This window comes from Veillonella seminalis (assembly GCF_003992065.1).
Classification (GTDB): domain Bacteria; phylum Bacillota; class Negativicutes; order Veillonellales; family Veillonellaceae; genus Veillonella_A; species Veillonella_A seminalis.
Genome location: NZ_RQUZ01000016.1, coordinates 1 through 42,635, shown reverse-complemented (window position 1 = coordinate 42,635; position 42,635 = coordinate 1). Strand labels below are relative to the sequence as shown.

Here is a 42,635-nt window from a genome sequence, read left to right as displayed (position 1 = left end):
AGCGACATTAATCATAACACAAATCGGTATTCACTATGGATTTTTTATATGTTCAATTTCAGTTTACAATTAACCAGTTTAATTGGAATTTCAGTGGCCATCATACATGGAATCGATGCGGAAAAGAAAAGCACTTCAGATACGCAAGTAATAGCAACCAACATGCGAACTTCAAAGCTTAATTTCGTTACTAAAACGGCCGGTAAGAACATTTCCGCAATACCCAAGGATAAGGCTTTTGCTACTAAGAACGGTTCTTCAAAGCCCGTGATCCAAGTAAACGGATACAAGGTGTAGGCCAAAATATTAAACACCGGTGTATTATTGGCAATAACAATCCCCAACACGCCAATCGACATGAGGGAAGGCGCAATTTTTAACGCCAATACGAGACCGTCGCGCAAATGATGATATGTACCGGTTACGATACCGTCTGCTTTTGAACTGGCTTCCATGGCTTCTTCGAAAGCAACTTTGAATTTATCATGGACAACGACACGTTCAACTTCACCTTGTACATCGTTATAATAGGTGTCCGGCTTTTTACTGATAGGATAAATACGAGCGGTTACAGCCGTAACAAGGAAAGTAACAACAACGGTGGCCCAGAAATACAAGTTCCAGACGTCCAACAAATTAAGTGTTTTGGCAACAATAATCATAAAAGTAGCCGATACGGTGGAGAAACCGGTGGCAATAACAACAGCTTCTTTAATGGTATAACGACCTTCTTTAAAAACGCGATTAGTGATTAAAAGAGCTACCGAATAACTACCTACGAACGAAGCTACGGCGTCAATGGCGGAGCGTCCCGGCGTTTTCCAAAGCGGTCTCATAACAGGACGCATGAACACACCGACGAATTCCATCAAACCGTAGTTAATGAGTAAAGCCAAGAATACGACCCCAATCGGTACAATCGTAATAACCGGCACTACGATTTTAGAATAAATAAATGGAATCGTGCCCTTATTCATCAAAAATTCCGGACCATATCCGGTCAATGCCATGATAATAAACGGAATCCCCAAGATATTTAACAGTGAAAACACCGTAGTCGTTGTATTCTTATTCCACGTCTTTTTAATAAACGGCAGCACAGCCCCCAGAATAACGAATAAGGCACCGTATACCGGTTGGAAATACGGAGTATGCAAAGGCACCGCGATTTTCAGTGGTACGTTAACGGTTGCCCATCATATTATCCAGCACGATACGATAGTCATCCAAAGAAATGTAAGTGAACTGTAATTTGCCCACAACGTCACCGGCAGCCCAGATATTAGGTACATTGGTGCGTAAGTGTTCATCCGTTTCAATCGCACCGCGACTAGTCATTTTAATGCCTGCTTTTTCAGCTTGGAGCTCATCCGTATTCGGACGACGACCGGTGGCAATAAGAACAGCATCGCCGGCCAATTCTTTAGAAGCACTGTCAGCAGTATAGCTTACCACTCCGTCCTTAACAGCCGTAATAGCCGCACCGGTGATTACTTCAACGCCTTTAGCGCTGAGTACTTCTCGAATTGCTTCTACGATATCTTCGTCTTCACGTGGTAAGAATTCAGGAGCATCTTGAATAATCGTGACTTTGCTGCCGAATTCTGCAAACATGGAGGCAAATTCCAAACCGATATAACCGCCGCCTACGATAGTAAGGCGTTCAGGCAATACGTCTAAATCCATGAGCGTCTGAGAAGTATATAATTTATTGCCCGCTTGAAGTTCGCCGGTCTGAGGATCACGAACGCCTTCAATATTCGGAATGACCGGAGTTGAACCGGTGTTAATTAAGAACTGTTCAGCGGTCAAAGTTAAGTCGCCATTGGCAGTTTTAACATTAATTGTTTTAGCATCAACAAACGAGGCTACGCCGTCGATTACTTCAGCACCGGCCTGAACTACATTATTATAATTGGCTTGATTCAACGCAGCAGTTAACTGACGTTTGCCTTCGATGGATTTTTTAAAGTAAGCAGCTTTTTCAGCAAAACCGGAGTCAGGCGCCAAAGCTGCATCGGTAACCAAACGTTTGGAAGGGATACAGCCTACATTAATACAAGTACCGCCATACATAAAAGCGTCTTTTTTCAATTAAAGCCACTTTTTTTACCGGATTTTGCTAATTTACCGGCCAATGTTTTGCCGGCCTTACCGAAGCCGATTACAATTACATCATACGTTTTCATCTTATGCCTCCTTAATAACTGAGTTTAACATTCAATTAATGGTATACATTATAAAATTCTTAAATATCTATCTTATACTATTTAATTATATCACACTGCACGCAAAAGACGGCAATATCATATCGGCTTTTTTTCAAAAAAATTGTAATTACTTTTGCTGTAATGACTCTCCCTATTATTCTTTCATAGCCGTTATTATCAATATTCTTGTCAATCTTTCAATGCATATAAAAGAACCCCGTCCAATCAAGTAAAGTAGCTTTCTTATCGATAAGCTCTCTCATGAATGGAAACAGGGGTTCTCATCTTATTTATCTAATTTTTTATGCCTCAGCCGAGCAATCGTTGTTAGCAACCTCTGCATCACGAGCGGTTTGTGCTTCCGCATCTTCGATAATCGACGCCAAACTGATACTCTTCAACTCTTTTTCAAGGGCATTTTGAATCTGATCTAAACGCCCGTCGAGGACGCTATGAATATGACTGCCTACCGGACAGTCTTGAGCCGGGTTTTCATGAAAACTGAAAAGACGACCATTATCCAAAGATTCAACGGCGTTGAAAATGTCTAACAGAGTAATCTCAGATGGGCACTTGGCAATTTTAATGCCCGATGTTCCCTGACGGGAATCGATTAGACCGTGGGCTTTCAACATGAGAACAATATTCCGAATAATTACGGGATTAACATTGATGCTGCTTGCTAAAAACTTACTGGTCACTTTATATTTCTTTTCTGCAATAGCGATACAAGTAAAAATATGGACCGCTATAGTAAAACGACTGGATACTTGCATGTACATGCCTCCTATAAATTGTAATGTGTACTATTACAATTTAAATTATATCACGAATACGCCGAATTTACTATAACAATGCAAAAAATAAAAATGTATAATTATTTACCTACTACGCTGATACGCTGCCGAATGTGGTTACCTTTTTCGATTTCATCAACCATTGCGAGTGCATAATCAGCATAACTTACAACACTTTCACCACGATTGTTAACAGTAAATTCTTCACCGGCTAAGATATATTCACCAGTACGAGCACCATCTGCTTGGAAATCAGCAGCAGGGCTTACAAAAGTCCATTTAACATCATTGCGTTTGCGAAGTTCTACCAATTCATCTGTCTGAGCTTTTGCTGACGGATAATATTCTTTTGGAAATTCCGGAGTATCCAACAATTGAAGGCTATGTTCTTTATTCATGAACAAGCTGCCCGCACCGCCGACTACCAACAAACGCGTATCCGTATTGGCTACCGCATCAGACAAATGCATCAAAGATTTAGTGTGTAGTGGCAATGTGTCCGGCGTAAAAGCACCAAAAGCATCAACTACCGCATCAAAGCCTTTTAAATCGTCTTTAGTAATATCAAAAATATCTTTCTGAACAAAATTCTGAGCTTCCGATTTGTTTTCGCTACGAGCAAAGCCTGTTACGTCAAAACCACGACGAACAGCTTACGCTACTACCAAACGACCTACTTTACCATTCGAACTTACAACTGCGATTTTCATAATGAACCTCTCTTTTCTGCCTCTATGGGCCCTAACAGTATTAAAACTACTAAAAAAACTCTTTTAATGTGTAAAATTCATTTTAATGTTTAACTTTTCTAATTAATGTTTAGTTGCTTGTTAAAGATTTTCATTTCTTGTAACCACTCAACTTACATGTTTATTATATTATCTTTAAGTTGTAACGTCAAGTGTTACATTTTAACTTTTACAAAAATTTTTCCCATCCTACATAATCCCTCTATCAACACTGTTCAAAACCCCCGTAATTACACAAACTCAACCTAATTGGCATAAAAAATGAGCTTGGCATCTACACCAAGCTCATTCTACAAATCCGTTAATCGGACTTTTCACTATTCAATTTAGCTTACGCTTCTTCATCAGGCGAAGCTGCTTTACGACGACGTTTCCAAATAAGTGCCGCAGCCACAACCAAAATAACACCGGCAATTTCAATTAACCGTTCATAACCTGTGATGTACGGCTGTAATAAAGGTTCCGCCGTAACCATTTCAGCGGCTACCCACGCGAGCAAGCTACCGCCCGCCCACAAGATAATCGGATATTTATTGATGATGCGTGCCAATAAACGGGAACCGTAAATTAAGAGCGGTACGGTAATCAACATACCTACAATAACGAGTTCCAAGTGACCTTTCGCCGCGCCGACAACGCCGATAACATTGTCGATACTCATCATAGCATCAGCTACGATAATAGTAATAATTGCACCGCGCAAGGAGTCCTTACTTTCGATATTCGCATCATCGTCATCGCCAACGAGCAGATGGAAGGCAATCCATAAGAGCACGAGACCGCCTACAAAGTGGAGCCCCGGAATGTATTCCAAAGCTTCAACTAAAATAGTGGCAAAAATAAGTCGCATTGCGATGGCCCCGAAGGTCCCCCACATAATAGCTTTTTCACGATACTTATCTTCCAATTTACTTACGGCCATGCCGATAACCACGGCATTATCGCCGGCCAGCAAAATATCGACCACGATAATTTTACCAATCATAATCCATGTAGCTAACTCTAAAAATTCCATATATTTTTTCCTTTAACTTTATTTTACGTAATATACCCGATTTTCTCTGCGGGGTGCTGCCTTAGGCATTTCGCCGTCAATATAACCGAGGACACAATGGCCGATGCCTTCGTAATCCCCTTCAATCCCTAATGACGCCAAAAGTTCTTTGCCTTCCGGTGATTCAAACTCTTCTTTGGCACGATGAATCCAGCAACTACCAAGTCCCAACGCATGAGCGGCGAGCATGAGATTTTGCATAACCAGCGAACCGTCACATACATAAGGTGGCCGTTCTTTTGACGCCAATACCACCAGCACTACCGGTGCATTATAAAACGGATCACTTTCGGTACCGAAAATCTTGGCATTCATCGCCGATAAGCGGTCCCGAACTTCTTTATTCGTTACGGCCACAATAATGGCCGATTGTTTCCCCATACTGCTAGGCGCATACAGACCTGCATCAATAATCTGATCTATTAATTCCGCAGGCACCGCATCCGACTTAAAACTACGAACACTCCGTCTAGTTTTTAACAGTTGTATCAAATGTTCTGCATCATGCATAATAATCCCTCGCTTTACATGATTATACTAGAATTAATTCCTATCGCTTACAACTTCCATATACAAACAGGAAGTAAATTCTATCTCATAGATATATTATAATAAGAATTTAGCCTGACAGCAAACAAAAATTGACAAAATTTGTCCACTCAAGTAAAGGTTTTTTCTTCTCACAGGAAATTACAGGACATTGTCTTCTCAATATCCGTTTTTAAAGTACAAATCGTATAGTAACGGAACAACTAATCAGCTACAAAGAAAACGAGGCAATACATTACATATCGCCTCGTTCAGTATTCATAGTTAAGCCTTGAGCTACGAGTATTCTATTTTAACCACCCTTGGGCCCAATCAATAATCTGCAATTATCCCTGATAATCTTTGATATTGTCTGCTACCATGGCGGCCTTGAATTCATGCACTTCATAAGTGGCTCCGCCAAATGGCTGATATACATCTTCAGACAAAATAGCATCCAACTCCGCTCGAGTTTCAATGCGTAATATTTCGGCTTTACCATCATCGATGGGATCATACATACAGCTTTTTTTCGTAAACATAAGCGCCCTCCTCAATTAAATAATCTCGTATACCGGCCGATAGCTCATTAGAAAAAGCTCGACTAGATGTGTAAAAAAAGGGGAACCAGCCAAAGCGGCGGATTCCCCCGACATTAATATTACGTTAATACACATATCGCAGTAATCCCTTTAGCAATACGCCAGTCAATATTTTTGAAGTGATTTCCTTCATTCGTTTCAAAAGTCACATCTATTTTTCGCGTCTTTAGATAATCAACAATAGCTTCCGTATTTTCCTGCACTGTTTTAAGAATTGCGTGCTTGGTTTTAGCTTCTTTATCGCCTAATGAGAAATATAATTTTTCCGGTGCACGTTTCATCTCATGCGTGGCCACATATTCTTTAAAATCCGGATACCAGAATGAACTAGACATGCAAGCGGCTCGATCAAACGCATCACATGCATAAAGCGCATATAAAGCAAATAACCCGGCCATGGAATAGCCTGCAATATATATTTTTGTTGCCGTTCCTTCAATCAAACTTTTTGCTTTAGGCAACGCTTCATTCAGTAGCCATTCCAAATACTGAGGAGCACCACCGGTAAAAGGCGGTTCGTATTTTGAAATAGACGGGATTTCCCAAGGCGACAACTCCGCATTCCACTCAAGTTTGCTGATAACAAGAAGGTTTATATCAAAATCACCCATTTTCTGCAGTTCAGCCACTACACCGGTACTGTCATCTTCAAACATATTCAGTACAACTAACGGTTGATTGGGCTGCTTTGCTTTATATAAAATTATGCTTTTACCTGATATTGTAAAACTCTCTTTCACGGTTTCACGCCTTCCCCAAAAACACCCTACTTTTTATTAATAGTAATACGAACCGTCAATATAGTAGGACCAACCTATTTGATTCATACCATATTCAAATACAGGATTACGAGGAATAGTTACAGTATCATGACCGCCTGACATAGTATTAGTACGATAACGCCACATACCGTTTCTAAATTTTCCAAAATGCCAAGTAACTACTTTTTGCAACTGACCATAGCAAACAAATTTAGTAGCTATAGAAAAACCGCGTCCGTTTGAATCGGAACTATAGGTAATAGTATCATTCATAGTATACACATCAACATTGTCATTATTATAATGCGCCACCCACACATCAGTGGCACTTGCCGAATTCGTACCAGCAAACATAAACATAATACCCATACACATAATAATTAGTCCTTGCCATAGCCGTTTCATACAACTCACCCTTCCAATCAAAAACGTGCTACTTGATAATATACTTTAAGTATAGCATAAGTTGATTGTCCGGTATACAGCAACATATATCTCATAAAGAGAGCCCTCGACTTCATTCGTAGTCGAGGGCATTCTTAATTTATAATATCATTTATTATATTTCTTTTAGCTATTCAACTTACCTAAAATAATGTTGCCGCATACGCCCCCATGGCGTCACCATCATGGCCCACGCCGGGAACTTCCTGTAGCTTCCAATTGAAAGGAACACCCATCTGCTTCGCGGTTTCTTGTGTTTTTTCATAAAAAGCATGACCACGTTCCAGACGGTTTAAACCTTGAGCATCAGCTTCCGGTGTTTTTCTAAGTACCTTAGATCGCTGTGTATCCTTATCTCCCAATAAAATAATTACCGGTTTTGCGAACGCATTTTTAAGTTGCTTATCGGATACAGGCACATTCTTAATGCCGTAAGGGAAAAGAATAGATCGATCAGGCATTGTATACCAACCTGCATTGGCGATTACAATTTTATCGGCAGTACTGTTTTGATCAAACAATACATAACGATGAATTAACTGAGCACCGGCGGAATGAGCAAACAGTATAACAGGACTCTTTTGAATCTGCATACGGGCACGGACGTCAGCCATTACATTATCAATAACAGGGAAAATCCATGTTGATTCAGGATTTAGCATTTCATCTCCTTCCTGATTCACCACATAACCAAGGTTATAGTAGGAAACTCCCGGAAATTTTTCTTCTGAAAATTCAGGACAAATTACTAAGAAACCTTTCTCTTCCGCAGCTTTTATCCAGCCATCACGGTACGCATCAGCATTACGCTGCAAGCCATGAAATACAATAATAACCGGTTTACCGTCCTGCCACGAAGAGGCTCGATAGGTAAAGATATGCATCGGCTCCGCGGTTGCTCCGCGAGTTTCTGTCATAAGATAACTACCGGCTCCCACCGAAATTGCGCTAGGTGAATCAGTTGACTTTGCCTGAATCAGCTGCAACGGCAACAAGAACGACAGCAACACAAAAAGAATAATTTTAAATATTTTAAACATCTTGAATTGCTCCTTTCCCCAAAACATCTATCAAATTTAGCTATCTTTAGCTCATTAGAAAATTACAGCCATTAAGAAAGATACCACTAAAGCAATACCCATCGGAATTGCTGTACGTTTTACAAGATCAACCGGAGATACATCAGCAACACCGGCTACAGCAACAACAGCAGCCGTAATTGGCGACGCACTACGTGCAATACTGGATGCCATCTGCATTGGTGTAATCATAGCCGCCGGCATCATCGAAAGGCCTTTGGCAATATCCGGAACCAAAGCACCAAAGGAATAGAACGGAGCATTACCGGAGCCCATAATAACTGCCGCAATAGCTACAATTAAAGTCATTATCAAGGTTACCCCGATAGCACCAAAGCCGGAACCCTGTGCTCCTTTTATAATCATGTCAATGGCACCGATTTTTGTCAACCCATAAGCGAAGGTTTCACCGGCTACAATCAACGTAACAACGGTTGCAAATAGATGCCCCATACCATCAAAGAAAACTTGGATATTTTTACACACTTCCATCGGCCTACGCGTACGAATCACTTCAAGAATCATAGCAATAAAAATACTGATAATCATGGCCGTCACGACAGACATCTTAATACTTGAAATACCAAGCTTACTGAAAACTAATACAAAAATAATTGGAATCATCGGTAACAGAGCGTAGATTTTCGGCGGTAAATTTTCAGTTTCGCTTTCATGTGCCGAAACCGCCTGAAGTTTCTGTGGCTCAAGCCCTTCTTTGCGGTCAAAATAACGTTGCACGAAATAATGTGAAACAGCGATAGCTACCATCGTTACTACGGCAATCGGAATCTGTTTGGCCACAAAATAATCGGCTACATCAAGGCCGGCAGTTTTAGCAGCAAATACGGCTGACCCTGAAGCAGGGCCTAAATCCAAGCAAGGTGTCGTAGCTACTACAGCAGCCGCCGACAAACGACTAACACCCAAATTAACAAGAACCGGATACATAGTTGCCATCAATAAAACACACAGTCCGGCCGCACTTGGAATAACAATATTGAGCAATTGACCGATAATATAGCTGATGCCCAACAAAACATATGGTGATTTCACCATACTCAGCGGTTTCGACGCAATATAAACAAGACTGCGACTGGCTCCGATATAATCCATATATTTGGCAAAACCGCCAACTGTCATAATCATAAGTCCGATACCCGCAGCACGATTGCTGAATACATCTTCAATAAACTTAAAAATATCAAACCAAGATAAGCCGGTAGATTTTTTCGCATCAAGCACCGGATATCCCATAAGAATGGCTACCGCCAAGAGGAATATACCTCCGGCAAACAGTACAGCTTGCGGCTTCATCCGTTTGATGATTAGCCACGCAACAACAATCGTTGTCAGTAGTGCAACTACTAAAGACAACATAAACCTCGCCTCCTAACACCTATACACTAAATAATCACTTCCCGTGCAAAATCTCTTCAAGCACAGCGTTCAATAATTTGGCTCTTGGTATTACCGAATCCCACTCCATATATTCACCGTCTGTATGAGCACCCCCGCCAATAGGTCCCATGCCATCAATGGTCGGTGCTCCCGCATCTGCGGAAAAACTGCCGTCTGAACCGCCACCGCTTGCCGTCCAGCCGAACGTTACACCGACACGTTTACCTTGTGTCTCTATGAGCTTCATCAATTGACCTGTTTTTTCAGAAGGTAACATAGGCGGTCTTGTAATGCCGCCTTCAATCTTAACCTGCGTATCCGGTACATGAGGATGTGCTTTCAATTCCTCCATTAACTCTTCAATGCGAGTAATTTCTGTTTTATCGTAATAACGCACATCTACAGCTGCCTTGGCCAATCCCGGAACGGCATTGATTACCGTACCGCCTTCTACTAAACCTACATTAACGGTGGTTTCTTTCGATAAATCAGTGGCCCCCTGCAAAGCAATAATCCAGTGAGCCAATTCTTCAATGGCATTACGGCCGTTTTCATAATCCACACCGGCATGGGCACTGCGTCCTTTCACGGTCAAATGATAACGTGCAATCCCTTTGCGCTGATATACCAAATTACCGTTAGCTCGCGCACACTCAAGAACCAACACACAATCAGATACCTTCGAGAGTTCCTGATTAACTGTCTTTGAATAACAGGACCCGATACCTTCATGGTCCGTATTTAAAAACACGCAAATATGCTTGTCTTTTAATTGACCTTGCTTATGCATGGCCCGCAATACATGAAGTGCCGACAATGCACCGCCTTTGCAATCAATAACACCGGGTCCCATCGCCCGATTACCTTCTAAACTAAATGGCCGCTTGGCTGCTGTTCCCAATGGAAATACCGTATCTAAATGTGCCAACAGTAACACATCATAATGTGATGCCGGTCCATTCGTGATTTTCAGACAATGTCCGATAGAAGGTGCCAAGTTTAAAGACTCAACCTGCCATCCTAATTGTTCATACTGTTTTTTGAAAAAATCGGCAACCTTATCTGAACCGACCGGTTCAGACGATGAGCTGTCAATATTGACCAAATAAGCCAGCTCTTGTTGATATAGATCAATATCAAATTTTAATTTCGAACTGCTACTCATGTCATATCTTCTCCTTCCGCAATTATGTATGCCTTTAGTGTATACGTAATATGCACAAAAGTACAATTCGCAGTTCTACTGTTATCATTAGCAAAACGAATTGCAATAATACAATGAGAATGATAAGATGGATAATATAATAGATAATTTATGCCTTATTTTACCTTATCTGCATAAAGAGGTAAGTACCTATGCTGTTAAAACAAATCCAGTACTTTTTGGCTGTAGCCGAATGCCGTCACTTTACACGTGCAGCTGAACGTCTTTTCGTCTCACAATCGGCATTGTCACAACAGATTACAAAATTAGAAAATGACCTGAATATAAAACTTATTAATCGAGATACTCACCCCATTGAATTAACTCCGGCCGGCGAAGATTTTCTACGCGATGCAGAGCGTATTATGGCGGATGTCAATCGACTCCACGAAAGTATGGAACGGTGGCAACAGCCACAAAAACATACTATCCATATCGGCATGATTACAGGACTCGGCGGCATGCCATTATCCGATTATTTGGCAGAGTTCAACACCACTTATCCGGAGGCTCGTTTCACCTTGGAGCATCATTTGAGTAAAGAATTATGCAAAATGCTACTGGATGAACAATTGGATTTTGCTATTTTCGCGGCACCGCAAAATATAGATAGCTACCCGTTTGAAATTATTGAAATTCAACAAGAATCGTTTCTGGCTCTTTTACCTAAAAATCATCCTCTAGCTGACGATAAGTACTTAGACCTTGCAATAGCCAAGGATGAACCCTTTATTTTCCCTACACCGGAAAATGTGTCCTATGATATTTTCTGCACCGCCTGTAAAATCGCAGGATTTACGCCTGACATTGTCAGTTATTGCAGTGGTGCTGCCAATCGCATTGATTTAGTAAAATCAGGCTTAGGCGTCACACTCATTTCAGAAAGTGCCTTGCAATACCATAAAGCCGAAGGGCTTCCTGTTTTGCCTCTAAAAGATCCTATTTATAAGCATACGGTAATGGCCCGACTAACAGATGCACCACCAAGTGTCTATAAGGATGCTTTTTGGAAACACTTAAAAGAGAAAATATAAAAAAACGCCATCGACTCCCAACTGTCGATGGCGTTCTTACTTTATATCTTAATTAGTGTGTTTCTTTTAAATATTGTAAATCACCAAACCAGTACGATGCTGTAGTACCACCGTTGATAAGGATGTCGCTACCGGAGATGAAACGGCCTTTATGGCTCAAAAGGAATTCGCCCAAATCACCGATTTCATCCGGTGTACCGGCACGACCGGCCGGGCTGAGGGATAGCATCTTGCGGTAACCTTCTTTACGCGGTCCGTTGAGTTCGTCATTGGCAAGTGGCGTAATAACAATCCCAGGGCTGATAGCGTTAACCGTTGCACCACGTTTGCCCCACTTAGTGGCTTCCGCCATAACGCGAAGACCATTACAACGTTTGGAATACTGATATGCTTTCAACGTATCATCAATTGCTTTCAAGAATGGTAATTCCAACAATTCTTCGGTTGGCGTCATAGCCAATTTATCTGTTTCGTCCTATGGTAAGGCACCCAAGCGATGACCGGACTGGGAAGAAATAATAATACCAGAACCGCCGTTGGCAATAACTTTGCCAAATTCTTCCAATAAAACGGCTGTACCGTAAAGGTCTACTTTTAAAATAGTTTCAACCGATGCTTGGGATGGGGAAACGCCGGCCGCATTAATGAGGTATTTAATTTCACCAAACTGCTTAGCATGATCGATAAGCGCTAAAATAGATTCACGGGACGAAATATCAACGGCAATCGTGCTTGTTTTAAAACCCGTATTTTCGAGGACTTCAGCTGCTTGTGCTGCATTTTCTTCTCTCAAATCTGCCAACACAACATGACCACAGTCATCCTCATACTCATGAACACGCTCATGATCACGCACACGACCACGCACATGGTTGTCTCGCCGACCATGTACATCCTCATGATCACAGTCACCCTCATGTACACGGTGATGTTAACGACTACATGAAAGCTGTTGCCGAATATCGCAAAAACATTTGCCTCCAAACAGGATGTTTTGGACAAAACTCCGGATCCGGCCGTACGAGAAATGATTCTTCGCATGGAACAAATTGGTTGCGATACTACCTTCGATCGTTTTGACAAACAAAAACCACAATGTACCTTCGGTATTCCTGACGACACAGATGATGTTAAAGCCTTGGCCGGCAAATTGGCTGATGTACTCTTAGCCGACTTATCCCGTCCAACCCCGGACGATTACGAAGCCATCAAAGCCTTGGCTCCGGCTGAACGTCAAAAAGTTTGGCAAGATTTGGACATCATCCCAATCAGTGCTTATAACGAAGTATTTGATGCTTACCATCGCACCGGTTGCGGTACTGATGGTGATTGGGAAAGCATTATGAAACAATTCTTACGTTGCGGTCTCGCTTTCTGTTATACCGGTGTAGTAGCTGCCGATATTGCCACTGATGTTCTCTTTGGCATCGGTCACCGTGCTACTTCTAAAGTAAATGTTGGAGCTTTGAAAAAAGGCTATGTTAATATCGCCGTTCACGGTCATTTGCCAACATTAGTCAGCGAAATCGTTCGTATCGGTCGTACTCAGGAATTCATCGACATGGCTAAAGCCCATGGTGCCGAAGGGATTCAATTCTACGGCGTATGCTGTTCTTGCTTGTCCGCTATGTACCGCTATGAAGGCGTTATTCCATTGTCCAATGCCGTTGGTGCCGAACTAGTTTTAGGTACCGGTGCGCTTGATTTATGGGTAGCCGATGTGCAGGACATATTCCCTGCCATCATGGATGTAGCCCGTTGCTTCAAAACAACCGTTGTTACTACTAATGATGCAGCTCGTTTACCTGGCGCCGAACATTATGCGTACGACCATCATCATTCCAACATTGAAGATACTGAAAAATTGGCTCGCAAAATCGTAACTCGTGCTATCGAAAGCTTCGCTAATCGTCGCGATGTATCTGTTTTCATTCCACCATACGAAGTAACAGCCGATGTAGGTTTCAATGCCGAAAACATTGCCGAAGAATTTAATGGCTTCGATGCTTTTGTAGACGCCCTAAAGAGCGGTCAAATCAAAGGTATGGTTAACATCGTTGGTTGTAACAACCCTCGCGTTATTTATGAACGCGCCGTTGTAGACATTGCCGATGAGTTAATTAAAAACAACATTTTATTATTCACTAACGGTTGTGCATCCTTCCCTCTCTTAAAATTAGGGTATTGCTGTAAAGACGGTGCTTCCAAAGCCGGTAAATCCTTACAGGAATTCTTATGCGGTAAATTACCACCGGTATGGCATGTTGGTGAATGTGTAGATAACACGCGTGTATCTACTGTTTTAGCCGGTATCGCTCAGGCCGCCGGCAAAGACATTAAGGATATGCCGTATGCCTTCACAAGTCCTGAATGGTCCAACGAAAAAGGTCTCGACGCCTCCCTTGCGTTCCGCATGTTCGGTATCGACTCCTACCACTGCGTAGAACCACCGGTACAAGGCTCCACTAACGTGGAAAACTTCTTAAAACATGACACGAAAGATATGCTCAGCTCCGTTATAACGGTTAATACAGATCCGAAAACCTTGGCAAAACAGATTATTGCCGGCATCGAAGAAAAACGTCGTAAGTTGGGCTGGGACTAGTAGCGTTCTAATCAGTATAAACTAAATTAGAGTTGCTAATTATACGCCAACCGGTATACAAAGAGTTTAGCTTAAACTTTTATAAAAACGGAAAAAGGTAATATACAACCAAAGCCTTCCTTTAACATTAGGTATGAAATCCTAAATTAAAGGAAGGCTTTTTTATCACTCCACATTTTCTCCATATTATCACCCAATTATATAATATTGACCGTCCAACCATCAGCCGACAATTAGAAAATATTTAACGAACCCCAGAACCTCGGAACGAGGCGAAATCAAGGGCATCAACGGTTCTAAAACGCTGCATATCGGTTCATGTGCCCTTCTGTTTTGTTACCTAGGGAACAGAACAAAAAATGGGGGGGTATGTTATGCTACCCAAAGAAAGTCATTTCTACGTTTTCTGCGTTTCCTGTGAACAATAAGCAGCTAATGTATCGAAATCTAAGATGTTGATACAACCGCGTTTTACCTTGATAATATTTTCCTGCCGCAGACGAGAAAGGCACTTTGTAACATGATTACGCCCTACCCCCAGTAGGTTAGCTATAGTTTCCTGCGTAATCACGACAGAATGATCACCGTCCCGGTTATTTTCGGCCATAAGAAACAGAAAATTACATAGTTTTAGGAAGGTATAATTATAGTGCTGATGGGCAACGTCATAAATGAGCATATTGATATAGGCTGATTGATGTTCTTGCTGAGCGGCTCATGCACCAAAGGATGCTAACGGATTTTTTTCGATGCCACTACCGAAAAACGCCGTCTTGGTGCCGTTCTCCGCATAGGCTATCACCGTAAACTGATTCGGATAACACTTGCGAACTTCTCCCTTAACGTCATTGGCATTCCCTATACGGTTCGTCTTGCCCGCATAGAGAAAGCGTCCAAAAAAGCCGCCACCGAAACGGATATTCATAGGAACCACCTGTTTGTGAAAGAAATTTCTATCCTTCCCGCGCCACCGGTATAGAAAAACGTATTTTTGCCCGGTACGGCAGAAAGGAACTGTCCGCTGAAAGTATTGATGCTGTTCGCTTCATCCCGCCAGACCGTTCCCTCTTTCGTATTGACCATTGCCATACGCGGTGCAATAAGCAGGGCATCGGAAAGCTTCATGTGCTTCTTCATTTCTTCATGCCATATTGTGACCGCAGGCATTTCCTTTTTCGGGATGAGGCGGAACGTCATCGGGGTATCCACACTCCCCAGGTTATGCACCACCATGGGCGCTTTGGTCACTTCCACAGGGAAATCATAAACAACCTTCGATTCCTGCCCCTGGTAGCGGAACGGATCTGCAAGAAGCAGACTGACGGTGATATTGCTCCGGCGCTGCTTAAAACCTTTTAAAAACTTTGAATTCTTTCTTCCTCAACGTCATATATGAATTATTTTGCTTTCTTTCATGCAGCATGAAAAAACCCCGGGGAGTTATTTCCCTCGGGGTTTTCTTTTTTACTTCGGTTGTGCCGTTTTTATGAAGTTTTATTTTGCTTTTCTCTTCTCGTTGACACGGACTCTTTCGATGACCGGGTTTCCGTTTTTATCTTTGGAAATGACATCGATACGGAAACGTTCCAATTCCGGTTCGAATTCCTGAATCAGCTTTTCGTTCACATTGAGGCCTTTTTGCATGGCTCTGTAAACGATTTCTGCAAATTCATAGCGTGTCATCATACGGTCTCCGCCGAAAGTTCCGTCCGGGTAACCTTCGAGCAGTCCCTGTTTCGTGAGTTCTTCTACTGCTTCATAGGCCCAGTGGTTCTTTGCGATATCCGGGAAAAGTTTCATCTTGACCGGATCGGGAGTCTGTCCCTGTCCGATACCTGTGACGGCTTGTCTCAGGACTTCCACTTCTGCACGGAGATCTTTGATTTCTTTCGCCATAGCGACTCTGGAGGTCGTTACATGGTTGCCTTGTCCAAGTTTTACAGAAACGCCTGCGTTCACCATGTTTTCTCCGCCGCCGAAGGATCCGCCGACACTGAACATGGTGTCTTCATTCGGACGGTAGTACGCGCCGATAGCGACAGCATTCGCGCCGCTGTAATTGCCGTAGCCTGCGGCAAAGTCCCATTTGTCATCAGGGTCGAAATCGAGCGGGTGGAGTGCGGCAAGTGCGGCAGCGCCTGCGCCGACTCTGTTCACACGGGTATTCAGTTCGCTCACTCTACCTCCGAGAATGGAAATATTCTGATTACTCTGGTTCTCGATCGCTTTGAGCTGTTTCACGTTCACCGCATCACTATCCTCTTTGCCGTCTGCCACATTGGCGATTGTCTTGCCACCGGCGTTAATGCCGTCTTTTTTGACGGACGGGCCGTCTTTGATGGTAAGACCTTCGTTGTTAATGGTGACGGTATCTCCTTCTCCCACAGTGATTTTGTCACTTACCTTGACCGTCTTTGTATCAACCGTATCAGCCTTAACCGTTCCGGCATTAACTGTCGTAGCGGAAACCGAGTTCAAACCCTTGAGGTTTTTAGCAAGAGTAACAGTATATTCTTCTTTATCATCAGCTTTTGTAACGGAAATATTTTCATCTCCTGCTTTAACCACGGTCTTTTTCTTTGCAATCTCATCTTTCAGTTCATTAACGGTTTTATTTTCGGAAATATCAATCTTGCTTCCTTCAATACCGTATTTGATAGTCGAACCGTCTCTTGTTACGGTAAGCCCCTGATCTTTTGCTGCTACATCAAAGGTAACTGCATTATTGGTATTGTCAATCTTTTGTCCGGCTGCCTCTTCTCCCGCTTTTACGGTCCACGAGGTCATCTTAGCGGCAATATCTTTCGCGTTCTGCTCGATTTTTTCGGTGTTCTTTCCGATAGTTTTCGTGTTTTCACCGATAGCTTTCGTGTTTTCGCCGATGGCTTTCGCATTTTCACCGATAGCTTTCGCGTTTTCACCGATAGCTTTCGTGTTTTCACCGATAGCTTTCGCGTTTTCACCGATAGCTTTCGTGTTTTCACCGATAGCTTTCGCGTTTTCGCCGATTGCTTTCGTGTTTTCTCCGATAGCTTTCGTGTTTTCACCGATAGCTTTCGTGTTTTCACCGATGGTCTTTTCTGCGGTATCTACACGACCTGTCAACGTTGTGATATCTCCAGCGTTCTTTTCAATAGCTTTCGTGTTTTCGCCGATGGCTTTCGTGTTTTCGCCGATGGCTTTCGTGTTTTCACCGATAGCTTTCGCGTTTTCGCCTATGGCTTTCGTGTTGTTCTCGATAGCCGTATCGTGTCCGTCTACACGGGTTGTCAAGTTCGTAATATTCGTCTTGTTTTCAGCAATATTGCTTGTGTTATCCGTTACCTGTTTCTTGAACTTTGCATCCAAGCCTACGGTAACGGTCGGTGCATCATCGTTTCCGCCTACAGTCACGGTGGTTTCACCGTCCGTGCCAAGGAATTTGACGTTGTTGTTTTTGTCTTTTCCGAGGTTGACGGCTTTCGTGTTGGTTCCGTCAGTGACGCTGAATTTTGCGGAAATATTGGTAACTGCCGTATTGCCGCTATTGATATTCCCTACCAGTTGCTTGTTATTCACACCGTACTTGATGGTCGCGCCGTCTCTCGCGACGGTAAGTCCCTGATTTTCTTCTACGTCAAATGTCGCCACATTATTGGTATTGTCAATGGTCTGACCCTTTGCAGCCGGGTCTTTATCCGTTGTCGCCGCTTTGAGTACCCAGGATTTCATCTTCTCTTTGACGGTATCGCTGTTGTCGATCTGATCATTGATTTGCGTATTCAGCTTGGTTACGTTCATGCCGAGCTTCAGGCCGTCATTATTCACGGTCGCCGTGATGTAGTCATCACTCGTGACTTTAACGGTATCTTCGGCTTTCACGATTTTTGTTCCTTTTGTCGCATTGCCGTCTTCTAAGGTCCAGCCTTTTTTGAGGGTCGTGATATCTCCCGTATTGGTCGTTACTTTACTGTCAACATCTTTCAACTGTTTGAAGTTGACCGCATCGCCGTCTTTTGTACCGGGTGCCACGTTGGTGATTTTATTGTTATTCGCATTGATACCATTGCTATTGATATATGTCTTATCGCCAACTTTGAATGCTTCACTTGAAACGCTGGTCAGGCCTGTGAGCGTTTTGCTCAGTTCGAGTTTGTAGCCAACTTTCTTGTCGTTCGCGTCCTTGTCGTCAGTAACAGTCAAGTTCTTATCCACGGAAGTGAGGTTCGGACCTTTGACGGTGTAGGTCGTTCCCTTTCCGTCTTCCGTTTTTTTCGTAACGGTCACATAGTCGCCCGCTTCGACAGTGGTCTTAGCGTTTTTGAGCTGCGCGACGTTGACCGCATCGGTGTCGTTCGTACCTGCGGCGAGGTTGGTGATCTGTCTTGTTTTATCTGCCGTGCCGACAGAGACAGCGCCCTTCACGGATTTCCATGTCGACGTAGTTTCTGTGGATGCTTCTCCCGTGAGAGGATCATAACCGACCACTTCCGCAGCGGTATCCGCCACCGCGCCTTCACCTAAGGCAACACCTGCGTTAGCCTTGGCTTGCGCTCCTGCGCCAAGCGCCGTTCCCTTTTCTTCCGACACAGCCGCATATCCTAACGCTACGCCGAGGTCGCCATTAATCCTTGTACCCGCACCGATACCAATCGCTTCTTTTGCTTCCACGAAAGAAGTCGTGCCAATCGCTATCGAATTGTAAAGGTTTGCAGCTCTCCAGTCGTGCGCATCTATCACCTTGTAATATTTTCTATCTACAATCGGTTTCGACGGATCATCATAGTTGTGATAAACAGCCTCATAGAGTCTATATAATTTTTGATCCGCTTCCGGCAATGCTTTATATTCTTCCGGAGTTATGCCTTTTCCTGAAACCCTCGCCTGATTACCGATCGCCACGGAACCGTCGCCAAATGCTCTGGTTTTATTTCCCAAGGTAACAGCACCCATTGCATACGATCCCGTTTGGTCGCCAACCGCTACAGCGTACGGTGCTTCCGCATTGGCCAGTTCACCAACCGCAACGCTGCGGAAGTTACTGAAACTGTTAGTACCGACAGATACGGCGAACTCTTTGCTGTTGCTTTGGATACCGACGGATACGCCGCGCTCTTTACTCATGCTGTCCCTGCCGATGGCTACGGCTCCGAATCCGTCCGCATTGGCGTAGCCGCCGATCGCTACGGTTCGATGAATCACGCCCTTAGCCCCGGTGCCGATCGCTACTGTTTCCTGACCTTCCGCGCTGCTTTCGCGCCCGATCGCTACACCGCCGAAGCCTGTGACAGAAGCACTGCTACCGACAGCAACTCCGTCATTAGCCGCAACTCCGGATGACGCTTTCAAACCAATCACTACTGACGATTCTCTTTCGGCTTTGGCATCTTTGCCGATTGCGATCGCGTTTTTACCTGTCGCGCCATCGTTATTCCAGTTAGTGTCGGCAGGATTTTTGCTATCGTCCGATTTCACGGAGAAATAGTGAATGGAAGGCAAGTTGTCAATACGATCACCTAAGTTAATAATCGACTGATTTTTCGCGATATCGAGCTTGCTGCCGTCGATAGTGTATTTAATGGTCGAGTCTTTTCTTTCTACGGTGAGCCCGTTGCCGGATGCGTCAAAGGTAACCGTGTTGCCGTTTTTGATTTCCTGCGGTGTTGTTTCGTCCTTTGCTTTCAGTTTCCACGAGCTCATGACACCATCGGGACCGTCGGTAATGCCGAGGTCTTGTTTCAGCTGTTTCATGTTCAGCGAATAGGTGACGTTTCTGTCCTTATCGACAGATGAGGTCAGCGAGGACCCACCCGCCGTTGCATCCGTTGTTGTGTCTACCGCCGCTTTGAAGGTGACTTCCGGTTCTTTATCTCCGCCGAGTGTGACATTCGCCTTGCCCGTTCCACCGTCTTTTACGATGAAGCCTTTTTTGAGGCCGGTGATATCATTTTTGTTGGTCGTGATGTCACCCGTATTGGTCGTGACTTTTCCTTCCAACGCCTTCAGCTGCGCGACGTTGACCGCATCATTGTCGTTAATACCGCCCGCGACATTGACGATACGGCGATAGTTCGCGGCGACGTCCTTATCTCCTGCTTTGTACGCCGGATTGCCTACCGATACAATACCGGCTGCGGCTTTCACTTCTTCTTCGCTGAGGTACGCTTTCCCATCAATGGCTTCTTTCGCGAAAGAGTTGCTGCCGATCGCGATGCTGTTTTCGTCATAGGCACGCGCGCCGAATCCGAGCGCTACGCCGCCTTTTTTGTACACAATGGTATTGGAGCCGAGAGCCGTTGCGAATTCCGCGCGGGAGTCCGCCCAATGACCGACCGAGGTCGATTCTTTTTCAAATGTACGCGCCTGTTTGCCCAGTGCCGTGCTGTAATTCCCTTTGGCAACCGCCGCGGCACCGACCGCTGTCGTATTGGTGTCATGCGCTTCTGCCCCTGCACCCAATGCCGTCGTTTGGAATCCGAAAGCACTCGCTTTCATACCGATCGCCATCGAGTTTTCGCGTGCCAGTTTTCCCGGACCCGCTACTGTATCATCAGCGACCGGCAAATACGGCTCGCTCGGGTTCCATGCATCCCCCGGATTCGGCATACCCTCACCCGAATGATCCTGCGTTTTAGCGCCGACATAGGCGCCATCACCGATGGCAATGCCGCGGCCGCCCGTTTGATCTACCGTGCTGTTCGTTCCTACTGCAATTCCGCGGTTCGCCAACGATTTTGCCTGCGTACCGAAACTGATTCCGTTTTCCGCATCCGTTTTCGCAGTCGTGCCAATCGCAATGCCTTGATTCTTGGTTACAGCGGCCTCCTGCCCGATCGCGGTAGCGTACATTGCGGCTTGCGCCTTAGCTTCATTGCCGAGCGCTATATTGGCAAATCCCGCAGCGTCACTCTTCACGCCCAGAGCAAGTGAATAATGCGCGTTCGCGCCTGTGTGAGCGCTTGCACCCATGGCTACTGCAGCATAACCCTCACTTTTTGCTTTTTGGCCGATCGCAATGGCCTTATTTCCTGTCGCGCCGTCATTATTCCAGTTGGTGTCGGCAGGTTTTTTACTGTCATCTGCTTTGACGGAGAAATAATGAATGGAAGGCAAGTTGTCTACTTTGGTATTCAAGGCCTTCAGCTGCGCGACGTTCACCGCGTCAGTGTCTGCCAGACCTGCGGCGAGGTTGGTGATCTGTCTTGTTTTATCCGCCGCACCAACAGAAACAGCGCCGTTTCCGGATTTCCATGTCGCATTGTCCGTTGTCGATGCTTTATCCGTGGCGGGATCGTACCCGAAAACACCCGCAGCGGTAGCCGCTTGCGAACCGGTACCCAAAGCGACGCCGCCTTCGACGCTGACGTCGGCGTCATTGCCGAGAACGGTGACGTTCGATGCTGTGGTTTTCGCTTTTGTTTTCAACGAACCGATGATGATATTTCCGTTCACATTTTCCAACTCGTGGTTGTCGCCCATGATGATGTTATGACTCGAGTCGGCGACGGTGTTTCGGTTGCCCGTCACGATGTTGTAGGTTACTTTCGGCGTGCTCGTTCCGTCATCATGATCCGTATTGGAAATTTCGTTGCCTACGCCGGAAACTTGCGTATAGAGAGCTCCCATTACCATGTTACCGTCACCTTCGACGCTCACATGGCTTCTTCCCTTCTGGAAGAGACCTGTCGGGTCGCCACCGTCTATCGGATCAAGGAAATCCTGCTCTTTTTGCTTATCTTCATCGGTCAGCGCTTCGGGATTATACGCATCATACACAAAGTTGCCTGTACCGCGGACAAATGTGCCGTGGGACTCCTCTACTCTGTTCATGTTCCCGATAACTTTATCTTCCCGACCACCATTTTCCGCACTTTGAGCAAAGATAGTGTTATCTGATCCGAGAATAATGCTTTGATCAAACTGTCCTTCTTTGGCCTTTAATCCACCGGTATAATTGTCCGAATTTTCACCGACGATGACGCTACCCTGTCCTCTGACAAATGAATAAGCACCTAAAGCAACGGCACCATCGCCATCTGATGATGTATGAGCACCGATAGCAATCGCACCCTGTTTGCTGGCGCCATCATTTTTGTAGTTGCCTTCATTCGGCGCCATGCCTTCACTTTTTACAGAAACGTAGTGCATGAAAGGCATATTATTATATAAGTATCTGATTCTTGAATCATTTGTACTTACATCCGTCTTAAGACGCCCGATGTCTCCCTCGTTTGTGCGTACCCTCCCGGAAAGATTGGTAATACTTGTGGTATTGGTAGCGATTCTCGCCCCCAGCTTATTTTCCGACGCAACAAGGTCTTTCCATGCTTTGCTCTGGAGAGCTTTCAGCTGCGCCACGTTGACCGCGTCGGTGTTGTCCGTACCGGCAGCGACATTAATAATCTGTCGGGTAATGTCCTTTTGCTGATTACCGACAGAAACGGCCGCTTTTGTGGCTTTCCACGTGGAAGTTTCGTCCGCACCGGCTCCCAACGGATCATAACCTACTTTACCGGCTTTGCCGTAACTCGAAGAGCTATAAGAGCCTACGTTGGATTCACTGCCCAACGCCACGCCGCCATCGATATCCGCTCTGGTGTTCGCGCCGAGGGTCACCGCGTCCTTCGCATAGGCTATCGACTTATATCCGAGAGCCGTGGCGTTTTCCAAGGCCGCATTGGCGCTGCTGCCGATCGCCGTACCGCCTTCAGCTAATTGTTTTTGCCAGACATCACCCACATTGGCAGTTCCGCCCAATGCGATCGAGTTTTTGCCGTACGCTCTGGCTTCCCGTCCGATAGCGACGGTATTATATGCCGTTGCCGTATCATTTTCATTGCCGGCCATTGCCCTGCGACCGATGGCAATCGTGTCACCGCTGTACGCCTGCGCTCCACCGCTCGAAGATTCGTAGTCACTGCCGATGGCAATCGCACCGAGTCCTTTGGCACTTGCATAATTACCGAAGGCGAAGGAGTCCATCGCCGACGCTTCCGCCGAGTTCCCAAAGCTCAAAGCATATTTTCCCGTGGCTTTGGCGCCCCCACCGATGGAGACGGATTGATGCCCCCACGCCTTGGCATCACGCCCGATGGCGATCGCCGAGTTCATTTTTGCGATATCGCTGACAACGTAGGGTAGTTTCGTTGTCGGGTCAAGTAGGATCGAGTTCGAATCTTTTTTGTTCGCGCCAGCTTCGGCTTGAATCCCGATGGCAATGCTCTTGTCGGCAGAGATTGCTTTATCTCCGATGGAGACCGCTTTATCCCCCAGCGCCCAAGCACTGTTACCGATGGCAACATCACCGTCACCGCCGTAACTGTTGTCCCGATGGTATCCCCCCGCCAAGGCCTCGCGGCCGATGGCGACACCGTGTTTGGCTTCCGAAAACGCACGGTAGCCGAGTGCCATGGAGTGCGCACCGAATGCCCCGTCGTTATCGACGTTGGTCCAGTCGGGATTGGCATAGCGATTCAGATAGTCGCGCTTCGGTTCAATGTAGTTCGGACGTACGCCAAAATACTGGAGCGCCAGTCCGTCATGCTTCAGTTTCTCGCCGATTTTATTCGAAACGTCATCATAGTAGAAAATACGATTCGCAATCGCCTCAGGAAAACTCGTAGGCCCATACTCCGCTTTCGCACCGGGGATTTCTCCGCCGTGGGCAATCTTGTCAAGCAAATATTTGGCAACTTCGTTCTTGACTTCGTCTTTTTCCTGTTGTGTCAAAGCCTGTACATCTGCCGTGCCTCCCGCCAAAAGCGCAGACATGACAAAGACGGCAAGCAGGCTGTTTTTGATGCGTGATTTATTCTTCCCGTGTCCTTTCGCCAGCTCGGACGCAACGACCCAGCAGTTTTTCGTCTTACTCCAAATCAACTTATAAATTTTATTCATATTTCCTCCTAAAAAGAGAATCGCAGCTAAAAGCTCCACCCCAAAAAAACATCGATGCTATTATTATATTATCATTGTAAGCCACAACAAGCCACATGTCAACATATATCAAATATTTTCTATATAACTATATATTATTCTTAATCATGCATGACAGATATCCGGTAAGAAGTATGAAAAAGCACAGGAAATGTAACATCGTTTTCTCAGTTAACACGGGGTTTTCGGAAGAGTGCCATGGAGAAAGGAAATAAAAATTTCAAATTTCTTTTTTCTTATTTTTATTTTTACTTATATAATATAATGAATTCTTTCTCGGTTGTTTGTTGTATCCGAAAAGCAGTGTAGTTTTTTATGTGAGTCATTTCCATATTTTTCGGTTTTACTCACACTTGCCCCTGCCGTTCTGTAAAAAACGTTCTTTCGTTTTTGCTCCAACCTCCCCCTTTCGTCAACCTGTCGGTTGACACTTTAGCCAAGGCAAAACGTCTCACTCACTTTTACAGCGTCGCTCCGCTCCGTCACAAGTTTCCCTGCGCCGCTTCCGCCCATGTAAAAGGCGTATCTCGATCCGGCCGTGCTGTCGGCAGGCTTATACCTTGACCGAAATAACCCACTGAATATTCCCATATCTCATCACGCTCCTTCCTGTTTGACGCATGAAAAAAGCACCTGCCTGTGTAATCAGGCAGATGCTTTCTCTTATATCGATTTCCTCTCCCTTAAAATGTCCATAATATTAAGGGAAAGTTATTCTTCTTAAAGGAATGCTACTTTATTCTGTAGTAGCAGGTGCTTTTGCCGCTTTCCTTGCGTCTCAGTTCGCCGGAAGCCACCAGCTTGCGCAGTGCACCCTCTACGGAACTGACGCTGAGAGACGGACAAAGTTCCCGAATATCCTGTTTGGTAAAACGACCTATCTTGTTTTGCGCTGCAAGCCGCACTATATCCAGTGCGGATCGTTTGATTTCCACAAGGGAGAAACGTTCCTCATAATCCCTGTAGGCCGCAAGGATCGTTCCAAGAAGGTATTTGATAAACGGGACAGGATCATCTGCTCCCTCATGCCAACCATCCTGTGACGCAGACAGCGCATCATAATATAAATCCTTATTCTTAGCGATCTTCGCTTCCAAAGAAATATATTTTCCGACATAGAATCCGCTTCTGTATAAAAGGAGCGTTGTAAGCAATCTGCTCATACGCCCGTTTCCGTCATTAAACGGATGGATACAAAGAAAATCGTGTATAAAAACAGGAATCGCAATCAGCGGTTCAAGTTCCATATTCCCGATAACACGGTTGTATTCCTCGCACAGCTTGTCCAGCGCAGACGGCGTCTCGAAAGGCGCAACCGGATTAAAGAGCGTTTCCCTATGCCCGTCCGGATAAGTCGCACTGATATAGTTCTGTACTGTTTTCGTCCTTCCTGCCACGGGATTATTCCATGTGGCTATAGAGGATTTTGTGCAGTTGAAGAATGAGGTCATATGAATAAAATACCGCGGCTGTCGTAGACCGAGGCAGTATTGTCATTTCCGCAGCGTATTGCGCGGTCAAGAGCCATGATGGTCGCAATTGCCCCGTCAATCTTTTCCGTGGATTTTTCCTTATCGGCTTTAATATTCCCAGCCGGGTCGGTGCGGATGAAGATGTTGTCCATATTCCACCGAAGGACAGGGTGTCCGCCGTGGGCGATGCGTCCTTCCAATGTAAGCTTCATGAATTCTTTGGTTGGAGGACTCATATCCTTGAACCCTTGTCCAAATGGAACAACGGTAAAGCCCATTCCCTCGAGGTTCTGCACCATCTGCACCGCGCCCCAGCGGTCAAAGGCAATCTCCCGTATATTAAACCTTGTGCCAAGATCTTCGATAAATTTCTCAATAAAGCCGTAATGAACAACATTTCCCTCCGTGGTCATAAGCAAGCCCTGACGCTCCCACAGGTCGTAGGGAACATGATCGCGCTTTACCCGAAGGTCAAGAGTATCCTCCGGCACCCAGAAGTACGGCAGGATACTGTATTTGTCCTCCTCATCCTGCGGTGGGAATACCAGCACAAACGCCGTGATGTCCGTGGTACTTGAAAGGTCAAGCCCGCCGTAACAAATTCGCCCTTCCAGATCGTCCTCGCTCACAGCGAAGGAACAGGCATCCCACCTGTCCATCGGCATCCATCTGACGGATTGTTTCACCCACTGGTTAAGACGCAGCTGCCTGAAAGCGTTCTCCTCGCCGGGCTTCTGCTTTGCGGAGTCGCAGGCGGCTTTTACCTTGTCAATGCCAACCGTGATACCGAGCGAGGGATTTGCCTTTTTCCACACGGCGGGATCAGTCCAGTCCTCCGACTCGTCCGCACCATAGATAACAGGATAGAAGGTCGAATCGATTTTCCTTCCGCTCATGATGTCGAGAGCCTTCTCATGCTGTTCATAGCAGATGGAATGCGTATCATTGCCTGCCGTGGTAATGAGGAAGAACAGCGGCTGCATCCTCGCATCGCCGGAGCCCTTGGTCATGACGTCAAACAGCTTTCTGTTCGGCTGAGTATGCAGTTCATCGAAGATAACGCCGTGGGTATTAAAGCCGTGCTTGTTCGCCACAGCCGCCGCAAGTTCCGACTTGCCTTGCTTTTTCGGAATCTCAATATATGCGGTACTGAACTGCCTGTAGCCGTTTTTCTTTATCACACCGAACAGGTCGCGGATTATCTGCTCCTGCCAGTCGATAAGCTCGAAGGGCTTTCCCGCCCATGTGCCTTTGGTATGGCACAGATGCTCGATGAACATCACGGCATAATCAGCGAGGTTCTTGTCATAGCGGGAGGTATCCGCCATGAACTTGGTAGGCTTATATTTCTTCAGTTTCCGTACTGCCAACGGCGTCTCCTCCTTCCGAAAATGGCATAAAAACAGCCGCATCTCTGCGACTTTCTAAAATCTGTCTGTACGAGAGACAGAGCCTTGCGGCCCGTCCCTTTTGCTGTTTTTTCTCTGTGTCTTACTGCTGCATCGCCCAGGCGATTGCGTGGCCTTCATCCTCAAACTCGACCTCGCTGACCGCCGCCAGTCCGATGGTGCTTTCGCAAGTCTTCCTGCCGTCTTCGAGGTACTCGTAAACCGCTCCGAAATAGGAAGGCTTGTTCTGCCCATTGTAGTAGTACCCGGCAAGCAGCACCTTATCTCCGAAGTTCAGCATCTTGCTTCGGCGGCATTCCATGTCCTCCGGCGTGGTGGGATTCGACAGCCTGTATTTTCTCATTCCTTCGTTGATTGTCATCATCGTATCCTCCGTTTCTTTCGGCATGTACATATATCACTACGGATATACCAGCAAGTCTTTTCTGTAGTTTTTCAAAGAAATATGCAGAATTATTCCTCGCCGTAAGCGATGGATAGCCCGCAGCCGTTATCCCAGCGAACCATAATAGAGCCGATATCATCCACGCCGATAACCGTGCCTTTGGTTCCAATCGGCGGAGCCTGCACATCCTCCATCCGTACCAGTTCCACCCGTGTTCCTGCAGGATACTCCCTGCGGATGCGGTCGACCGTTTCCTTATTCGGAAATCTCATGGTCAGCGCCTCCGTTCTTGAATGCCGAAGACCCTGTGAGGTTCTTCAGCAGGATTTTCCGCTCGGCCTTGTACTCCGCACCGATGAATCCCAGCCGCAGGAGGAAGCAGCGGAATGCGTACTTCTCGTTGTCCACATCCTTTTCCGTGGCGATCACTCGCTTGGCATTTCTGCTCATCTCGCAGAGCGCGGCAATGAAATGCGTGCAGGCCTTCACCGAATCCTCGTCCGGCAGTTCCGCAAACCAGGGGAAGGAACCCCTGTCCTCCTTGACCAGTTTCTTGCGCCGTGCGCCTGTGACGTTGTACTTTACTTGCATTGCGTTTACCTCCGCTTTCGCTTGATTTTCTGTGCCTTGCGGCTGTTATATACATCACTCTAAAGCCCTAAAATAGCAAGCGAATAACGGGATTTTCTTTGTAGAATTATCGCCAGAATATCAGACTCGGAACTGTGAGTAGTACACAATGCCTGACAGCACGAAAACAGCGCACGGGAGTGCGATACCATTGCCCCACATCTTATATTCGGCGGAGTCCGTATGCGGATCGGAGAGCCACTTGATTATCTGCTTGTCCGTTTTCGGTTTGGATGCGCCGGACACGACATTCCTGTGCGTTTCAAAAACATCCCTCCAGGAAGCCAGCTCCTCATCGGTCGGATCATCCGTTCCGAAGTCAGCGCACCACCAGTCCGGGAATCCCTGCAGCCTTGCACACTCGGTGGATAACAAGACGAGACATACACACAAATTCACCTGGAAGCCACACGGCAGCCAGTTTACGATTATTGAAGAAATTCCCGAGGATAGGTTGCATATAAAAATTCGTCTACCGGAAAAGCTCGATAAAAGTGCTTTTCTAGCCACTTTAAAATACGATTCGTCTTGGGTGACCAAACTGGATTAAAGGAGTCTTATGGGATACATAGATAGAGATGGGTTTAAGGATTGGCTCCGAGAAAACTACTCAACAAATGACAGAGTGGTTCGCGATACGGTTTCAAGAGCGGATCGCGTCCGAAGAGCTTTTGAGGAAATGAATTCCGAGTTTTCCTACGAAAAAGAAATCAAACGGGATAACGGGCAGAGCCTATGGAACTTAATCTCCCGCAGAAGGGTAACAATCAAAGAAAGGATAAATTTGCCCGTGGGTTCCAACCAGATGGATTCTATTTCATCATCCGCAAAAAAATATATAACCTATCTACGTGAGAAAAAACAGCAATAACTCTTATAAGCTCTTGTCTCTAACAGACAGGGGCTTTTTCATAACAACAGTTCCGTAGTCTCAATATCTCCAAAAACATCTCTAACAACATTTCCGTTGTCTCAATACGGCAAAAAGCAGTTCTGTAGTTACAACCCTCTATTTTCCAGTGGTCAGAACTGTTGTCAAACGACCTAAAAAAGGGATTCCGATTATCTGTCCAAACTGGGCAGTTTCTCGGAATCCCTTGATTTCAAGCCTTTTTTATACAGTTTAGTCCTTCAATCTTGACATCAAACAAATAGTCTCCACGTGCGCGGTCATCGGGAACATATCTACCGGCTGCACGGTTTCTACTTCATAGCCGAGCCCACGAAGCACAACAATATCGCGCGCCATAGACGCCGGATTACAAGACACATACACCATATGTTTTGGTTTCATTGAGGCCGCCGCTTTTAGCACTTCTTCTTTACAGCCTGCACGAATCGGATCGAAAACGACCACATCGGCTTTCACGCCGCGTTTCACAAGATTCGGCATTTCTTTAGCCGCATCAGCGGCGATAAATTCAACATTGGTAATGCCGTTTCGCTCAGCGTTAGCTTTGGCATCTACAATAGCCGGTTCCACAATTTCAATACCGATAACGTGCTTTGCCTGTTTTGCCAAAAACAATGAAATCGTACCGGTTCCACAATACGCATCGATAACCGTTTCTTCACCTGTTAAATTAGCAAATTCCAACGCTTTCTTATATAATACGAGGGTTTGTTCCGGATTAACTTGGAAGAACGAATGAGGCGATAGTCTGAATTTCAAATCATCAATCGTGTCTCTGATAGTTTCATCGCCCCAAAGCAAGGTGCAATCACGACCCATAATTATATTCGTTTTACGCGGATTATGATTAAGCACAATGCTGGTTACTTGCGGCAAATTTTTACGGATTTCCGATACCCAATACTCCGCTTGTGGCAAGGTTTTAGCCGTGCTTACAATAATAACCATCCAGCCCTTTTCACCGATACGGCCGATAATGTGGCGAATCATCCCTTCAGCGGTTACTTCATTATATGGCATAAGACCTGTTTCACGAATCAAGCGTTCACAAACGGCAACAATCTGATTGTTCCCATCATTTTGAATGGCACAATTGGTACAAGGTACAATATCATGCGACCCCATGGCATAGAAGCCAAGTACCGCCCCTTTAGCGGAATCGGCCCCCACCGGAATCTGCATTTTATTCCGATAATGCCATGGATTATCCGGTCCTAAGGCCGGCTGAACCAAATCAGGATTCGTTTTGCCGATACGCTCCATAATGTCTCGAACTTTTTGAGTTTTCAAACGTAATTGTTCTTCATAGGTCACATGTTGCAATTGACAGCCGCCGCAAGTACCATATACCGGACAAGTCGGTTCAACTCGGTATGGTGCTGGTTTCAAAATTTCAACCAACGCCCCCACGGCATAGTTCTTTTTCACAAGTGTAATGCGAGCACTGATACGTTCACCGGGGAGTGCAAACGGCACAAACACCGTAAAGCCTTCATAACGGCCCACGCCTTCGCCGCTGTTTCCCAAACTTTCAATTGCAATTTCATATACTTGGCCCTTTGCTACAGGCACATTCTGTTTCATGATGATTATCCTTTCTCACTGTAAGAAAACTTAACTAACTATTACCTTTTATTATACAACAAAACGGCCCTGATACCTACTTCAGGGCCGTTTCAATTAATTCAGATTACCGGCTTATATGAATCTAATAAACTTTAAGTCAATTTAAAATGAATTGAGTCTAGGAGTCCTAACTATTTTTATAAAAACAACTGCTCCAACAGTTTTTCATATTCTTTGTATACCGCCGGATTATATGGCGATAATGTTTCTAAAAACTTCTTATTCTTAGCCACCGTTTTTTCAAAATTAGAGTCATAGTTATTAATTACATCGAGTAATACATCAGCCCCTCTTTGAGCATCAAATTCCGGATAGTAAAAACCGACACCCGCATCAAGCAAAATCGGCGAATTATGAACCAACGGATAGTTGCCGTAAAGAGCTTCATAGTACGCATAGTTAAGACCTAACTCCCACTGGAACGCCAAAACAATATCCGTATAACGAGACAAGAAATATGGCATTAAATGACGTGTTTCCACCGTCATGATTTTATTTTTTACCAACGATGTATAGCCGATAAAATTATGGAACACATGCAAGTCCCGTATATCGTAGGTATTGCACAAATACACATGAGCAATTGCTTCCGGGTCTTTTTTATAAGCCGCTTCCGAAATTAATACCGGCGTATAGCAATTTTTTACAACCGATGCATTCGGTTCAAATACAGAAATGCGACGACCGCGACCGGATTTATCCGGATTGTAGCCAAAACTTAAACCTTTCTGCAAGTTAGCAACTTGACGGTCAAAGAAGAACGAATTCCAAATATGCGGTACTTCATGAACGTCTGTACCGGTCATGACTTCCAAGTAATCTTTATTGGTCTTATACACCTGAGGAATGAGCCATGCTTGATCATATTTTGTGCCGTTAAAAGCACGGCCACCTTCTTTTTTGCAAATAAACTTTTCCATATCCCAGATAAAATCGTTACCCATACGATAAGTGACTATCTTAGCACCATATTTGCGGAATTCCTTTTCGTACTTCGGTTCTAATGTAAGTGTGCCTTCAATTAAAACATCGGTCGTCTTTACAACGTCTTCATACGGATATATGTCGACCCCCATGGCTTCTATTTCAAGTTCTTTAGGCAATGTCTTTAAATCATTGCCCCAGAATACGAAATATACATCTCCTACCCCGTCAATTTGGGCCAGCATTTCTCGTAAAAAATACATATTCTGTCCGGCGCCATTGGACCATATGTGTTTATAAGACGATCCCCAAAAGAATGTAATACCGATGCGCAGACCTGTTTTGCCAGCTTTTTTTCTACTGTGTAACTTACTTAACTCCATTTGATTGTCCTTTTAACCTTTTTTTGATTAACACTATCCAAAATTAAAAATCATATATTTTTAATATATCATATTTTATAGATGCCCATATCATCTTAAATCTAAAAATATTAGAAATACACAAATCGTTTATCATCTAATTCTAAGACATTTCTATCTAATAAAACATTTTACCCAAAACATTACACATTAATTTTTGACATTAAAGCTTTTACTTGTGCTTGTAACTCTTCAATCTGACGTGATTGCTTTTCAATAATAGCTTGTTGATTCTGATTTCCCATTTGCGATTCTAATGTTTCAAGACGTTTTGCCTGTGCATCAATCGTCTTTTGTTGTTCACGCACTTTATCTTCCAACGCATTCATGACACTAATTGGCATCGTCTTGTACTGTTCTTTTTTAGCACTATCAACCGTACTACTTCCGAATTTAAAAGACGCCCCATATTAAACATGGCATCACCGCTATCCATGGTACCGCCAACACTGAGCATGGTATTTTCATTAGCTCTGTAAAAAGCACCGAGCGCTAAGCTTTTTTCACTATGGTAAGTACCAAAACCTACGGCAAACGTTAATTTATCATTAGGATCGGCATCCATTGGATGCAAAGCTGCCAAAGCGGCTGCATTGGCTCCGGATTTGTTAATACGATTGCCAATATTGGCAACTTGGGATGCCAAGCCATAAATTTGACTTCCGTTAACTGCATCAGTAGACGTAGGTGAAATTTCACCATCGGCTACATTAGTAATTTTTCGCTCATTGCCAACTGAACCCACCGAAACAGTATTATCCTGATCAGCCACGGAACCGGCCCCTAGAGCTACTGAATTTTTGCCGGTTGCACTGGCATTACTGCCAATCGCAGTCGCATTTTCAGCGGTCGCCGAAGCATTCACACCCATAGCCGATGTTCCATTTCCATTAGCTACAGAACCCCGACCGATTGCCATGGCGTTTTCACCGGTAGCCGTTGCGCTTGATGAAGCCTTCGTTGCACTATCATTTGCAGATTTAGCACTGGATTCGGCCTGACTTGCACTAGTTGAGGCGCTCGATGCACTTGTAGACGCTGAACTTGCACTTGTTGATGCACTCGACACACTCGTTGAAGCTGAACTTGCACTTGTCGATGCTAACGTTGCACTAGATGAAGCAGTCCCTGCACTTGTTGAGGCACTCGCTGCACTAGTAGATGCTAATTCGGCACTAGATACTGCACTACTAGCACTCGTTGAAGCTGAGCTAACACTAGCATTTATACTATCCATATACTCTTGATTGATTCCAATCGCAACTTTTAACTGTTTACTTGCACCCTGTCCAGATGATTCAACAATAGAAATATCAATCCCCGTACCATCTACAAAAGTTAATCTCCCATTGCCATTACTTCCAGCTTGCCAATCTGTACCGGGTTTATCTTTAGTTCCATCGCCCCCAACATTAATATAATTATAAGCATAAGTAATCATCTGCGGTGCTAAAATCAACGCCACCATCAAAGCCACACTTATCCGTTTCACACGTCTTGTTCCACCTTGATGACTTTTAGCTAATTCCGATGCAACGACAAAACAACCTTTCGTCTTACTCCAGACCACTTTAAAAATTTTATTCATAACAACACCCCTAATTCACAAAAATATTTTACCAACCTAATACATCAAGCAGCATGCGATAACTTGATTATCAAAGTTTTTACTTTTAATCTATTTTTAACTTTAGCCGTTAAAGTTTTAATTAAATAATATACTTTTAAAACAGATCTACATTTCAAAAATATATTCCCCCATCATTAAAACCCTCAATACTTTAGCACATCAAAGTAAATAATTTTTAATCCCTACTAAATATATATTTATAAGTAAATAAGTATAGCTACTATGTTATTTTATAGCTAACTATACTTATCATAAATGAAATACTCATGAATGCACTTGATTGTTAACCTTAAAAATTACTATTTTTACAATTATTTTTATGACAAAATACAAATATAATTCAGTATTATCAATACTTCTACATCTTCATCTATATTCTTTAAAACTTCATAATTCAAAGACAAATTATATAGAATTGTGCACTAAAAGAGGACTTTCCTTAATCGAAGAGTCCTCTTTCTATCTTTTTCACTTTATTTGAATTTTAATTCTATTTTTACCATATGACGTACTCATAGTTTTGCCTACGCTCTATCATTTGGCCCCAATCATTTTAACAATTGCTCCAACAAATCTTTGTGTACTTTAACCACCTTGGAATTATATGGCGATAGAGTTTCTAAAAAAGCGGTATTGTTCTTTTTATGAAGTTCAATTTGAGCATCATAGGTATTAATTACATCTAACAACACTGCTGCGCCTTTTTTAGCATCAAATTCGGGATAGTAAAACCCAACGCCGGCATCACGCAAAAACGGCGAGTTATGCACCAACGGATAATTGCCGTATAGCGCTTCGTAATAGGCATAGTTAAGCCCCAACTCCCATTGATAGGATAAAACGATATCAATATAACGAGACAAAAAGTATGGCATTAAATGGCGTTTTTCAACACTCATAATCTTATTTTTAACAAGCGTAGTGTAACCGATAAAATTATGAAACGCCTTCAAATCTTTTACATCATAGGTATTACATAAATAGACGTGGGCAATGGCTTCCGGATTTTGTTTATAGGCTGCTTCCGAAATTAACACCGGTGTATAGCAATTCTTAACGACAGATGCATTCAGTTCGAATACAGAAATCCGTCGTCCCCGTTTGGTCGTATCCGGCTTATAGCCAAACGAAAGGCCGGCTTGCAGCTTAGCTACCTGACGATCAAAGAAAAATGGATTCCAAATGTGCGGGACTTCATACGCCTCAGTACCGGTCATAATTTCCACGTAGTCTTTGTTCGTCTTATATACTTGGGGAATGAGCCACGCCTGATCATAAGTTGTACCATTAAACGCACGACCGCCATCTTGTTTAGCAATAAACTTCTCCATATCCCAGATAAAATCATTCCCCATACGATATGTTACAATTTTCGCCCCGTATTTCCGGAATTCTTTTTCATATTTCGGCTCCAAGGTACGAGTACCTTCTATCAAAACATCCGTGGTTTTTACTACCTCTTCGTACGAATAAATATCAACACCCATGGCCTCCGTTTCGAGTGCCTTCGGCAACGTTTTTAAATCATTCCCCCAGAACACAAAATATACATCATCGACTCCGTCTATTTGTGATAGCACTTCTTTTAAAAAATACATATTTTGACCGGCACCATTAGACCAAATATTCTTATAGGTACGTCCCCAAAAGAATGTTATCCCGATGCGAATTCCTGTGTTACCTGATTTTTTTAAACTTTCCATGCCGCTTATCGCCATACTCTTATCCTTCTCTTATTATTCCTCAATATCGATAGGTCGATACATGGATTTATTATATATCAACCTATCTGAACCTATTATGACCGGAATCCTACCAACTCAAAACTTCATCACATTTTTACCAAGTTTTACATCTAATACTATTAAATGCCCGCTTTTTCCATCAAGGCTCTTACCTGGGCCTGCAATTCTTCAATCTGACTTGCTTCTGTACTTATAGTTTTCTGTTGCGACTGAACTTGATCTTCAAGGGCATTCATGGTGCTCATAGGCGCATTCTGGTATTGTGCCTTCTTAACACTATCAATTGTGCTGGAGCCAAACTTGAAGGAAGCACCAACGTTGATCATATTTTCACCATTCCCCATGGTGCCGCCAATACTAAACATTGTATTATCGTTAGGACGATAGAAAGCACCTAAGGCCATAGCGTTTTCACCACGATAGTTACCATAACCAACCGCAAAGCTTACTTTATCGGTTGGGTCAAAATCAAGCGGATGCAAAGCAGCCAAAGCGGCGGCATTAGCACCAACTTTATTAACCCGATTACTCAAATTCGAAACACTGGAAGCTACGCTATACAATTGACTGCCGTTAACTGCGTCTGTGGATGTGGCGGATACTTCACCGGCGGCCACATTGGTAATCTTACGTTCATTCCCCGGCGAACCAACGGATACCGTATTTTCTTCATCCGCTACAGAGCCGGCACCAATCGCAACTGAGTTAGCGGCAGTTGCACTGGAGGCTGCACTGGATGCACTTATGGATGCTTCCGTTGCACTACTGTCAGCGGCCGTTGCACTAGAGGACGCACTGTCAGCACTTGTAGATGCTTCCGTTGCACTCGATTCAGCAGAAGATGCGCTTGTCGACGCTTCCGTTGCACTGGACTCAGCACTGGAGGCACTAGTCGATGCCGAACTTACACTACTCACCGCCGTACTAACAGCCTCTAAAGTATCGTCATCAAGACTAATCGTCAAAGTCATGCTCTTCGACGTACTCGTTCCCGTCGCATCACTCACGGTTAAGCTAATACCACTCCCTGCTTCAATCGTCAAAACACCCGATCCTGCCGATCCGGCAAACCATGTCTCATCATTTACCGAAATTGTTGTGGCTAAGGCTGTCATTTGTGGTGTCAAAACCAACACCGCCATTATTGCCGCCGAAAGTCGTTTAATGCGACAAGATCCCCCTTGATGATTCTTCGCCAATTCCGATGCCACCACATAGTAGCCTTTTGTCTTGCTCCACGCGACCTTAAAAATTCTGTTCATACAAAACACATCTCTCATCGAATTAATTTTATAATAAAAAGACAAATTCAGATTATTTTTACCTTCAATATAATTTCACTCATTTTATATATTTATATTCTGAATCTTGTCTTTTTTATTAAATTAGTAATTTTAAAAACTACAAGAAGATATCACAAAGAATTTATTTTCCACCTAAAAAATCAATAAAATAGCATTATACAGACATTTTTAAATCAGATGTTATCACTACACTTATAATTAAATAAGCAACATATCTATACATTTACTTTTACAAATATAAATAATTCAAATGAAACACTCATGACTAACTTTGATTTTTAACATTATTAAGCTCCTCATTTATCACTTTTAAAGATGATATTTAATTAAAAAAAGTTAAGTAAAATCTATATCGATAAATCTTCATATTTAATTTTAAAAACTTCATATTTCACGGACAATTCCGTCAATACAGTGCACTCTAAAAAGACTTATTTAAGTAAATGATCTATTTCACGACCAAAATTTATGTCATTTGAAAAATATTTTTTATTTCATCATCTTTAAACGGCTCTTTTTTTGCAAAACAAAAAGCACCCTTTCTAACGGATGCTGATAAACTCATATCATCAATCTGCATAAAAATAACTGGCTATTTAACTAATATTTCATAATATTTTTGTTTTTTGGTTTTTAAAAACCTTTTGACATTACTATATAAAATAGCTACAATTAAATTAACAACACAAGGAGGTATCTTATGATTAACAAGATTGTTGCAGAATTAAAATATCAACAGCCGGAAGTAACCGTCGAATCCATCACTAAAATTCAAAAAATATATAAGGCTTCAGCAATTTCTGAATTCCAAGACACTATCCTGTTAACCACTTTATATTTAATCCAAAGAGCAAACACATTTAGTTTTGCCGAGGCTCAAGATTATTTAATCCGACAAATAAGGAATCCTTTGGTAACAGAATTCATCGAGTCAATCGAGGAAATTCCCTCAAAACTTACTCTCGAGTTGGAAACATGTACGGCACCACAATTATTGACCTATATACTATTCGCCGATCCGGATACTAAAAAAGGCCCCGACTTCAACAGCGGATCCAGCATTAATAAACTATTAGCCTTACTCCCTAACGAAGATGAATCCGTATTTGATTGGGGATTCGGTTACGGACAGACTCTGCTATATGCAGCGCTCTACGGGAATGCAAGAAAACTCAGAGGCATAGAAAATAACCTGCCTTGCTATCTGGTTACCAAGCTAAGATTATCCCTATTGCCTGACACAACGAATATAAAATTAGACTTTGACAATATGTTTCACAGAAAAGTTTATTCTAATCATTTTGTTGCGGATCACCTCGGATTCAAAAATACAGCAATTATTAAGCCGCTCCCCGGGAAAAACGCTGCCGACTTTACAGCCGATGAGTGGATCTTAGTTCCGGCCCAACTTAACGTCTTCAAAGAATTAATGAGCCCTGCCACCTTCAAAAGTGAATGGCCTTACATCATTACGGCCTTAGCGTCTCTAATCAGTAGCCAAAGATTATATGCTATTACTACCAACGGAGCAGCCTCAACAGAAACGTACAGTGATATCCGAAAACGGTTAATAAAATTCGGCTATGTAGAATGCGTTGTTCAATTACCCGAGAACTTAATACCCGGTACATCAATCCCTACGACACTTTGGATTTTTTCAAAAAACAATAAAACTGTACGCTTTATTGATGCATCTGAAATCAAAACTAAAGGGCGCCGTAAATTCAGTCTATCAGACAAAGATATCAAGGCGATTGTTGCCTTAATAACAAAACCGGAATTCACAGAATCCAATCACAGCCACAAGAGTCAAAAAGGTCGTATAAAGGTCGTACATAACGATGAGCTGGCAGCCTCCAATTATAATCTGGCCCCCTCACGATATATACAGGAAGATTTCCCCTCTGACTCAAGCGGCTATATCTTGCTGGAAGAAGTTTGCCAAATTAATCGCGGCGTTCTCTTAAAAGCACAAGAATTAGATACTTTGGTGGCCGATAATAATTCCGTTAAATATATTACACCTAAAAATTTGAACAACAGCATTATTGACTTATCGGGTGTAACTTCATTAGCAGAGACTGACGAAATTTCACCTAAAAAAGCTATTAGCGACAATAATATTATTATGAGTAAACTGCTTCCGTTCAAAGCAGGCTATATTACGGACACCCAAAACAATATGATTTTTTCAAACGGTAACACCTACTACTTACAAGTCGATAAAAAGGCTATCAATCCGCTGTTTTTATTTATGTATTTAAATTCAAAAATGGCTCAAAAACAACTCGAACAGCTTTCTCGCGGCAGTTCTACGACCACGCTGAGTATCAGTGACTTAAAAAATTTAAAAATTCCGCTCGTAAAACGTTCTATCCAAAACGAATTATCCAAAAAATATCAGGAACTGTTGGCAAAAGAACAACGAATTTACGAAAGTTTAAAAGCCCTTGAACGAGATAAAGACAGGCTGATTGAGGATGCCTTGCAGTAGCCGTTCGACTTTATAACAACTTATTTCCCAGCATACTTTTTTAACAGTTTCATAAATACTGACAAACAGGAGGTAAACACTATGAAATTGTACGAACACTCATTCCGCGATTTATATCACCAATTTATCGTGTTACCCATAGACAAACATAATACTGAAACGCCGGTATTTTTTACCGAATTACCCCATTACAAAGAGGCCAACGCACTTCTTCTTTACGGTTATATCGACCACGATGCGGGACTCACATTTGAAGTATTAAGTGCAGCTATTCACGAAAATGAAACGACTACCCTATTTCCGGGAATCGATGACATTTCCATCAAACTGCGTTCCGAATCTATCAGCGAAGAAAATATCATTTATCATAACCAATTGGTACCAACTGATTATGATAAAAAAATCGACTTTATAAATACTAACTACAGAGCCGATAAAGGTGTGGAATTATGTCGTCGAATTAAGGAATTAGATCCTTATCGCCATGCCGACTATCCGGATGATGCAGCCGTGATTTTCTACGATCAAGAAAAAGAGCCTGAATATTGTTGGGTTCGCTGTGAAGATTGCCACGCACCGCGATTCATCGGTACGCTCTTAAACGAACCGCAAAATATGACCGGCATCCACCGCAACGACAAAGTCGCCTTTAATTTGCTCGAAATTCAAGACGGACTTTTTGCCGCCGTATTCCTTCGTTAATATAAAAAAGCCTCCCCTAAGGGAGGCTTTTTTATTTATTATCACACTAATAAGATACTACTATCCGACAAAGCAATAACTCCACGCTATTTATCTTTGCCCTGTATTTTTCTTCGTCTTCTGGGTTCCAATATATATTCATTGATTCCTTTAAAAATACCAATTGCTATCCAAAGAGGAATGGACCATGCCTTAAAAATTGTCGCCGTAATAAAAAACAATATCATGACTATAATGAATTGCATAGTAGTTTCCCTTTCTTGATAAAGCATAGAATCTGCACCTATATCCAACCTGTTATTCTTTCATTTTATATTCACCAATCAAATAAAGTCAACTTTTATTACTATATTATAAAAAATACAGTTAAATTACAACTTTTTCTCCATTTTTTTTACACTCTGATATATAATTTTTCGTACTTACTTGCAAAAACGCCCAAAATCTTTTTTCAAAATTCATTTAATTTTTATTTTTCGCTTTTTTCAATTTTCTATGTGACAATGAATTGAAAAATAATTTAAAGGGAGGATATGAGTAAGCAATTATATAAAGAGCCAAAAATTAAACTGATTACCTTAAACAGCCTTTGTTGCAGCAGACTGAAAACAAGGCGCACAATTTAATTCTTAGTCAGAGGAGTTATAATGAAAAAATATGCATCAATTTTCCAACGTATCCTGTTATTATTTTTAATTATTTTCACATTTGGATCATCTCTAGTCATGGCCTACGGTAAATCCGAGTATGAATATCAACACATTTATCCCAGACAATATTTCCAATCTCTAGGCGATCCTTACACCTTCAAACTTAAAGAATTCGAACATCGATGGATCCATGTATCGAAAGGGTATGATAATGATTGGAAAGATGTTAAAGAAAATACCTCTTGGATTTCCAGAATACTGGGAGATAATTACCTACTTACTGACGATGGTGATATTTCCATGTATTCAAAAAAGAATGCCGCAATTATTGCCGCGTCTCGCCATATCACCTATGCATTTTACTTATATGATTACAACACCGAAAAATCAAATATGATGACCGCCATGCATTTTGACGGTATATCCAATACACTTTACAATGTATCATACTTAGTTTCCATCCCTGCAAAATTAATACATTTCTCGGCTGAAATGTTCCAACGAGGAACCTGTATCGGCAATGGTAACAAACAGGAATACGACGGAGAAACTATTAGCCAAATGGCAATCTGGATGGTAAAAGAAACCGCAATTAGGATTGTATTATCCGTCATAATGATTCCTGTAGGATTTATTATCGGTCTAACATTTCACCCATTTCAAACAGCTGCCAATTTACTATTTTCCGTTAGTGGTTTTCTAGATTTCTTCAACAATAACTTTATCATGACAATAGGTTATTTCATAAAAGCCTTCTTCCATTCAATATGGATTATATTCTCTTGGTACTAATCAACCATAAAAATAGAATAAATCTATTTTTTAATTAGGAGTGTTATTATGTCCTTTTCAGTTAACATAAGTTATAGATTATTATTTTCAGGGTAAGGCAACACGCTACTCATACCTTGATTTTAATATTAAGTCATCTTACATTAACAAAGGGGTGTATCCAAATGAAAAAATTAATCGTATTAGCATTCTTATTATTAGCAACTGTCGGGATAGCATCTGCTAAAGACGTATATGTAGGCACAGTCAAAAATCAGGAAAATGCAAATATCCAAATCTACATTGACGACCAATTTATTATGCAAAGCAATAATTACGTATTCTCTTTTGCATTAGTTGATACTTCTACCGGTGAATCAGAGCGCTATTCTGGAGGCATTGCATCATTTTTCGGTCCCCACGACGTATTTTATGTTAACGGAAATCCTATTTCTGTCAATGAACTTAATGCTCAGACCAGAGCTTTATTCAACGCACTCCTAATCTATGTCTCTTCACACCAACCATCATTAGCCTATTAATGAGCGATTACTGACATAGTCCAATAATCATTCATAATATAAAAAACTTAACTTAATAACAAACAAGGCCTCCTTAAGGTTAGATTTTAATTCTAACTTTAAGGAGGTCATTTTTATTCAATCTGCAGTTATGACGAACAATCTTTTGCAAATATATCCGCCAGTATATTTTTAGTGCAAAAAGCTACTAGCGCAAGTATATTAACAAACAAAAATCAAGTAATAAAAAGTAACCACAAGGGCTATAAACCCTTGTGGCTACTGCATTCTTCATGGTGATCCAGGAGAGATTCGAACTCCCGACCCACGGCTTAGAAGGCCGTTGCTCTATCCAACTGAGCTACTGGACCAAATTTAATTCTGAGCGATAAGTAGAATCTCTCTAAAAATCACTGTATACTATTATACACCAGACTATGTAAAAAAATCAATTCTCAACACGAAGTTCTTTACATAGTTTATATATCCCAAACTAATTTTAACCTGTTCCAACCTATTTTAAATTTTTTTATTTTTTAGTAAATTGCAATATGAAATTGAACACTTTTAAAAACCCAGTAACTTATTAACTTCTTCAATGAATACTTCTTGTGGTGTCCGGTAATTTAGAATTTTGCGTGGCAGTGCATTACACCA

32 protein-coding genes, 1 tRNA gene and 4 pseudogenes are annotated in these 42,635 nt (G+C 43.0%); 7 read left to right on the top strand and 30 right to left on the bottom strand.

All coding sequences use genetic code 11. The annotated features are described in order from the left end of the window. Window positions 1-44: 44 nt before the first annotated feature. From EO126_RS09955 to EO126_RS09900, 12 genes and pseudogenes are all read right to left on the bottom strand, one after another. On the bottom strand, window positions 45-1,157 hold the full coding sequence (locus tag EO126_RS09955) for a YjiH family protein (RefSeq protein ID WP_206168773.1): 1,113 nt from the start codon (window positions 1,155-1,157) through the stop codon (window positions 45-47). Between the two features lie 25 nt (window positions 1,158-1,182). Then, on the bottom strand, window positions 1,183-2,094 hold the full coding sequence (locus EO126_RS09950; RefSeq protein ID WP_206168772.1) for a dihydrolipoyl dehydrogenase family protein: 912 nt from the start codon (window positions 2,092-2,094) through the stop codon (window positions 1,183-1,185). 418 nt (window positions 2,095-2,512) lie between these two features. Further along, window positions 2,513-2,986, bottom strand: a complete 474-nt coding sequence (locus tag EO126_RS09945; RefSeq protein WP_127008728.1) for an Rrf2 family transcriptional regulator — start codon at window positions 2,984-2,986, stop codon at window positions 2,513-2,515. A 101-nt stretch (window positions 2,987-3,087) separates the two neighbouring features. Then, a pseudogene (locus tag EO126_RS09940) lies at window positions 3,088-3,645 on the bottom strand (NAD(P)-dependent oxidoreductase); the annotation flags it as partial. Between the two features lie 442 nt (window positions 3,646-4,087). Beyond that, complete coding sequence (locus tag EO126_RS09935) at window positions 4,088-4,771, bottom strand: TerC family protein (protein WP_006556176.1); 684 nt, start codon at window positions 4,769-4,771, stop codon at window positions 4,088-4,090. Between the two features lie 18 nt (window positions 4,772-4,789). Further along, entirely contained in the window at window positions 4,790-5,320 is a 531-nt protein-coding gene (locus EO126_RS09930; protein ID WP_127008726.1) for a nitroreductase, read from the bottom strand. Window positions 5,321-5,685: 365 nt separating this feature from the next. Further along, a complete protein-coding gene (locus EO126_RS09925; protein ID WP_127008724.1) occupies window positions 5,686-5,880 on the bottom strand; it encodes a YciI family protein in 195 nt (64 codons plus the stop codon). 119 nt (window positions 5,881-5,999) lie between these two features. Further along, window positions 6,000-6,680: an alpha/beta hydrolase gene (locus EO126_RS09920; RefSeq protein WP_127008722.1), complete on the bottom strand. Its 681-nt coding sequence runs from the start codon at window positions 6,678-6,680 to the stop codon at window positions 6,000-6,002. A gap of 36 nt (window positions 6,681-6,716) precedes the next feature. Beyond that, window positions 6,717-7,106, bottom strand: coding sequence for a hypothetical protein (locus tag EO126_RS09915; protein WP_225723628.1), 390 nt, complete (start codon window positions 7,104-7,106; stop codon window positions 6,717-6,719). 182 nt (window positions 7,107-7,288) lie between these two features. Then, the gene (locus EO126_RS09910) at window positions 7,289-8,185 is read right to left on the bottom strand and encodes an alpha/beta fold hydrolase (protein ID WP_127008720.1); all 897 of its coding nucleotides are present in this window, start codon (window positions 8,183-8,185) and stop codon (window positions 7,289-7,291) included. 54 nt (window positions 8,186-8,239) lie between these two features. Next, a complete protein-coding gene (dcuC, locus tag EO126_RS09905) occupies window positions 8,240-9,601 on the bottom strand; it encodes a C4-dicarboxylate transporter DcuC (RefSeq protein ID WP_127008718.1) in 1,362 nt (453 codons plus the stop codon). Window positions 9,602-9,635: 34 nt separating this feature from the next. After that, window positions 9,636-10,787, bottom strand: coding sequence for a M20 family metallopeptidase (locus tag EO126_RS09900; protein ID WP_127008716.1), 1,152 nt, complete (start codon window positions 10,785-10,787; stop codon window positions 9,636-9,638). Window positions 10,788-10,978: 191 nt separating this feature from the next. On the opposite strand from EO126_RS09900, the gene EO126_RS09895 reads away from it, so the two are divergent. Further along, a complete protein-coding gene (locus EO126_RS09895) occupies window positions 10,979-11,860 on the top strand; it encodes a LysR family transcriptional regulator (RefSeq protein ID WP_127008714.1) in 882 nt (293 codons plus the stop codon). Between the two features lie 52 nt (window positions 11,861-11,912). Here the strand turns inward: EO126_RS09895 and EO126_RS11030 are convergent. Then, a pseudogene (locus EO126_RS11030) lies at window positions 11,913-12,665 on the bottom strand (SDR family oxidoreductase). On the opposite strand from EO126_RS11030, the pseudogene EO126_RS09885 reads away from it, so the two are divergent. Next, window positions 12,626-14,465: pseudogene (locus tag EO126_RS09885) on the top strand (anaerobic carbon-monoxide dehydrogenase catalytic subunit). The pseudogenes EO126_RS11030 and EO126_RS09885 sit on opposite strands and share 40 nt — an antisense overlap. A 397-nt stretch (window positions 14,466-14,862) precedes the next feature. Here EO126_RS09885 and EO126_RS11090 read toward each other — a convergent pair. The 9 genes from EO126_RS11090 to EO126_RS09810 all read right to left on the bottom strand — a co-directional run bounded on the left by EO126_RS11090 (window position 14,863) and on the right by EO126_RS09810 (window position 28,237). Further along, on the bottom strand, window positions 14,863-15,144 hold the full coding sequence (locus tag EO126_RS11090; protein WP_051018249.1) for a helix-turn-helix domain-containing protein: 282 nt from the start codon (window positions 15,142-15,144) through the stop codon (window positions 14,863-14,865). 36 nt (window positions 15,145-15,180) lie between these two features. Continuing rightward, window positions 15,181-15,390 carry a hypothetical protein gene (locus tag EO126_RS09875; RefSeq protein WP_006556163.1) on the bottom strand — a complete coding sequence of 70 codons (210 nt, stop codon included), beginning with the start codon at window positions 15,388-15,390 and terminating at the stop codon, window positions 15,181-15,183. Continuing rightward, window positions 15,387-15,719, bottom strand: a complete 333-nt coding sequence (locus tag EO126_RS09870) for a phage distal tail protein (protein ID WP_127008712.1) — start codon at window positions 15,717-15,719, stop codon at window positions 15,387-15,389. Before EO126_RS09870 ends, EO126_RS09875 begins: the two co-directional genes overlap by 4 nt. A 240-nt stretch (window positions 15,720-15,959) precedes the next feature. Beyond that, window positions 15,960-24,341: an ESPR-type extended signal peptide-containing protein gene (locus EO126_RS11020; protein ID WP_240631463.1), complete on the bottom strand. Its 8,382-nt coding sequence runs from the start codon at window positions 24,339-24,341 to the stop codon at window positions 15,960-15,962. A gap of 770 nt (window positions 24,342-25,111) precedes the next feature. Then, on the bottom strand, window positions 25,112-25,777 hold the full coding sequence (locus EO126_RS09830) for a Fic family protein (RefSeq protein WP_240631461.1): 666 nt from the start codon (window positions 25,775-25,777) through the stop codon (window positions 25,112-25,114). A gap of 50 nt (window positions 25,778-25,827) precedes the next feature. After that, window positions 25,828-27,222, bottom strand: a complete 1,395-nt coding sequence (locus tag EO126_RS09825) for a terminase large subunit (RefSeq protein WP_225723631.1) — start codon at window positions 27,220-27,222, stop codon at window positions 25,828-25,830. A gap of 121 nt (window positions 27,223-27,343) precedes the next feature. After that, window positions 27,344-27,625, bottom strand: a complete 282-nt coding sequence (locus EO126_RS09820; protein ID WP_225723632.1) for an Nmad4 family putative nucleotide modification protein — start codon at window positions 27,623-27,625, stop codon at window positions 27,344-27,346. An 89-nt stretch (window positions 27,626-27,714) separates the two neighbouring features. Next, window positions 27,715-27,855, bottom strand: coding sequence for a DUF4314 domain-containing protein (locus EO126_RS09815; RefSeq protein ID WP_231160798.1), 141 nt, complete (start codon window positions 27,853-27,855; stop codon window positions 27,715-27,717). Between the two features lie 46 nt (window positions 27,856-27,901). Beyond that, window positions 27,902-28,237, bottom strand: a complete 336-nt coding sequence (locus EO126_RS09810; protein ID WP_206168769.1) for a hypothetical protein — start codon at window positions 28,235-28,237, stop codon at window positions 27,902-27,904. Window positions 28,238-28,835: 598 nt separating this feature from the next. Between EO126_RS09810 and EO126_RS09800 the strand changes: the two genes are divergently transcribed. Then, window positions 28,836-29,147 carry a hypothetical protein gene (locus EO126_RS09800; protein WP_127008710.1) on the top strand — a complete coding sequence of 104 codons (312 nt, stop codon included), beginning with the start codon at window positions 28,836-28,838 and terminating at the stop codon, window positions 29,145-29,147. A gap of 252 nt (window positions 29,148-29,399) precedes the next feature. On the opposite strand, the gene rlmD is transcribed toward EO126_RS09800, so the two are convergent. The 6 genes from rlmD to EO126_RS11235 all read right to left on the bottom strand — a co-directional run bounded on the left by rlmD (window position 29,400) and on the right by EO126_RS11235 (window position 36,798). Continuing rightward, window positions 29,400-30,773 carry a 23S rRNA (uracil(1939)-C(5))-methyltransferase RlmD gene (rlmD, locus tag EO126_RS09795; protein WP_127008708.1) on the bottom strand — a complete coding sequence of 458 codons (1,374 nt, stop codon included), beginning with the start codon at window positions 30,771-30,773 and terminating at the stop codon, window positions 29,400-29,402. A gap of 179 nt (window positions 30,774-30,952) precedes the next feature. Further along, a complete protein-coding gene (locus tag EO126_RS09790) occupies window positions 30,953-32,122 on the bottom strand; it encodes a DUF2827 family protein (protein ID WP_127008706.1) in 1,170 nt (389 codons plus the stop codon). A 182-nt stretch (window positions 32,123-32,304) separates the two neighbouring features. Continuing rightward, on the bottom strand, window positions 32,305-32,505 hold the full coding sequence (locus EO126_RS09785) for a hypothetical protein (protein WP_127008704.1): 201 nt from the start codon (window positions 32,503-32,505) through the stop codon (window positions 32,305-32,307). Continuing rightward, entirely contained in the window at window positions 32,487-33,749 is a 1,263-nt protein-coding gene (locus EO126_RS11085; protein WP_127008702.1) for an ESPR-type extended signal peptide-containing protein, read from the bottom strand. The genes EO126_RS09785 and EO126_RS11085 overlap by 19 nt, the downstream gene beginning before the upstream one ends. Window positions 33,750-34,339: 590 nt before the next feature. Next, entirely contained in the window at window positions 34,340-35,509 is a 1,170-nt protein-coding gene (locus EO126_RS09775) for a DUF2827 family protein (protein WP_006556083.1), read from the bottom strand. Window positions 35,510-35,655: 146 nt separating this feature from the next. Continuing rightward, window positions 35,656-36,798, bottom strand: coding sequence for a YadA-like family protein (locus EO126_RS11235; protein WP_206168767.1), 1,143 nt, complete (start codon window positions 36,796-36,798; stop codon window positions 35,656-35,658). 742 nt (window positions 36,799-37,540) lie between these two features. Here EO126_RS11235 and EO126_RS09765 point away from each other — a divergent pair. The 4 genes from EO126_RS09765 (at window position 37,541) to EO126_RS09750 (ending at window position 41,999) form a co-directional block, all read left to right on the top strand. Continuing rightward, window positions 37,541-39,334, top strand: a complete 1,794-nt coding sequence (locus tag EO126_RS09765; RefSeq protein WP_127008700.1) for an N-6 DNA methylase — start codon at window positions 37,541-37,543, stop codon at window positions 39,332-39,334. An 81-nt stretch (window positions 39,335-39,415) separates the two neighbouring features. Further along, window positions 39,416-40,036, top strand: a complete 621-nt coding sequence (locus EO126_RS09760; RefSeq protein WP_127008698.1) for a DUF2314 domain-containing protein — start codon at window positions 39,416-39,418, stop codon at window positions 40,034-40,036. A gap of 647 nt (window positions 40,037-40,683) precedes the next feature. Next, window positions 40,684-41,478, top strand: coding sequence for a hypothetical protein (locus EO126_RS09755; RefSeq protein ID WP_127008696.1), 795 nt, complete (start codon window positions 40,684-40,686; stop codon window positions 41,476-41,478). 164 nt (window positions 41,479-41,642) lie between these two features. Continuing rightward, window positions 41,643-41,999: a hypothetical protein gene (locus tag EO126_RS09750; RefSeq protein WP_127008694.1), complete on the top strand. Its 357-nt coding sequence runs from the start codon at window positions 41,643-41,645 to the stop codon at window positions 41,997-41,999. 273 nt (window positions 42,000-42,272) lie between these two features. Here the strand turns inward: EO126_RS09750 and EO126_RS09745 are convergent. Together EO126_RS09745 and EO126_RS11230 are read right to left on the bottom strand one after the other, a co-directional pair. Beyond that, window positions 42,273-42,349, bottom strand: a tRNA-Arg gene (locus EO126_RS09745). Window positions 42,350-42,514: 165 nt separating this feature from the next. Then, a pseudogene (locus EO126_RS11230) lies at window positions 42,515-42,635 on the bottom strand (IS30 family transposase); the annotation flags it as partial.

Bases quoted from the DNA above. Each gene is read 5' to 3' on its own strand.
- EO126_RS09775 (WP_006556083.1), bottom strand. From the start codon at position 35,509: ATGGCGATAAGCGGCATGGAAAGTTTAAAAAAATCAGGTAACACAGGA.
- EO126_RS09785 (WP_127008704.1), bottom strand. From the start codon at position 32,505: ATGCCAATTAGTGTCATGAATGCGTTGGAAGATAAAGTGCGTGAACAA.
- EO126_RS09945 (WP_127008728.1), bottom strand. From the start codon at position 2,986: ATGCAAGTATCCAGTCGTTTTACTATAGCGGTCCATATTTTTACTTGT.
- EO126_RS09810 (WP_206168769.1), bottom strand. From the start codon at position 28,237: ATGCAAGTAAAGTACAACGTCACAGGCGCACGGCGCAAGAAACTGGTC.
- EO126_RS09935 (WP_006556176.1), bottom strand. From the start codon at position 4,771: ATGGAATTTTTAGAGTTAGCTACATGGATTATGATTGGTAAAATTATC.
- EO126_RS11090 (WP_051018249.1), bottom strand. From the start codon at position 15,144: ATGCTCATTTATGACGTTGCCCATCAGCACTATAATTATACCTTCCTA.
- EO126_RS09910 (WP_127008720.1), bottom strand. From the start codon at position 8,185: ATGTTTAAAATATTTAAAATTATTCTTTTTGTGTTGCTGTCGTTCTTG.
- EO126_RS11235 (WP_206168767.1), bottom strand. From the start codon at position 36,798: ATGAACAGAATTTTTAAGGTCGCGTGGAGCAAGACAAAAGGCTACTAT.
- EO126_RS09895 (WP_127008714.1), top strand. From the start codon at position 10,979: ATGCTGTTAAAACAAATCCAGTACTTTTTGGCTGTAGCCGAATGCCGT.
- EO126_RS09930 (WP_127008726.1), bottom strand. From the start codon at position 5,320: ATGCATGATGCAGAACATTTGATACAACTGTTAAAAACTAGACGGAGT.
- EO126_RS09755 (WP_127008696.1), top strand. From the start codon at position 40,684: ATGAAAAAATATGCATCAATTTTCCAACGTATCCTGTTATTATTTTTA.
- dcuC (WP_127008718.1), bottom strand. From the start codon at position 9,601: ATGTTGTCTTTAGTAGTTGCACTACTGACAACGATTGTTGTTGCGTGG.
- EO126_RS09800 (WP_127008710.1), top strand. From the start codon at position 28,836: ATGGGATACATAGATAGAGATGGGTTTAAGGATTGGCTCCGAGAAAAC.
- EO126_RS09820 (WP_225723632.1), bottom strand. From the start codon at position 27,625: ATGATGACAATCAACGAAGGAATGAGAAAATACAGGCTGTCGAATCCC.
- EO126_RS11085 (WP_127008702.1), bottom strand. From the start codon at position 33,749: ATGAATAAAATTTTTAAAGTGGTCTGGAGTAAGACGAAAGGTTGTTTT.
- EO126_RS09790 (WP_127008706.1), bottom strand. From the start codon at position 32,122: ATGGAGTTAAGTAAGTTACACAGTAGAAAAAAAGCTGGCAAAACAGGT.
- EO126_RS09760 (WP_127008698.1), top strand. From the start codon at position 39,416: ATGAAATTGTACGAACACTCATTCCGCGATTTATATCACCAATTTATC.
- EO126_RS11020 (WP_240631463.1), bottom strand. From the start codon at position 24,341: ATGAATAAAATTTATAAGTTGATTTGGAGTAAGACGAAAAACTGCTGG.
- rlmD (WP_127008708.1), bottom strand. From the start codon at position 30,773: ATGAAACAGAATGTGCCTGTAGCAAAGGGCCAAGTATATGAAATTGCA.
- EO126_RS09900 (WP_127008716.1), bottom strand. From the start codon at position 10,787: ATGAGTAGCAGTTCGAAATTAAAATTTGATATTGATCTATATCAACAA.
- EO126_RS09750 (WP_127008694.1), top strand. From the start codon at position 41,643: ATGAAAAAATTAATCGTATTAGCATTCTTATTATTAGCAACTGTCGGG.
- EO126_RS09875 (WP_006556163.1), bottom strand. From the start codon at position 15,390: ATGAATATCCGTTTCGGTGGCGGCTTTTTTGGACGCTTTCTCTATGCG.
- EO126_RS09915 (WP_225723628.1), bottom strand. From the start codon at position 7,106: ATGAAACGGCTATGGCAAGGACTAATTATTATGTGTATGGGTATTATG.
- EO126_RS09765 (WP_127008700.1), top strand. From the start codon at position 37,541: ATGATTAACAAGATTGTTGCAGAATTAAAATATCAACAGCCGGAAGTA.
- EO126_RS09925 (WP_127008724.1), bottom strand. From the start codon at position 5,880: ATGTTTACGAAAAAAAGCTGTATGTATGATCCCATCGATGATGGTAAA.